The sequence below is a fragment of the Rouxiella aceris genome, assembly GCF_012933545.1.
GTDB lineage: Bacteria > Pseudomonadota > Gammaproteobacteria > Enterobacterales > Enterobacteriaceae > Rouxiella > Rouxiella aceris.
On sequence record NZ_JAADJU010000005.1, the window covers coordinates 346,028 to 403,698 of the forward strand.

53 protein-coding genes and 1 tRNA gene (1 of these 54 cut by a window edge) are annotated in these 57,671 nt (G+C 50.9%); 33 read left to right on the forward strand and 21 right to left on the reverse strand.

Annotation, left to right across the window (positions count from 1 at the left end; translation table 11 throughout):
- Positions 1 to 630 carry the 5' end (the start) of a D-xylose transporter XylE gene (xylE, locus tag GW590_RS11820; protein ID WP_169403240.1) on the reverse strand. It extends 870 nt beyond the left edge of the window, so 630 of the gene's 1,500 nt are visible here — the first part of the coding sequence; the start codon lies at positions 628 to 630; its stop codon lies beyond the left edge, outside the window.
- Positions 631 to 960: 330 nt separating this feature from the next.
- Between xylE and xylA the strand changes: the two genes are divergently transcribed.
- The 5 genes from xylA to GW590_RS11845 all read left to right on the forward strand — a co-directional run bounded on the left by xylA (position 961) and on the right by GW590_RS11845 (position 6,106).
- A complete protein-coding gene (gene xylA, locus GW590_RS11825; protein ID WP_169403241.1) occupies positions 961 to 2,280 on the forward strand; it encodes a xylose isomerase in 1,320 nt (439 codons plus the stop codon).
- 41 nt (positions 2,281 to 2,321) lie between these two features.
- Positions 2,322 to 3,776 carry a xylulokinase gene (gene xylB / locus GW590_RS11830; protein ID WP_169403242.1) on the forward strand — a complete coding sequence of 485 codons (1,455 nt, stop codon included), beginning with the start codon at positions 2,322 to 2,324 and terminating at the stop codon, positions 3,774 to 3,776.
- A gap of 240 nt (positions 3,777 to 4,016) precedes the next feature.
- Entirely contained in the window at positions 4,017 to 5,216 is a 1,200-nt protein-coding gene (locus GW590_RS11835) for a XylR family transcriptional regulator (RefSeq protein WP_169403243.1), read from the forward strand.
- Between the two features lie 229 nt (positions 5,217 to 5,445).
- Positions 5,446 to 5,799, forward strand: a complete 354-nt coding sequence (locus GW590_RS11840) for a type II toxin-antitoxin system RelE/ParE family toxin (protein WP_169403244.1) — start codon at positions 5,446 to 5,448, stop codon at positions 5,797 to 5,799.
- A gap of 4 nt (positions 5,800 to 5,803) precedes the next feature.
- A complete protein-coding gene (locus tag GW590_RS11845) occupies positions 5,804 to 6,106 on the forward strand; it encodes a helix-turn-helix domain-containing protein (RefSeq protein WP_169403245.1) in 303 nt (100 codons plus the stop codon).
- Positions 6,107 to 6,259: 153 nt separating this feature from the next.
- Here the strand turns inward: GW590_RS11845 and GW590_RS11850 are convergent, their stop codons facing one another.
- Entirely contained in the window at positions 6,260 to 6,568 is a 309-nt protein-coding gene (locus GW590_RS11850) for a hypothetical protein (RefSeq protein WP_169403246.1), read from the reverse strand.
- Between the two features lie 21 nt (positions 6,569 to 6,589).
- A complete protein-coding gene (locus tag GW590_RS11855) occupies positions 6,590 to 7,111 on the reverse strand; it encodes a YagU family protein (RefSeq protein ID WP_169403247.1) in 522 nt (173 codons plus the stop codon).
- Positions 7,112 to 7,378: 267 nt separating this feature from the next.
- Between GW590_RS11855 and GW590_RS11860 the strand changes: the two genes are divergently transcribed.
- The 9 genes from GW590_RS11860 to GW590_RS11900 all read left to right on the forward strand — a co-directional run bounded on the left by GW590_RS11860 (position 7,379) and on the right by GW590_RS11900 (position 15,692).
- Positions 7,379 to 7,558 (forward strand): hypothetical protein, encoded by a 180-nt coding sequence (locus GW590_RS11860; protein ID WP_169403248.1) that lies wholly within the window; start codon positions 7,379 to 7,381, stop codon positions 7,556 to 7,558.
- Positions 7,559 to 7,689: 131 nt separating this feature from the next.
- Positions 7,690 to 9,345, forward strand: a complete 1,656-nt coding sequence (locus GW590_RS11865; protein WP_169403249.1) for a methyl-accepting chemotaxis protein — start codon at positions 7,690 to 7,692, stop codon at positions 9,343 to 9,345.
- A 60-nt stretch (positions 9,346 to 9,405) separates the two neighbouring features.
- Positions 9,406 to 9,699 (forward strand): hypothetical protein, encoded by a 294-nt coding sequence (locus GW590_RS11870; protein WP_169403250.1) that lies wholly within the window; start codon positions 9,406 to 9,408, stop codon positions 9,697 to 9,699.
- 189 nt (positions 9,700 to 9,888) lie between these two features.
- On the forward strand, positions 9,889 to 10,512 hold the full coding sequence (locus GW590_RS11875; RefSeq protein ID WP_169403251.1) for a hypothetical protein: 624 nt from the start codon (positions 9,889 to 9,891) through the stop codon (positions 10,510 to 10,512).
- 276 nt (positions 10,513 to 10,788) lie between these two features.
- The gene (locus tag GW590_RS11880; RefSeq protein WP_169403252.1) at positions 10,789 to 11,883 is read left to right on the forward strand and encodes an ABC transporter ATP-binding protein; all 1,095 of its coding nucleotides are present in this window, start codon (positions 10,789 to 10,791) and stop codon (positions 11,881 to 11,883) included.
- A 4-nt stretch (positions 11,884 to 11,887) separates the two neighbouring features.
- On the forward strand, positions 11,888 to 12,538 hold the full coding sequence (locus GW590_RS11885; protein WP_169403253.1) for an ABC transporter permease: 651 nt from the start codon (positions 11,888 to 11,890) through the stop codon (positions 12,536 to 12,538).
- Positions 12,535 to 13,242, forward strand: coding sequence for an ABC transporter permease (locus tag GW590_RS11890; protein WP_169403254.1), 708 nt, complete (start codon positions 12,535 to 12,537; stop codon positions 13,240 to 13,242). Before GW590_RS11885 ends, GW590_RS11890 begins: the two co-directional genes overlap by 4 nt.
- Positions 13,243 to 13,275: 33 nt before the next feature.
- Positions 13,276 to 14,160, forward strand: coding sequence for an ABC transporter substrate-binding protein (locus GW590_RS11895; protein ID WP_169403255.1), 885 nt, complete (start codon positions 13,276 to 13,278; stop codon positions 14,158 to 14,160).
- Positions 14,157 to 15,692: an HAL/PAL/TAL family ammonia-lyase gene (locus GW590_RS11900; RefSeq protein ID WP_169403256.1), complete on the forward strand. Its 1,536-nt coding sequence runs from the start codon at positions 14,157 to 14,159 to the stop codon at positions 15,690 to 15,692. The genes GW590_RS11895 and GW590_RS11900 overlap by 4 nt, the downstream gene beginning before the upstream one ends.
- A 110-nt stretch (positions 15,693 to 15,802) precedes the next feature.
- Here GW590_RS11900 and GW590_RS11905 read toward each other — a convergent pair whose 3' ends face one another.
- The 3 genes from GW590_RS11905 to GW590_RS11915 are packed head-to-tail and all read right to left on the reverse strand — an operon-like array spanning position 15,803 to position 19,162.
- Entirely contained in the window at positions 15,803 to 16,741 is a 939-nt protein-coding gene (locus tag GW590_RS11905; RefSeq protein WP_169403257.1) for a nucleoside hydrolase, read from the reverse strand.
- Between the two features lie 43 nt (positions 16,742 to 16,784).
- Positions 16,785 to 18,308, reverse strand: a complete 1,524-nt coding sequence (locus GW590_RS11910; RefSeq protein ID WP_169403258.1) for an amino acid ABC transporter permease/ATP-binding protein — start codon at positions 18,306 to 18,308, stop codon at positions 16,785 to 16,787.
- A 23-nt stretch (positions 18,309 to 18,331) separates the two neighbouring features.
- Complete coding sequence (locus GW590_RS11915) at positions 18,332 to 19,162, reverse strand: ABC transporter substrate-binding protein (protein WP_235955926.1); 831 nt, start codon at positions 19,160 to 19,162, stop codon at positions 18,332 to 18,334.
- A gap of 320 nt (positions 19,163 to 19,482) precedes the next feature.
- Between GW590_RS11915 and GW590_RS11920 the strand changes: the two genes are divergently transcribed.
- From GW590_RS11920 to argE, 3 genes are read left to right on the forward strand one after another with little or no spacing between them, the layout of a single operon-like run.
- On the forward strand, positions 19,483 to 19,902 hold the full coding sequence (locus tag GW590_RS11920; RefSeq protein WP_169403259.1) for a RidA family protein: 420 nt from the start codon (positions 19,483 to 19,485) through the stop codon (positions 19,900 to 19,902).
- Position 19,903: 1 nt separating this feature from the next.
- Positions 19,904 to 20,581, forward strand: a complete 678-nt coding sequence (locus GW590_RS11925; RefSeq protein ID WP_169403260.1) for a DUF1028 domain-containing protein — start codon at positions 19,904 to 19,906, stop codon at positions 20,579 to 20,581.
- Positions 20,574 to 21,740, forward strand: a complete 1,167-nt coding sequence (argE, locus tag GW590_RS11930; protein ID WP_169403261.1) for an acetylornithine deacetylase — start codon at positions 20,574 to 20,576, stop codon at positions 21,738 to 21,740. The genes GW590_RS11925 and argE overlap by 8 nt, the downstream gene beginning before the upstream one ends.
- Here the strand turns inward: argE and GW590_RS11935 are convergent.
- Entirely contained in the window at positions 21,658 to 22,677 is a 1,020-nt protein-coding gene (locus GW590_RS11935) for a LysR family transcriptional regulator (protein ID WP_235955927.1), read from the reverse strand. The genes argE and GW590_RS11935 overlap by 83 nt on opposite strands.
- 435 nt (positions 22,678 to 23,112) lie before the next feature.
- Here GW590_RS11935 and GW590_RS11940 point away from each other — a divergent pair, with 435 nt between their 5' ends.
- The 5 genes from GW590_RS11940 to GW590_RS11960 all read left to right on the forward strand — a co-directional run bounded on the left by GW590_RS11940 (position 23,113) and on the right by GW590_RS11960 (position 31,057).
- Positions 23,113 to 25,482 (forward strand): glycoside hydrolase family 3 C-terminal domain-containing protein, encoded by a 2,370-nt coding sequence (locus GW590_RS11940; protein WP_169403262.1) that lies wholly within the window; start codon positions 23,113 to 23,115, stop codon positions 25,480 to 25,482.
- A 62-nt stretch (positions 25,483 to 25,544) separates the two neighbouring features.
- Positions 25,545 to 26,630 carry an ABC transporter substrate-binding protein gene (locus GW590_RS11945; protein ID WP_169403263.1) on the forward strand — a complete coding sequence of 362 codons (1,086 nt, stop codon included), beginning with the start codon at positions 25,545 to 25,547 and terminating at the stop codon, positions 26,628 to 26,630.
- 76 nt (positions 26,631 to 26,706) lie between these two features.
- Positions 26,707 to 28,446, forward strand: coding sequence for an ABC transporter permease subunit (locus GW590_RS11950; protein ID WP_169403264.1), 1,740 nt, complete (start codon positions 26,707 to 26,709; stop codon positions 28,444 to 28,446).
- A 9-nt stretch (positions 28,447 to 28,455) separates the two neighbouring features.
- A complete protein-coding gene (locus tag GW590_RS11955) occupies positions 28,456 to 29,493 on the forward strand; it encodes an ABC transporter ATP-binding protein (protein WP_169403265.1) in 1,038 nt (345 codons plus the stop codon).
- A gap of 307 nt (positions 29,494 to 29,800) precedes the next feature.
- Positions 29,801 to 31,057: a flavin-containing monooxygenase gene (locus GW590_RS11960; RefSeq protein WP_169403266.1), complete on the forward strand. Its 1,257-nt coding sequence runs from the start codon at positions 29,801 to 29,803 to the stop codon at positions 31,055 to 31,057.
- 156 nt (positions 31,058 to 31,213) lie between these two features.
- Here GW590_RS11960 and shiA read toward each other — a convergent pair whose 3' ends face one another.
- From shiA to GW590_RS11980, 4 genes are all read right to left on the reverse strand, one after another.
- Positions 31,214 to 32,533, reverse strand: coding sequence for a shikimate transporter (shiA, locus tag GW590_RS11965; protein WP_169403267.1), 1,320 nt, complete (start codon positions 32,531 to 32,533; stop codon positions 31,214 to 31,216).
- Between the two features lie 373 nt (positions 32,534 to 32,906).
- Entirely contained in the window at positions 32,907 to 33,626 is a 720-nt protein-coding gene (locus GW590_RS11970) for an SDR family oxidoreductase (protein ID WP_169403268.1), read from the reverse strand.
- 49 nt (positions 33,627 to 33,675) lie between these two features.
- Positions 33,676 to 34,344 (reverse strand): peroxiredoxin-like family protein, encoded by a 669-nt coding sequence (locus GW590_RS11975; RefSeq protein ID WP_169403269.1) that lies wholly within the window; start codon positions 34,342 to 34,344, stop codon positions 33,676 to 33,678.
- Between the two features lie 84 nt (positions 34,345 to 34,428).
- Positions 34,429 to 35,061 carry a glutathione S-transferase family protein gene (locus GW590_RS11980; protein WP_169403270.1) on the reverse strand — a complete coding sequence of 211 codons (633 nt, stop codon included), beginning with the start codon at positions 35,059 to 35,061 and terminating at the stop codon, positions 34,429 to 34,431.
- A 123-nt stretch (positions 35,062 to 35,184) separates the two neighbouring features.
- Between GW590_RS11980 and GW590_RS11985 the strand changes: the two genes are divergently transcribed.
- The 3 genes from GW590_RS11985 to GW590_RS11995 all read left to right on the forward strand — a co-directional run bounded on the left by GW590_RS11985 (position 35,185) and on the right by GW590_RS11995 (position 38,367).
- Positions 35,185 to 36,066: a LysR family transcriptional regulator gene (locus GW590_RS11985; protein WP_169403271.1), complete on the forward strand. Its 882-nt coding sequence runs from the start codon at positions 35,185 to 35,187 to the stop codon at positions 36,064 to 36,066.
- A 125-nt stretch (positions 36,067 to 36,191) separates the two neighbouring features.
- A complete protein-coding gene (locus GW590_RS11990) occupies positions 36,192 to 36,959 on the forward strand; it encodes an enoyl-CoA hydratase/isomerase family protein (protein WP_169403272.1) in 768 nt (255 codons plus the stop codon).
- Positions 36,960 to 37,284: 325 nt separating this feature from the next.
- Entirely contained in the window at positions 37,285 to 38,367 is a 1,083-nt protein-coding gene (locus GW590_RS11995) for a mechanosensitive ion channel family protein (RefSeq protein WP_169403273.1), read from the forward strand.
- A gap of 184 nt (positions 38,368 to 38,551) precedes the next feature.
- Here the strand turns inward: GW590_RS11995 and GW590_RS12000 are convergent, their stop codons facing one another.
- Positions 38,552 to 39,445 carry a MurR/RpiR family transcriptional regulator gene (locus GW590_RS12000; RefSeq protein ID WP_169403274.1) on the reverse strand — a complete coding sequence of 298 codons (894 nt, stop codon included), beginning with the start codon at positions 39,443 to 39,445 and terminating at the stop codon, positions 38,552 to 38,554.
- 526 nt (positions 39,446 to 39,971) lie between these two features.
- On the opposite strand from GW590_RS12000, the gene GW590_RS12005 reads away from it, so the two are divergent.
- Positions 39,972 to 42,104: a TonB-dependent siderophore receptor gene (locus GW590_RS12005; RefSeq protein WP_169403275.1), complete on the forward strand. Its 2,133-nt coding sequence runs from the start codon at positions 39,972 to 39,974 to the stop codon at positions 42,102 to 42,104.
- A gap of 184 nt (positions 42,105 to 42,288) precedes the next feature.
- Here the strand turns inward: GW590_RS12005 and GW590_RS12010 are convergent, their stop codons facing one another.
- Positions 42,289 to 43,134, reverse strand: coding sequence for an MBL fold metallo-hydrolase (locus GW590_RS12010; protein WP_169403276.1), 846 nt, complete (start codon positions 43,132 to 43,134; stop codon positions 42,289 to 42,291).
- Between the two features lie 231 nt (positions 43,135 to 43,365).
- Between GW590_RS12010 and GW590_RS12015 the strand changes: the two genes are divergently transcribed.
- Positions 43,366 to 44,256 carry a LysR substrate-binding domain-containing protein gene (locus tag GW590_RS12015; protein WP_169403277.1) on the forward strand — a complete coding sequence of 297 codons (891 nt, stop codon included), beginning with the start codon at positions 43,366 to 43,368 and terminating at the stop codon, positions 44,254 to 44,256.
- 220 nt (positions 44,257 to 44,476) lie between these two features.
- On the forward strand, positions 44,477 to 45,016 hold the full coding sequence (locus tag GW590_RS12020) for a DUF2058 domain-containing protein (protein ID WP_169403278.1): 540 nt from the start codon (positions 44,477 to 44,479) through the stop codon (positions 45,014 to 45,016).
- 39 nt (positions 45,017 to 45,055) lie between these two features.
- Here GW590_RS12020 and GW590_RS12025 read toward each other — a convergent pair whose 3' ends face one another.
- Complete coding sequence (locus GW590_RS12025; protein WP_169403279.1) at positions 45,056 to 45,754, reverse strand: RluA family pseudouridine synthase; 699 nt, start codon at positions 45,752 to 45,754, stop codon at positions 45,056 to 45,058.
- Between the two features lie 193 nt (positions 45,755 to 45,947).
- Here GW590_RS12025 and GW590_RS12030 point away from each other — a divergent pair, with 193 nt between their 5' ends.
- Both GW590_RS12030 and GW590_RS12035 read left to right on the forward strand, forming a co-directional pair.
- The gene (locus tag GW590_RS12030; RefSeq protein ID WP_169403280.1) at positions 45,948 to 46,907 is read left to right on the forward strand and encodes an Rpn family recombination-promoting nuclease/putative transposase; all 960 of its coding nucleotides are present in this window, start codon (positions 45,948 to 45,950) and stop codon (positions 46,905 to 46,907) included.
- Positions 46,908 to 47,125: 218 nt separating this feature from the next.
- Positions 47,126 to 47,476, forward strand: a complete 351-nt coding sequence (locus GW590_RS12035; RefSeq protein ID WP_169403281.1) for an Rpn family recombination-promoting nuclease/putative transposase — start codon at positions 47,126 to 47,128, stop codon at positions 47,474 to 47,476.
- A 291-nt stretch (positions 47,477 to 47,767) separates the two neighbouring features.
- Here GW590_RS12035 and GW590_RS12040 read toward each other — a convergent pair.
- Together GW590_RS12040 and mtfA are read right to left on the reverse strand one after the other, a co-directional pair.
- Positions 47,768 to 47,843: transfer RNA gene (locus GW590_RS12040), tRNA-Asn, on the reverse strand.
- Positions 47,844 to 47,986: 143 nt separating this feature from the next.
- On the reverse strand, positions 47,987 to 48,763 hold the full coding sequence (gene mtfA / locus GW590_RS12045; protein WP_169403330.1) for a DgsA anti-repressor MtfA: 777 nt from the start codon (positions 48,761 to 48,763) through the stop codon (positions 47,987 to 47,989).
- A 335-nt stretch (positions 48,764 to 49,098) separates the two neighbouring features.
- Here mtfA and GW590_RS12050 point away from each other — a divergent pair, with 335 nt between their 5' ends.
- Positions 49,099 to 50,112, forward strand: coding sequence for an alpha/beta fold hydrolase (locus GW590_RS12050; RefSeq protein WP_169403282.1), 1,014 nt, complete (start codon positions 49,099 to 49,101; stop codon positions 50,110 to 50,112).
- Between the two features lie 57 nt (positions 50,113 to 50,169).
- Here GW590_RS12050 and GW590_RS12055 read toward each other — a convergent pair whose 3' ends face one another.
- Entirely contained in the window at positions 50,170 to 50,679 is a 510-nt protein-coding gene (locus GW590_RS12055) for a phenolic acid decarboxylase (protein WP_169403331.1), read from the reverse strand.
- A 118-nt stretch (positions 50,680 to 50,797) separates the two neighbouring features.
- Between GW590_RS12055 and GW590_RS12060 the strand changes: the two genes are divergently transcribed.
- The gene (locus GW590_RS12060) at positions 50,798 to 51,694 is read left to right on the forward strand and encodes a LysR family transcriptional regulator (RefSeq protein WP_169403283.1); all 897 of its coding nucleotides are present in this window, start codon (positions 50,798 to 50,800) and stop codon (positions 51,692 to 51,694) included.
- Between the two features lie 45 nt (positions 51,695 to 51,739).
- On the opposite strand, the gene GW590_RS12065 is transcribed toward GW590_RS12060, so the two are convergent.
- From GW590_RS12065 to GW590_RS12080, 4 genes are all read right to left on the reverse strand, one after another.
- Positions 51,740 to 53,371 carry a phosphoethanolamine transferase gene (locus GW590_RS12065; RefSeq protein ID WP_169403284.1) on the reverse strand — a complete coding sequence of 544 codons (1,632 nt, stop codon included), beginning with the start codon at positions 53,369 to 53,371 and terminating at the stop codon, positions 51,740 to 51,742.
- A 221-nt stretch (positions 53,372 to 53,592) separates the two neighbouring features.
- Entirely contained in the window at positions 53,593 to 54,603 is a 1,011-nt protein-coding gene (locus GW590_RS12070; protein WP_169403285.1) for a DUF2891 domain-containing protein, read from the reverse strand.
- Positions 54,604 to 54,631: 28 nt separating this feature from the next.
- Complete coding sequence (locus GW590_RS12075; RefSeq protein WP_169403286.1) at positions 54,632 to 55,582, reverse strand: DUF979 domain-containing protein; 951 nt, start codon at positions 55,580 to 55,582, stop codon at positions 54,632 to 54,634.
- A complete protein-coding gene (locus GW590_RS12080) occupies positions 55,579 to 56,268 on the reverse strand; it encodes a DUF969 domain-containing protein (RefSeq protein WP_169403287.1) in 690 nt (229 codons plus the stop codon). Before GW590_RS12080 ends, GW590_RS12075 begins: the two co-directional genes overlap by 4 nt.
- A gap of 392 nt (positions 56,269 to 56,660) precedes the next feature.
- Here GW590_RS12080 and GW590_RS12085 point away from each other — a divergent pair, with 392 nt between their 5' ends.
- Positions 56,661 to 57,671, forward strand: a complete 1,011-nt coding sequence (locus GW590_RS12085; RefSeq protein WP_169403288.1) for an AI-2E family transporter — start codon at positions 56,661 to 56,663, stop codon at positions 57,669 to 57,671.

A 57,671-nucleotide genomic window follows, 5' to 3' on the forward strand; every position in this document is an offset into this window, starting at 1 on the left:
GCCGGAAAGAAACATAAAGCGCCAGCCCATGGTATCCAGCCAGGAGGCGCTACCGGACAGGGCGATGCCGTAGTTGACGCAGTAGACCAGCAGTTGGCCGAGAATAATGGCAAACTGGTTGCAGGCCACCATTCGACCGCGAATTTTGGCCGGAGTAATTTCGGCGATATACATTGGCGAGACCATTGACGCCAGCCCAACACCGATGCCGCCGATAATGCGGTAGATAACAAATTCACTCAGGTAGCCGGAGAGATAATAGGGAATACCGTCGTTGGCGTTAATGGCGCGGTGACCAAATTCGGGAAAGGCCGACCCCACCGCCGACAGACAAAACAGCACCGCCGCGACCAGTAAGGTTTTCTTTCTGCCGAAGCGGGCGCTCAATGGGCCGCCACAGGCACCGCCGATAATGCAGCCGATCAGGGCGCTGGCCACGCAAAAACCGAGTAAAGCGTTTGCCGCCGACTCACTTAATCCACGCGGGGTGATAAAAACCGTGTTCAGCGTTGAAACCGTTCCGGAGATCACCGCCGTATCGTAACCAAATAATAATCCGCCTAATGTCGCAACCAGCGTAATGGATATTATATAGCGATTATTGGCTTTCATCTCAGATGTTGTTGCCATAATGAGCCTCAGATTGTTATTAATTGCTGATGATAAATCAGATGTGTTTTCTCACGACATAAAACATATGCCTCCCGTCTGGTGAAGGAAATTACAATATTTTGTTATCCAACCCGGCGTTTTGCTTTTCATGATAGCGGTCACAGAGCGCACTTTTACGCCATATCTGGGGGTGATAAGCACAATGTGATCGCCGTCATGCTTGCGATTTTACAGAGCGTGTTTATAAAATTTTATAATTGTCAGGTTATTTCTCTTCTTTGCATAATCATCTCGTTGACTTTAATTCGATGACTTATTCATTTTCTGATTATTTTTAGGAGAATTACCATGACCAACTATTTTGACCGCATTGAAAAGATCGCTTACGAAGGAAGTGAAAGTCAGAATGATTTGGCCTTCCATTTTTATAATCCGAATGAAATTATTCTCGGTAAAAGAATGGAAGATCATCTGCGCTTTGCGGCCTGTTACTGGCACACCTTTTGTTGGGCAGGGACCGATATGTTTGGCACCGGCGCTTTTGACCGCCCATGGTTGAGCGCTGGCAGCGAGCTGGAAGCGGCAAAAATGAAAGCCGAGATTGCCTTTGAGTTCTTCAGCAAACTGAATGTGCCTTATTATTGTTTCCATGATGCCGACGTTGCCCCGCAGGGAAATTCGGTGAAGGAGTATTTGCACAATTTTGCGGTGATCAGCGATCTGTTGGCAGAGAAACAGCAACAGACCGGGGTTAAGCTGCTGTGGGGCACCGCCAACTGCTTTAGCCACCCTCGCTACGGCGCAGGTGCGGCCACCAATCCGGATCCGGAAGTCTTTGCCTGGGCGGCCACTCAAGTCAACGCTGCCATGGCGGCCACGCAGAAACTGGGCGGGGAAAACTATGTGTTATGGGGCGGCCGTGAAGGTTATGAAACTCTGCTCAATACCGACCTGAAACGGGAACGTGAACAAATTGGTCGCTTTATGCAGATGGTGGTGGAACATAAGCACCGTCTTGGCTTTAAAGGCACGCTGTTGATTGAACCTAAACCTCAGGAGCCAACCAAACATCAGTACGATTATGATGTTGCTACCGTCTATGGTTTTCTCAAACAGTTCAACCTGGAAAATGAAATCAAGGTTAATGTCGAAGCTAACCATGCCACGCTGGCAGGGCATTCGTTCCATCATGAAATTGCCACGGCGGCATCGCTGGGGATCTTTGGTTCTGTCGATGCCAACCGCGGCGATTTACAATTGGGTTGGGATACCGACCAGTTCCCGAACAGCGTGGAAGAAAATGCGCTGATTATGTATGAAATCCTCAAAGTGGGCGGTTTCACTACCGGCGGGTTGAACTTTGATGCCAAAGTTCGCCGCCAGAGCACCGACCCCTACGATCTTTTCTACGGTCATATTGGTGGTATGGACGTGATGGCCCAAGGGCTGCGCATAGCCGCTCGCCTGATCGAAGAAGGACGACTGGAAAAAGCGCGTGAAGCACGCTATGCCGGTTGGGGCAGCAAGCTGGGTCAAAATATTCTGGCAGGGAATATGTCACTGACCGATCTGGCGGGCTATACCGAAAAATCGGCATTATATCCGCAGCATCAAAGCGGTCAGCAAGAACGTCTGGAAAATATCGTTAACCAGGCCATTTACCGCTAACAGACCCGCGATTTTCAGCAGAACGCCAGAGGAAACTGGATATGTATATAGGAATTGATCTCGGTACTTCAGGGGTTAAGGTTGTCTTGCTCAATGAAGAGAACCAGGTGTTGGCCAGCCAGACGGAGAAATTGACAGTTTCCCGTCCCCAACCCTTGTGGTCCGAACAGGACCCGGAAATGTGGTGGCAGGCGACGGATCGCGCCATGCAATCTCTGGCGCAACAGCATTCGCTCAAGTCTGTGCGGGCGCTGGGGCTGACCGGGCAAATGCACGGCGCCGTTCTGCTGGATCGACAGCATCAGGTGTTGCGCCCGGCGATTTTATGGAATGACGGGCGCAGTGCCCAAGCTTGTCAGCAACTGGAGCATAGCGTACCGGCATCACGGCAGATCACCGGTAACCTGATGATGCCGGGGTTTACTGCGCCTAAACTGCTGTGGGTCAAGGAGCACGAGCCGGAAATTTTCCGTCAAACCGCACGGGTGTTGCTGCCGAAGGATTATCTGCGTTGGCGCATGACCGGGGATTTTGCTAGCGATATGTCAGATGCCGCCGGCACCATGTGGCTGGATGTCGGCAAACGCGACTGGAGCGATACACTGCTTGCCGCCTGTGGCCTGTCGCGGGATCATATGCCGGCGCTGTTTGAAGGTAATCAGGTCACTGGCACGGTGCGCAGCGAGCTGTCACAACGCTGGGGACTGCCAGTCAATCTGCCGGTGGTGGCGGGTGGAGGCGATAATGCTGCCGGTGCCATTGGCGCAGGGATCTGGCGTGAGGGGCAGGCGATGTTATCGCTGGGGACTTCCGGCGTTTACTTCGCGGTAAGTAACGGGTTTTTAAGTAACCCCGAACAGGCGGTGCACAGCTTCTGTCACGCTCTGCCTGGTACCTGGCATTTGATGTCGGTGATGCTCAGTGCGGCATCCTGCCTTGACTGGGCGGCACGGTTGACCGGACAGCCTTCCGTCCCGGCCTTGCTGGTGCTGGCCGAAAGCGTACAGATCAGTGAACGTTCGCCCTGTTTTTTACCTTATCTTTCCGGTGAGCGGACACCGCATAATGACCCTTATGCTACCGGCCTGTTCTGGGGCTTTACTCATCAACATGGTCCGGCAGATTTGGCAATGGCGGTACTGGAAGGGGTGAGCCTCGGGTTGGCCGAGGGCATGTCGGTATTACATGCCACCGGCATTAAGCCCACATCGGTCACCCTGATCGGCGGCGGGGCAAAAAGTCACTTCTGGCGGCAGTTATTGGCGGATATCAGCGGTATGGTTATTGATTACCGTAGCGGTGGCGATGTGGGACCGGCACTGGGCGCGGCGCGACTGGCCAGACTCAGTTGTTATCCCGGTGTTTCTCCCGGTGATCTATTGCCGGAACTGCCGCTGGAGTCCAGCTATAGTCCACGGCCAGAACGCTATGATTTTTACCAGCAACGACAAGCGCGTTTCCGCCAGCTTTATCAACAAACTGCGGCGATCAAATAGTCCGGCCTGACTCAGGGCGTGGTTAACACGCCTTTACCATCCAGCCCTTCCTCGCGAAGGGCAAACCACGTTGTCTGATATTATCTCCTTCTTTTCAATACGCTGCCCATTAACTTCGTGTCGTTAAAGCTAAATTTATCTGTCGATCACAGTTCCGAGCTGAATAAGTGGCGGTCTGCCGTCTGGTGATGCTACAGGTTACAGCGCCGGATGACGGCTATCCGGGAAAAGGAAAACATCATGCTCAAAAGTCATTACCACTCCAGCGTTCAGGCGAGGATCTCTTTGCTGTTTAATGCCAATAAGGCTTATGACCGGCAGATAATTGAAGGCATAGGGGAATTTTTCCATGCCTCGCAGTGCGACTGGGACATTTATATTGAAGAAGACTTTAGTGCCCGCCATTTTAACAACAATATCCTTTCCAGCAGCGGGATTATTGCCGATTTTGACGACGAAGAGATGGCGCGACAGCTTAGCCAGATTGCAGTTCCGGTGGTCGGCGTGGGCGGTTCTTACAGCGATCGACAAAATTATCCTCCGGTGCCTTATGTCGCCACCGATAACCAGGCGCTGGTGGCGGCGGCACTGGATCATCTTATTGAGAAAGGTATTGAGCATTTTGCCTTTTATGGCCTGACGGCCGATGCGGGGAAACGCTGGGCGCAGGAGCGTGCTTCGGCCTTTGTTCGCCTGACCACGGACATGTCTTATCCCGGGCTCGTATATGAGGGAATGGTCACCGACAGTCATACCTGGGAGAGTGCCCAACTGAAATTGGCCGAGTGGTTGAAAACCCTGCCACCCCAAACCGGTATTATTGCGGTCACCGACGCTCGCGCTCGTCATATCCTGCAAACCTGCGAATATAACGGTATTGCCGTCCCGGAAAGCCTGTGCGTGATTGGCATTGATAATGAAGAACTGACCGGCTATCTGTCGCGAATTTCGCTCTCCTCAGTGATGCAGGGCACCCGCAAGATGGGATTTGAGGCGGCAAAACTGTTGGATGCGCTGCTCTCCGAAAGGCGGATCTCTGCTGACCCGGTGATTATTCCGCCGGAAAGTGTCATCGCCCGGCAGTCCACCGATTACCGTTCGATTGTTGACACTATGGTGGTCAGGGCGATGTGGTTTATCCGTAAAAACGCCTGTCGCGGTATTACCGTTGAACATGTGCTGGAAGCCATTGGTACCTCACGTTCCAATCTCGACAAAAAATTTATCACCGAGATGGATATGAGCATTCATAAAGTGATCCAGGTGGAAAAACTGGCGAGAGCAAAAGAGCTGCTTAAAACGACAACGCTACCAGTTGCCGAAATCAGCCGATTATGCGGCTACAACACACCGCAATATTTTTGTGCCACCTTCCAGCATGAATTGGCCATGACCCCGGTGCAGTATCGCAGTAGCCAGGGTAGTGTTCAGCGGCAATAAAGGGCAGGGGGCCGTTAAGCTAGCCCCCTGTGTATCTGCCGTTCTGATATCGCGTTCCTGCCATTGCCGAGGGAGAGCAGCGGCTTTTAATTTCCGTTATCCACCGAAATAGTGGAATACGTCTCCAGCTTCCCGATAAAGGGAAATGCATCTCTGTTGTTGTCCCGGCACACTCACATTATCGCTTTACAGCTATATAGCTTGTGAGCTATATTAATGGGGAGGTCCTGTGTGGAAAATTGAGACAACAGATAGATTTGATAACTGGTTTATTTCGCTTAATGATACCGACCGTGCCTGTGTGCTTGCTGCCTTAATTGTCTTGCGGGAGAGGGGGCCTGGGTTATCCAGACCTTATGCCGATACCCTCAAAGGCTGTCGTTATAGCAATATGAAAGAACTGCGCATACAGAGTCGTGGCGAGCCCATCAGGGCATTTTTTGCCTTCGATCCTTACCGTACCGGCATTGTGCTATGTGCAGGTAATAAAGCCGGCAATGAAAAACGTTTTTATAACGAGATGATCCCGCTGGCCGAGCGCGAGTTTAGCAACTGGCTGAACAATACAGAAAAGAAGGAGTAACGTTATGGGCAGAACGCTGGAACAGCTTCTTGCAGATGAAAAACCGGCAGTGGTCGCCGATGCTCAGGCGATGGCTACCAATATCCTGCTTGATATCAACCTTGCCGAATTGCGCGAGAAGGTACAGAAAACGCAGGTAGAGATGGCGCAGGCGCTGGGTATCAAACAACCCACCGTGGCCGGAATGGAAAAACCGGGCCGCGATCTGAAGCTTTCCACCCTGAAACGCTACATTGACGCTGCGGGTGGCAAACTGCGCCTGGATATTGAACTCCCGGATGGCTCGCACTACGTATTTGCACTGTAAGCAACGGCGTGCGCAAAGTGAGGTGTTTGCACTTGCTATCGCAGCGAATAAGCAGTAATCATCATTTATGGTTGCTTATAATGCAAACGAGGTTTCACAAACTCAAATTACGTACAGAGCGTGGTTTTTATGTGTCTTAGTGCCAATGTTGATTTAACGAAATGAGAAAGCTATCGCTTTTACAATAATTATTTTATCCATTCCTCGCCATTTTAAAATACCCTCAGTTATTGTTTTTAGCTCACTAAAATAAGGCGATTTTTTATTACTTTGCTCATATTGTTCGCCTTTTAATTTAATATCCTCTTGGATCCAGCTAATACGTGAGTCAAAAAACTCATCAGCTGTCAAATTATAGTGCTGAGTCCATACCAGATAAACCCACCCTTCAAGTTGATGTCCAAAAACAATTTTTTCGGGTGGCCCCTCCTCAAACGCAAGCCGTTCATCAAATCGTCTCAAAGGGTGTTAAGAGCCCTAATGTCAGGCTTCAACCTCATGTGTTATACGATTGCGCAAATCTCTTCTTGCCAGTTCGGCAACCCAGAAGCAGAACATATGCCCGGTAATTTCAGAAAAGTGTTCAGCCAGTGGTTGATTCCAGGGAGCTGGTACCGTGCCGAAAAGCGGTAAAATAACCACGTGAAAGATAAACCAGATAAATAAGCCGTATAAGCTACCCTGCCAAAGGGTAATACCCTTTTTAAACTCGGCGATAATGCAATAGAGCATGGTGAAGGTAATAGAAAAACCGAAATGCATAATCAGGCTGTAGGTAGGGCGGGGATTATCGTTATAACGGTATGTTGAGTGGGTAAAGTCAAAAGAAAAGCCTAACTGCTGAAGGATTTCCTGTGGTGGGTTTGTCAGATCTCGCAAAGGCGTTCTGGGTGGAAAGGGGATTTCCCAGCCAAATTTTGTAATAGCGCAAACGATACTCGCCAAAATACCAAGCAAAATGGCTAACAGAATTTTTTCTTTGGTCGTTGTTGATTGAAATGACATTTGTGTGACCTCAAGTGATTACCGCCGTTATTTTCTAAGGGCAAGTATCCCCCTGAGCGCCTAAGGAAGTGTGATCTGGATCAATGATGATGGGTGAAAAAAGGCAATTTTGTTACTGGACTATGGAGATTTTTTCTGTACAAAGCAGTGGGGTAAGCCCTGCGTTGCAGGGTGCCATTTACGTGTTCCGGGGACATACTGGATAGCGGCGATCCCCCTGTTTTTGTTTATTTATCCGATGTTGGCAACCATCTGCTGGCACCGGCTATGGCGATGAGACTGGTTTTTACCGATACCAATAATGCCGCTCAAAAAGTGACGATGAAATTTACTTCTGCAAAAAACCAGAGGAAGCCATCTAAGGAGTTACCTCGTTACGATCCGGCCTTGGTTTCTTTTAAACAGATTAAAGAACTGGGGCGGACGCCATATATTAATTCGGGATAATTAGTAAAAGTGCACTTAACATAAATTTCAAATTTAAATTAATTTAATTAACGTCGGCGCAACTTTTGCCGATAACCTTGACTTACCGCCCGCATCTATCCTGGAGAGGGCATTGGGTTTCAGGGAGCCATATGAACATTACAAAGCGCCTTTTACTGACGTTTTCACTGCTTTCTAGTGCACTCATTGCGCTGGGTGTCATTTCAATCGTGTTGATTATGGGATTTCAATCTCGTTTTGAATATGTCCAGGAGAACTCTGTTCCTTCAATAAAAGACATCAGTAAGCAGATAGAACAAAGCGAACAGCTTTTGCTCACATTGTATAGACACCAGGGGCTGGCGGATAATAGTAAGATGCCTGAACTGGAAAACCTTATCCAGCAACGAATTGCCGGGCTCAAATCAATTACCGATTATTATCTGGCAAATGAGATATCCAATGCCGAAGATGAAAGACTCACCCGCGCAGCCTATGACAATATTCGTAAAATAGAGGGTATGCTGCCTGCTTTTCTGACTGCTTCTCGTGCGCATCAGGATGAGATCAGTCTTGCGCTACTCAACGGAGATAAGGGGGTCGGCAATGCTATTGGGCTACTCGTGGCGGATTTCCATAAACAACTAGACCTGAATGTTGATCTTGGTGTTGGCCTGCGGGCAACCAACCGCAGCATCTTTAACACCACCATCTGGGGAATGGCGATCGGAGTGAGTGCAACTATTCTGCTGTTGGGTATTCTGGCCATCGCCACCATCCGACGCGTACGCAGAAGTTTGCTGGCTATCGGGGATATTATGAATATCGCCAGTGACCGACTTGACCTTACGGTCATCGCCGATGCTAGTCGCGCTGATGAAGTGGGTAATATGGCGCGGGCTTTCAACAGCCTGATGCAACGCGTATCGGAAGCCTTGCGTTCTGTCAGTGCAGCTTCTCAGTCGGTCAGTAGTGCTTCGTCACAGATTGCCGCCGGTAATGAAGATCTCTCTTCCCGAACCGAGCAACAGGCTGCCTCTCTGGAGCAAACCGCCGCCAGTATGACCGAACTCAGTGAGACGGTACGACATACCGCAGACAACACGCGACAAGCGAGCCTGTTGGCCGAAAGCATGAATAAGCTATCCGCCAAGAGTGCAGTATCGCTTGAGACAATGTTGGGGACAATGGGGGATATCCGCAGTAGTTCTCGCAAGGTGACTGAAATTATCACTTTGATTGAAGGTATTGCCTTTCAGACCAATATCCTGGCTTTAAACGCCGCGGTGGAAGCCGCACGAGCCGGTGAACATGGCAGGGGATTTGCCGTGGTTGCGGGCGAGGTGAGGAATCTTTCGCAACGTTCCACAGTGGCTGCGCGCGAGATTAAGCAGTTGCTTGATGTCTCTGCCAGTCTGGTCGAAGCCGGCGCAAACCAGGCGGGTGATGTTAGCGAAAATATGACCGATATGGGGACTATCATTAAGCAAGTGACTGACCTGGTGAATGAGATTGCCTCTGCGGCCAAAGAGCAGAGCCAGGGGATCGATCAGGTTCATCTTGCTGTTAATCAGATGGATGATGTGACCCAACAGAACGCCGCGTTGGTACAAGAAGCGTCGGCTGCATCCCGCTCACTGCAGGAACAGGCCAACGAACTGTCCCGTTTGGTGGCTGAATTTAAAGTCAAACAGGAAACGGGAGAGCGGCAAATGTTGGTAAAAGCGGCACCTCAACTTGCTGCCAATCCGCGTGCTGAACAGAAAAAATTAGCTGTTGCAGATGAAAATAACTGGCAAAAATTTTAAGAAGGTTGATGCAGTCATAGAACGACTAATACTATCCCGATATTTGCAGGATATACAATAATGACGACTGAGCATCTGGAAAAGCATAAGGCATTGTTGGAAAACTTCGAGCAGATGGTTGAGTTACTGAACCAGCTCACTGTCGGGAAGTATAACTCGCTGGAACTCTATATTAATAACTGCCACCATTTCCGGGCTCGTATACTGGAAGTTCAAGAGTTATTGGTTGATGAGTCTTTTGAACAATATCTGATGAAAAATGATGTTGCGCTCTATTGCGGGATATACAGTATGAGTATGGCCATCGCAATGTTGGCCAATATGCTGGAAAATCTAAAAAATTTCGCATCCTGAAGCGTGTATTTTCTTATTGCAAGCCCTGTTGCCCGCAGGCAACAGGGCTTGCACTATCTGTTTTGCTGCCGTTATAAAATACCAGCAGATTTGATAGAGCCAAGGTTACTGAGGCTCAGCGTGTCATTAATAAGTAAAGTTTCGACCAGAGAATGACATTTCCTGATTAGGCTAGCAAAAGGCAGAAGCATGATACGAGCTATTTTGATATTGGCCTTCTTTAGCGGCACGGCGCTGGCTGCACCCTGTTGCGGGCCGATAATGCCGGCAGGGCAGCATCTAAGCCAGGTACTGGATGCTTCGAATGTCGAACACCTCTGGCTGGCGCGTGAGCATGTCAATTGGCAAACGGGGATGCGCGACCGTCCGATAGATACAGCAAATCATAGGCACGTCGCCACCCACTGTAGCGCTTTTATTGCCGCGATCGGCGAACGGTTGGGGGTTTATGTGTTACGCCCACCGCAACATGGACCAGTACTGCTGGCCAATGCGCAAAATAAGTGGTTGAGTTCCACTGAGGGGCAAGCGCAAGGCTGGCGGCACCTTGTCGATGCACGAAGCGCACAAAGCCTGGCCAATGAGGGAAAGTTAGTGCTGATCTCCTACGCCAACCCGGATCCGCACCGGCCCGGCCATATTGTGATCGTGCGTCCGTCAGAAAAGTCGTTGACAGATTTGGCCAATGACGGCCCGGAGATTATTCAGGCCGGAATGACCAACCATAACCACTGGCAGGCATCTTCTGCCTTTGCCTATCACCCTGGTTCCTGGCCCAATGGGGTGAGCTATTTTGTGCATGACGTGCAGTAAATTGTGCACCGCCTTTCGCCGATAAGTTCTGATAATGCGCTGTAGGCACCATAATGGTGCGAGTTGTTTGTTTTTAGTGCTAATACCCCATTATTTGTTGCCGATTCCTACCCGCCACCCTCTCCCGATCCCCGCGCAACCGCCAATATCCGTGACTTTGTTAAGTTGGCATCCTGTTTGCTAGGTTGTACATACAAGATAATACATGTCAGGACTGCAGAAAGCGCAAAGGCAGGTGCCCTGTAAAAAACTTTCCGTAATGTGGCTGGAAACGTAATGATTTCATTTGAGAACATAAGCAAATTTTACGCAGATGGCACTGTGGCCGTCGACAGGCTGTCATTCAGTGCACCGACAGGGAAAATCACCATGCTGGTTGGCCCTTCTGGCTGCGGCAAAACAACGTCATTGCGCATGATCAACCGTTTAATCGAACCTTCTTCGGGGAGCATTTTGCTTAATGGCCAACCGACGGCAGGGATGGATCTGGTGAAGTTGCGGCGAAAAATTGGTTATGTGATCCAGAATGCCGGGTTGTTTCCGCATAAAACCGTACAGGACAACATTGCCGTTACCGCGCTGCTCAATGGGGCGACACGCACGGCGGCACGGAAAAAAGCGCAGGAACTTCTTGAACTGGTTGGATTGTCACTGGCGATGGCTGAGCGCTATCCGTGGCAACTGTCCGGAGGTCAGCAGCAAAGGGTCGGCGTGGCCCGCGCATTGGCCTCGGATCCTGAGTTTATGCTGATGGATGAACCTTTTAGCGCCGTCGACCCGGTAGTTCGCGAACAGCTACAGGATGAGTTTTTACGTTTGCAACGTGAAATCGGTAAGACCATTATCATGGTCACCCACGACATTGACGAGGCGATGAAATTAGGCGACCAGGTCGCAGTATTTCGACCCGGTGGTCTTCTGGCGCAAATTGCCTCGCCGGTAAATTTGTTGAATCAACCGCAAGATACTTTTGTCGCCGACTTTATTGGACGGGACCGCGGATACCGTAAACTGGCTTTTGACCTGATCCCTGAAAATATCGCTCTGGATAACGAGAAGGTGATTGCGCCAGGAATGGCAGTCAGCGAAGCCCGGCTAGTAGCCGGTAATGAATCCTGGGTGCTGGTGGTGGAAAATAATTGCCCACTAGGTTGGTACGATCTCGAGCAAAATAAAACCATCGTCGAAGTTGCGGATATTAATCTTGGTAGCACCTTTGCACCTGGAAATGGCACGCTGCGGCAACTGATGGACGCGGTGTTGAGTTCTCCCTGTCAGCGTGGAATTGTGGTCGATGAACAGCAGCAATTTATCGGCACGGTAAATATTGAACAGGTGTTTTCGCTTTCCCGCGCTCGGGTGATGAGGTAATAGCATGCGCTTTGACTGGTTGTTTCAGCAGCGGGAAAATATATTAACGCTGCTCGGCTGGCATATTTATCTGTCTATTATTCCGGTGCTCATCGGGCTGGCTTTGGCCATTCCGGTTGGCGGTATTCTTCATCGCTGCGGAAAATTCAAAGACGGCATTCTTAATTTGTTAGGGCTGCTTTATACCATTCCTTCACTGGCGTTATTTGTTTTATTACCTGGACTACTGGGCAGTAAAATTCTCGATACCGTCAATGTCGTCGTTGCCTTAACGCTGTATGCCTTTGCCTTGTTGATCCGCACAGTTTGTGACGGGCTGGACTCTGTTCCTGAGGATACCCATCAGGCTGCCGTTGCCATGGGATACCGGCCGGTGCAGCGTTTTTTCAGTGTTGAGCTGCCACTGGCTGTGCCAGTGATCGCTGCAGGAATGCGCGTGGTGGTGGTATCGAATGTCAGTATTGTTTCAATTTCAGCGCTGGTCGGCATGCCGCAGCTTGGCGCGTTATTTACTCAGGGCTTTCAATTGCATTTCCTGACGCCAATTATTGCCGGTATTTTTCTGTGCATTGTGCTGGCACTGCTGTTGGATAATCTGGTGGTCCGCACCGGCAATAGAATCACCGCCTGGCAACCAAAAAGGAATGCGAAATGATTAACTGGTTGCTCGACCCCGTCCACTGGCTCAATGACGACGGACTGTTGATGCTGATTTTGCAGCATCTGACTTACAGCATTGAAGCCTTGTTTATTGCCGTGGTTATTGCATTCCCGATTGGTTGTTATGTCGGCCATACGGGCAAAGGCGCGATGTTATTAATTGGCAGTGCAAATGCCATGCGGGCATTGCCTTCTTTCGGGCTGATTATCTTGCTGGTCATTATTTTTGGGCCGGTATTTGAATCCGATCTGGCATTTATTGTGCCTTGTCTGATTGTGCTGATTATTCTGGCATTACCGCCCATTATGATGGGAGTGTATTCTGGTATCAGAGCCATTAATCCGGCGATTATTGATGCGGCAATTGGTATGGGATATTCCCCCTGGAAATTATTGCTGGCCGTGGAGATCCCCTGTGCGCTGGCGTTAATATTATCCGGCATACGCAGTGCCGCATTACAAATAGTTTCTACTGCCACCATTGCAGCCTATGTTTCACTCGGTGGGTTAGGGCGTCTTATTATAGATGGCCGTGCGCAGAACGATTATCCGCAGATGGTGGCAGGTGCGTTGATGGTGGGGATATTAGCCTTATTGGTCGATGTGTTTTTCTCATTTTTAATCCGTTTTATGGTCTCACCAGGTATCAGGCAGCGTGAACGCCGTCGTAAAAGACCTCTCCCTTTATCGAATAGCTGAAGTATCTACTTACTCATTCTGGAGCCTAAAAAAATGAAATTGAAAAATCTGCTCGCCGTTGCCCTGTTTTCTGCTGCTGTAGTACATGCCCCGCTGGCCTTCTCGGCTGATAGCGGCGAAACCATTATCATCGGCTCCGCCGACTTTCCGGAAAGCCAGCTGATCGCCACCCTTTATGCGCAGGCGCTGGCCGCCAAAAATATCAAAGTGGAAACCAAACTGAATATCGGTAGCCGTGAGGTTTATATGCCTGCTCTGCTCGACGGTTCCATCAACCTGATCCCGGAATACAACGGTGCCACCCTCAGTTATCTCGACGAAAAGACCCAGGCGCACTCGGCTGAAGAGGTGTCAGCAGCACTGGCCAAGGCATTACCGGAAAAAATAAAAATGCTGGATATTTCTGCCGCCCAGGACAGCGATGTGTTGGCTGTGACAGAAAAAACCGCCAAGAAATACAACCTGAAAGACATCAGCGATCTGGCACCTGTCGCCAAAACGCTGGTATTGGGTGGTCCGGCGGAATGGAAAACTCGTCGCGAAGGTGTGAAAGGCTTGAGTGAGGTTTATGGCTTAACCTTCAAAAACTTTAAGGTGCTTGATGTTGCCGGTCCGCTGACCCTGTCTGCGTTGACTAATAATCAGATCCAGGTAGCGGATATGACCTCCACCGATCCGGCAATGAAAACCAAAAATCTGCTGGCGTTGGAAGATTCCAAACACTTGTTCCCTGCGCAAAATATTGTGCCGTTGATTGCCAAAGACAAAGCCAGTGATGTGGTTACCACCACGCTCAATGCGGTTTCCAAACAGCTGACTACCGGCGATCTGGTGGTAATGAACGGCAAATTGGCAAATTTTGAAAGCGTCGATGCCGTCGCGAAAGCGTGGCTGACGCAACACGGTTTCAATAAATGATGACGCAACCTGTAACTTTAGGCACTGCCGAAACCTCCATTCGCGACATTGTTGATATTGCCTACGGGGCCGAGGTGTTACTCGACTCGGCAGCATTAGCGGGAATGCAGACGATAAGCGAAAAAATCAGGCAGGCAATCGCTGAGAATAAGGTGATTTATGGGCTGACTACCGGCGTGGGCGATCTTGTCACCCAGCGGTTATCACCGGAACAAATCTCGGATGTGCAGCTTAATATGCTGAAAAGTCATGCCTGCGGCATCGGGCCCGATCTGGCGCAGCACGAAGTACGGGCCATGATGGCGGTGATGATAAAATCCCTGTTACAGGGGTTTAGTGGCGTCAGTCCGCAGCTGGTGCTGACTATGGCGGAAATGCTTAACCAGGGCGTGATCCCCTGGTCACCGGCCAAAGGCTCGGTCGGCTATCTGATCGCCACGGCGCATATTGGCCTGTCGGTGTTTGGTTACGGAAAAGCGTATTATCAGGGCGAACTGTTAGCCGCGCGGGAAGCACTGCAACGCGCGGGGATTGCCGTGCGCATACCCGGTCCGCGCGAAGGTCACGCGCTGGTCAGCGGTACTTACGAAATCACCGCACTCGGTTGTCTGGCTGTGGACGCCTTCCGGGAGTTGATCCCGGTGGCGGACGCCGCCGGAGGCATGAGCCTGGAAGTGCTTAAAGGTAATATCCGCTGTTATGACGCCCGTCTCCATGCCATAAGGCCACATCAAGGTCAGCAGGAAACGGCGCGCATCCTGCGTTGTCTGCTACGCGACAGTGAGATCCTGGATAAATACCGTGATTTCCGCGTTCAGGATGCCCTGAGCCTGCGTTGTATTCCGCAAATGCATGGCGCGGTACGGGATGTGCTCAGTTATTGCCAGAGTACGCTGACTACCGAGGTCAATTCGGTCACTGATAATCCGGTATTTATGATCGAAGACGGAGAGCTGCAGGTGCTGCCGGGCGGCAATGGACACGGTGCTCCGCTCGCGCTGTGCCTCGATGCGCTGGCTATTGCTATTGCCCAGCTCAGCACGGGTTCGCAGGCGCGTTCCGATCGTCTGACCAATTCCCATCTTAGCGGCTTACCGGCCTTTTTAGTGGCAAACGGCGGGGCGTATTCAGGAATGATGATCCCGCCTTATGCTGCTGCCGCGCTGGCCGGGGAAAACCGCGCACTGGCGGCACCGGCCAGCGTACATACCGTAGCAACCTGTGCCGGGCAGGAAGATCATATTTCGATGGGGGTGACGGCGGCGCGCAATGCCATTGATGCTGTGGAAAATGCCATTGATATTGTGGCGATAGAAATACTGTGCGCCACCCAGGCGGTAGAGTTTCACCGTCCTCTGCGGGCGTCTACGGGCAGCGAAACAGTGCTTGCACTGGTACGTCAGCAGGTGGCCTTCCGGCAAAGCGATGAGGAAATGTACCCGGATATGCTGGCTATTCGGCAGTTAATCAAACAGGGGACGCTTTACCAGGCGCTGAAACCGCTTATTTTCCCGGAAACTGAGCTGGCATAAGGACGATGGCAACGTTACCGTTGCTCTGGATGGTATTTTTTTGATTAACCCGCCCTGGGTTCAGGGCGGGTTAAATATGCCGTCATATGAGCAGCAGGTTTGATGGGGGCTTATTTTTGCTCTTTGCTTTGCTGTAAGCAGCTCAGGAAAGCCTCTCTGACCAGTTGGGCATTCACTTGCAGGCACAACGTCTGCTCGCCGCACTCGGCAAAGGGATCATAACGGGAGGCTAAATGGGTAAGTCGACGGAGTGTCTGCCCCAAAGAAATACCTTCCGTTACCACTCTGACCGGCGATTTAACCGTGGTGTAAAACTCAGGATGATTAAGCCAGGAAATGGTCAGAGTGTCATGCAATGCCATTCCCTCAAACCCTTCTCGTTCCAGACTGTATTTTAAGTAGCCTTGGGATATCTGCGTTAAAATCGGCACATTCAGTTGGCGAATTTCTTCGCCGCTGATCAGCACTTCATGGGTAACATCGAGCGGCAAAACTACCACCGGCAGGGCGGAAGAGAGCACCTGATCCGCCGCGTGGGGATCTTTCCAGATATTGAATTCACTCTGCGGTGACACATTGCCGGCATGACCATGAGTACCAAATGCGCCGCCCATAATGACCACTTCTTTCACCAGCGGAATAATTTCCGGGGCGAGATTAATCGCCATGGCGATATTGGTCAGCGGTCCAATGGCAACCAGCGTCACTTCACCTGGCTGCGATTTAATCGTATCGATAATAAAACTGACGGCATTGTCGGCCTGGTCATCGAACGGATTACTAAGTACGTCGCCCAGCCCGTCACTGCCATGTACTTTGGCACTGTTGCTTATCTGCGCCAACCCCAACGGACGAGAGCAGCCCCGAAATACCGGCGCATCAAGACCAATCTGCCGGGCAAAAAGTTTGGCATTTTTCACCGCCTGTCCGACGGGCACATTGCCGAACACCGTGGTAATACCGAGGATAGTTTGGGTTTTTGCCGCATAGGCCAGCGCAAAAGCGTCATCTACGCCGATGTCGGTATCAAAAATTATCTTTCTGTTCATGCTTATCTCCGGGGCGGTGCCGATCACTCGGGTTATTGTACGGCTAAGTGGCAAAATTCACATCTTTCAAAAAAGCAGTAATGCGGGGATGCTGACCACTGCGCAATGCCTGTGGTGTGTCATCGCAAACGATGCGGCCTTGCTCCATAAAGACAATACGATCAGAGACCTTGAAGGCGAAATTCATTTCGTGCGTCACGATGATCATGGTGATCCCCTCTTGCGCCAGCGACTCAATCACCTGCAGGACTTCATTCACTTTCTCGGGGTCGAGGGCCGAAGTCGGCTCATCAAACAGCATGATTTGTGGTCGCATCATCATGGCTCTGGCGATGGCGACACGCTGCTGCTGCCCGCCGGAAAGCTGATGCGGATATTTCATGGCATGTTCAATCATGCCGACTTTCTGTAGTAACAGGCAGGCGTGATGCTTTAACTCCTGCCGCGGGGCCAGTCGGTGATAACGGGGGGCCAACAGCAGATTATCCATCACCGTCAGGTGAGGGAAGAGATTAAAACTCTGGAACACCATACCGATATCCAGCCGGTGGGTCAGGTGTTCAATAAAACGCGGCTTCTGTGTGCTCGATCGGCTGAGTTCGATAAACGGCTGACCATTGATCTGGATCTCGCCATTATCAATTTGCTCCAGGCCGTTAAGCAGGCGGATCAGCGTAGTTTTCCCCGAACCTGACGGACCAATGATCGACACCACTTCACCAGACTGAATCTTCAGGTTAACGGCACCCAGCACCTCTACGTTGTTGTAGGCTTTATGTAACCTGGTGGCTTGCAGCGCCGGAACCTCAGGCGTTATTGGCGAGCGTACCACAGCCGGTAACGGCTGGTTTAGCAACTGCAACAGCAGCGGATCCGTGAACGGGGCCGTTTTGCGCCGGGAAACGTCGAGATAGCGTTCAAGTTGCTTAAGTAAAAAGTCAAATACCGTCACGATAAACACGTAATAAAAAGCGACGGCGGCCATGGTTTCCATCACCAGAAAGTTCTGCGAATAGAGACGCTGGCCGACCATCAAAATTTCCGTCAGCGAAATCACCGACACCAACGAGCTGAGTTTGACAATGGAAATATACTCGTTAGCCAGTGAGGGCAGCGCCACGCGCAAAGCCTGAGGTATTACTACCCGCCACTGAATAGCGGCATAGCGTAAACCGAGTGCTCGCGCGGCTTCATGTTGGCCCTGGGCAATGGATAACAGGCCGCCGCGATGGATTTCAGCAATATATGCCGTTTCACTCAGTACCAGCGCAATCAGACCGGCCCAGAAAGGGTCGCTGAGCAAGGCGGAAGACGCGGGCACTGCCTGCGGCAGGTTATATACAAAAATCAGCAACACCAGCAGCGGCAGGCTGCGAAATAGCCAGATATAGGCCCTGGCCGGGAGAAACAGCCAGGGCTGTTTGGCCTGTTTGCCAAGTGCCAGCACAAAGCCCAGCACAATACTGATCACCCAACTGGCCAGGCTCAGTTTGATCACCGTCCAGGTTGCCAGCCAGAAGTCGGCATCACTGAGCAGGCTGAGTAAATAGTTCCAGTCAAAAGTCATCTGTCTGCTCCCGCCCGCAGGTATTACTGTTTTAATGCCTGAATATCAGCGTCTTCCGGCTCGGCAAGATGATACTTCTGCACCAGCGCGGCGTACTGGCCGCTGGCCTTGTAAGCCGCAATGCCATCGATTAACTGCTGTTTGAACTCGGGTGAGGTTTTACTGACGCCAAGGCCGACCAGTACCGGATAGAGCAGCGTGTCGGAGGTGACTTGCAGACGACCTTTCATCTTGTCAACAACCTGGCTGGCAACGGCGGCGTCGGTCATCTGCACTTCAACCGCATGTGACAGCATCGCCTGCGTTACCTGCGGATCGGTGGCAAACTCACTTACAGTAATCGGTTGCAAACCCTGTTTGGCACAGTAGTCGCCGGAGAGAGTATGGAGTTTTTCCAGCCAATAGGTTCCCTGCATGGATCCAACTTTGTGGCCGCACAACTCTTCGGGTTTCTTCGGTTTAAAGCGACTGTCACTCAGGGTCAGCAATGATTCGCCGGTTTTCAGGTAGGGGATCATATCGATCACTTTGCTGCGCTCCGGGGTGATAAACAGCGCAGAAGCAATTAGTTCGTAGCGCTTGGCCTGCAATCCCGGGATCAGGCTGGTAAAGCGGGTATCAATATAATGTGGCTCGAGCTTCATCTCCTTGGCTACGCCGTTGATAAATTCGATATCAAAACCGGCTGGCGTTTTGCTTTCCAGATACTCATAAGGCGGGAAGGTAATATCGCTGCCCACCGTCAGTTTGCCCGGCGTCATAACCGTTGCTTGCGCACAGGTTGCAGAAAGCAGTGAGAGGGAGAACATCATACATTTCGCGAGACGGGTCATGTGCAGCGTTGCAGTCATCATTAATCTCCGGTGCTGGTGTGAAACTGATAATTGGCCCTGTTATTACTTTCACGAACCGCTGTGAAAAGAAATTCATCTTTTATGAGCTTGGCTATAGGAAAAGACTGGCCTCGCCCATCGCGGCATAAATAAAGTAGTGTGCTGTCGGCGAAGGCATTCAAAGTACGTTCTGCGACCAGGCCAGTTTTTCCTTATCCTTTACCGATAAAAATCCTTATTTATTTTCAGCTCGCCAGACTCCAAAAATAAGACCTATCACCCTGAGCCGCTTTCGCGCGCGACGGCCTCTGTTCGTCCTACTGATATTGAAGGAACTGACCATGAGTCAACCAACCCATACCCGTATTCGTATGTTTAACACTAAAGATACTTACCCGAATCAGGCTTTGAATAACGATCTCTGCCAGGCTGTTCGCGCCGGAAATACGGTGTATGTGCGCGGTCAGGTGGGAACTGATTTTGATGGCAAGCTGGTGGGGCTGGGGGACGCGGGGTTGCAGGCCGAGCAGGCGATGAAAAATATCAAACAACTGCTGGAAGAAGCGGGTAGCGATCTCACTCATATTGTCAAAACCACCACCTATATTATCGATCCGCGCTATCGCGAAGCTGTCTATCTGGAAGTGGGAAAATGGCTGAAAGGCGTGTTTCCAATCTCCACCGGGCTGGTGGTCTCTGCACTGGCACAGCCGCAGTGGCTGGTGGAAATTGATGTTATCGCCGTGATCCCGGAGGCATAAGATGACGTTCTCCATCGCCGGATTTTGTCCGCGCAGTGGCCAGTACGGCATTGCGCTTAGCTCCTCCAGTATGGCCGTCGCGGCGCGATGCCCGTGGCTGATGAGCGGGGTGGGTGCTGTCTCCAGCCAGAATGTGACCTTACCGTCCCTGGGGCCAAAAATCCTTGAGCGTATGCGCATGGGCGAAAGTGCCGCCATTGCCCTTGATAATGTGATGGCCGCCGAGCCTTTTGCCGACTGGCGTCAGGTGACGGTGCTGGATAATCAGGGGCAGAGCGCGGTGTTTTCCGGCGCACATACGTTGGGTATCAATCACCATCGGCAGGGCGTGCACTGTGTTGCTGCGGGCAATATGCTGGCCAACAGCGGGGTGATCGAGGCGATGGTCAGCCAGTTTTGTGCCGATCCCGCCTCGTCGCTGGGCGACCGGCTGATTGCCGCATTGCAGGCCGGATTGCGAGCCGGAGGGGAGGCCGGTCCCATCTATTCCGCCGGTATGAAAATAGTCAGTAGCGAAAGCTGGCCGCTGACCGATCTGCGCGTCGATTGGCACGAACAGGATGCCATCGGCGAACTGGCCAGGTTCTGGCAGTTGTGGCAGCCGCAGAGTGAAGCCTATCTTACCCGTGCGATCAACCCGGCCCAGGCCCCGAGCTATGGGGTACCCGGCGATGAATAACCTGGGCACTCGTGAGTTACTGGCCGATCTGATTGCGTTTGATACCGTCAGCCGTAACAGCAATTTGGCACTGATGGCCTATATACAGAACTATCTGGCAGGCTTTGGCATCAGCAGTCAACTTATCCCGGATGCGCAGGGTGAAAAAGCCAATCTGCTGGCAGTGATTGGCCCACAGGATCGAGCGGGGATTGTGCTTTCCGGCCATACTGATGTGGTACCGGTGGACGGTCAACAATGGGCGAGCGATCCTTTCTGTTTGCAGGAACGGGAAGGGCGTTTGTACGGACGCGGTACGGCCGATATGAAGAGCTGGTTGGCCGCGGTGTTGGCGCTGGTCCCTGAACTGGTGGCGCAACCGTTACGTCTGCCGGTCTGGTTGGCGTTCAGCTATGATGAAGAAGTGGGGTGCAAGGGGGTCCCGACACTGCTGACCTGTTTTGATCAACAGCCGCTGTTGCCTGCTGCCTGTATTGTTGGTGAGCCAACGGAAATGCGTCCGATATTTGGCCACAAGGGAAAAATAGCCTTTCGCTGTGAAGTGACCGGGCATGCCACTCATTCGGCCTATACGCCGCAGGGGGTGAACGCCATCGAATATGCGGTACGTATTATTCAGCAACTGATGGCACTGGCCGAAAAATTGAAGCTGCAACAAAACCTGGCCTTCGATCCCCCTTTTTCAACCTTGCAGACCGGGGTGATCCGCGGGGGAGAGGCATTAAATATTGTGCCGGCTTCTTGCCAGTTTGATTTTGAAATCCGCACGCTGCCCGGCGTGGACGCGCGACAACTTGTTGCCGCGTTGCAGGTCTGGTGCCAGCAGCAACTTTTGCCGGAAATGCAACGCATCTCTGCGGATTGCCGTATCACCTTCAGCCCGTTAAGCCACTACCCAGGGCTAGAACCCTCTACCACGACGATGATCGATGAGTTACTCAGCCTGCTTGCGCCTGCGGATGCGTTGAGCACCGTGGCCTTTGGCACCGAGGGAGGGTTGTTTCAGCAACATGGTATTCCCACCCTGGTTTGCGGACCTGGCGCGATGGCTCAAGGGCATAAACCCGATGAGTTTATCAGCCTAGACCAGCTTGCCGAGTGTGAGGCATTTTTGCGGCGCTTATGCCGTTCTCTGCAGACGACGGGGGCACCAGGCTGATGATCGCGGCTGTTTCAGCCTCGCTGATATGCTCTGGCGTCAACTCCTGAGTCCGGCAGTAATCCATAAATAGCTGCGTCGGGCGTGTCGGTTCGGCGTTACGCAAATGGGCCATCACCAGGCAGGAACCTTCCATTTCATCGCGAATGGTCACCCGGGTTACCCGTTTACCGTCATAGGTAAAATCGGGGAAAGGCCGCGTGACCAGCAAAGAAAACCCAAATCCCTGACCAACCATACAGCGTACCATCTCAATAGAGGGCGAACTAAAGGCGACGTTGGCTGACAGCCCTTTCTTTTTGAAAATATCCAGGAAATAGTTACGGCTGGGGAGTACATCCAGCAGGATCATCGGCTCCCGGCTCAGTTCTTCGAGACTTACGCTGCTGCGAAAGGCCAGCGGATGGTCAGCGGGTAACAGCGCATAGGGTTTTTGCGGCGCTTTCAGTGGTTCGGTGTGAATACTGCTGTCGAGCTCATGGCGGTACAAAATGGCCATATCAAAACGGCCATGTTGCAAACCCTCGGTCAGCTCATCCTGTTCACCGTCGTGGATCTCCACTTCAATTTTCGGGTACAACTTTTTAAAACCGGCAAGCAGCTTGGGCATATATAGCGGGGCGGCAGTTTCAAAGCAGCCGACGGAAAGCGTACCGGACACCATATCATTATCGGCACGGGCATTTTGCTCAAACTGTTTGGACATTCTGAGCAGTTCGGCGGCCTTCTCATAAAAACGGCGGCCACCTGGCGTCAGCGAAACGCCCTGAGCGTGGTGGCGGATAAACAGCAACTGCTCGAAACTCTCTTCCAGGTTTTTTATTGCAGTTGAAATGGAAGGTTGAGCGATATGCAGATGTCGTGAAGCTTCCGCGATGCTGCGGTGCTCCACGACTGTCGTGAAGTATTTAAGCTGTCTCAGCGTGAAATGGGCCATATGCAGGTGATCTCTCTAATTAGTATTTAGTTATGTCAACGCTTCCTTTGACGACAAAAAAACGAGGCTAGAGATTCGAAGCAATAACTGTGCCATGGAAAATTCGCCCTGGTGTCATCAAATATTTTTCAATGTGGGCGCTGCGCTGGACAGTCTCTGTGTGCTGTTATTTTCCTGTTTCTGACGTGTTATTGCCCTGTTATTGAACATGGCGTGCACTGTTATGGGTTGCGGTAGCCGTTTTAGCGCGCACTCTGTTTACCGACATCCCCTGCCTCTTTTTATTATTGCGCTGAACACGCGATGGATAGTTTTTTTAGCTCTTGTGGCAAACAAATTACTTCTTTCCTCATGCTTTCTGCCCGGTACATATTTAAGGCCTGCGAATTTTGTGGCGCTACGGTCGCCGCTTTTACATCACGGGAATACTAAGGCATGAGCACTAAGTTATTTGAGCGCGGAGAGTTTTTGTCTCTGGCGAAATCTATGACAGCAGAAGAGTTGGGCGACATGCTCAGCGGCCACGGAATGTGGAAAACCGAAGCTAACGCGCGCTTAGGGATCCCGCATATGGTTATGACGGATGGTACCTATGGCGTGCGTTACTCTATTCAGCAGATTGAGCAGGATGAAAAGGGCGGCCAGGATTTCGAAGCTTTCCTGAGTGTTGTCAATCAACGGGCGAAAGATGTGGAAGTGGCCTGGGGGACGATGAGACCGGCGACATGTTTTCCCAACGGATCCAGTTTTGCCTGTAGTTGGGATGTCGAACTGGCGCAAACCCTGGGAGAAGCTCTGGGCAGAGAGTGTCAGCACCTTGGGGTTAACCTGCTTCTCGGACCGGGGATCAATATTCGCCGCACTCCGCTCGGCGGCCGCAGTTACGAATACTATTCAGAAGATCCGTTGATCAGCGGGGAAATTGCCAGCGGCGTGATCAATGGTCTGCAACAACAAGGCGTCGGCGCTTCGCTTAAGCATTTTGCCTGTAATAACTCCGAAGTTGAACGTACCAGCATGGACTCGATTATTGATGAACGTGCGCTGCGCGAGATCTATCTTCGCGGTTTTGAACGTGCCGTCAAACAGTCCAAACCCTGGACAGTGATGAGTTCTTATAATCGGCTTAACGGCGTGCATACGGCAGAAAACAGCTGGCTGCTTAGTGATGTGCTGCGCAACGAATGGGGCTTTACCGGTGTGGTGGTCGCCGACTGGCACGGGATTAAGGATCGCCCGCTCTCCCTGATGGCCGGTAACGACCTCGATATGCCGGAAAGTGAAACCCGCAAGGCCAGCCTGGTGAAGGCACTTAAGTCTGGAGCCATCGACCGTGAACGGGCTGAGCAATCGGCGCAGCGCATTCTGAGCATGGTGCACCGCGCCAAAGCGGCGGAACAGCCTGATATTCCGATGGAAACTGAGGCCCATCATCTGCTCGCTCGCCGCATGGTAGCGGAATCTATCGTGCTGCTCAAAAACCACGATCATGCACTGCCGCTGCAAGCGCCAGGCTGCAGCAAACTGTTGTTGGTTGGTGAAGGGGCCAAAAAACCGGTTATTCAGGGGTCGGGTTGTGCAACCACCACGCCGACTCGCGTGGATATCCCTTATGACGAAATCCACACCTATTGCCATGACAACATGACCCTTAGCTGGTGCCAGGGAACCAGTGATGACCTGGCGCAGCTGGCGGCATTACGTGATGAAGCCTGTGCCGCGGCGCGCGACGCCGATCGCGTGGTGGTCTTTGTCAATAGCGAAGACGGTTATGACGGAGAGGGGTCTGACCGCCGTACGCTCGGTTTGCAACAGGGGCACGATGCGTTGATCAGTGCCCTGGCCGCGGTTAACGATAAGGTGATCGTGGTGCTGGCAAATCCGGATGCGGTGGTGATGCCATGGCTGGCAGAGGTTAGCGCCGTGGTGGAAACCTTCTATGCCGGTCAGGCAATGGGCGGCGGTCTGGCCGACGTGCTGTTTGGCGCGGTTAACCCTTGTGGCAAGCTGACGGTGACTTTCCCGCAACGTATGACCGATATTCCAGGCTGGCACAGTTACCCGGGGGAAAATGGTCGCCACTATTACAGCGAAGGGATTTTTGTCGGCTATCGCTGGTATGACATCCGCAACCTCGAGCCGCTGTTCCCGTTTGGTTTTGGCCTTAGCTACAGCCAGTTCACCTACAGCGATATCGAGCTGGACCGCGATAGCCTGCGGGAAGGTGAAACGGTCACCGTCAGTTTCACGCTCCACAATACCGGTAGCTATGCCGGCAAAGAAGTTTGCCAGCTTTACAGCCATTATCAGCATTCACTCCGTTCGCGTCCGGTGCAGGAACTGCGGGCTTTCTGCAAAGTCAGCCTTCAGCCCGGCGAGCAGCGTCGCGTTACGCTAAGCGTACCGGCCAGCGATCTGCGTTATTACGACGTCGGTCGTCAGCAATGGGTACTGGAGGACGGCCTGGTTTCTCTTCGCGTTGGCCCCCACTCCCGGCAATTGCCTCTGCAGGCTGAACTGCGTTGTCTGAGCAAGGTTGCCCGTTACCGTTTGATCTCGCGTGATACCCAGCCGGTGTTTGTGCTGGAAAACCCGTTAGCGCGTGAGTACTTCAATCGCTTTCTACAGGCTCAGCTGTCGGTGAATGCTGACGATGCCGACCGGATACTTGAGCACTGCAAAAATTCCTTTTTCAGTATTTTCACCACTTTCGATCGCCGCTTCCGTCAGCGTTTTGCGGATGAGGCTATTGAGCAACTGATCGCGGCGGTCAATCGCGCCATCGTAGAGCAGGAAACAGAGTAAACATAACAGCGGCTTTTATGCCGACACATAACAACGTTTCGCTATGCAGCAGGGGGATCAGGATGAAAGAAAACAAACATTATACACGTCGTGACGCACTGAAATTGGGGATGGGAGCAGCGGTGACTGCCGCTATGGCCCCCATGCTTATCAGCCGACCGGCCAGCGCGGCAGAAGTCACCACGCTGACGGTGGCCGATGTGGGCGGCCCTTATGGTGCAGGCTTTGGTAAGGCATTTTACCAACCCTTTGAACAGGCTACCGGCATCAAAATCGTCAATACCGTGCTGGGGCCGGACCCGGTGCCGCAATTCCAGATGATGGTGGATACCAAAAACTATCTGTTCGATGTCGCGCTGCTCAACCCTGAGCATCTGGTTCGCCTGAACAAAATGCCCAAGCCCTATCTGGAAGACCTGCATCTACAGGTACCGGATCCGGAGAACTACGTGAAGGGTTCTATTACCCCGCAGTTTGGTGGTGTCAGCATTTATGCCCTGGCGCTTGGCTATCGCACCGACAGCTTCGAAGGCAAGCCTGCGCCAACCAACTGGACTGATTTCTGGAACGTCGCCAAATTTAAAGGCCGTCGTGGCCTGTGGCGCAGCCCGGTATGCACGCTGGAACTGGCGCTGATGGCAGATGGTGTGGATCCGAAAAAACTCTATCCGCTGGACGTGGACCGGGCATTCCGTAGCCTCGACAAAATCCGCAGCAGCATTGATGTCTGGTGGACCAGCGGCGCACAGGCCACGCAGATGCTGCAAAGCGGTGAGCTGGATCTGATGAGTATCTGGAGCACCCGTGCTCAGACCGCCATTGACGCTGGTACCCCGGCTTCCATTGCCTGGGGGCAGGGGCTGTATAACATCGATGGCTTTACCATTCCGCACGGTAGTCCAAAACAGGAGGCCGCCCGCAAGTTTATTCAGTTCTGTATGGATGCGAAACGACAATCAATGTACGTCAACGATCTGGCCTGCGGCCCGACCAATATCAAAGCCTATGAATTTATCGACAAGAAGAAAGCGGCGCTGCTACCGACGGCACCAGACCATATCCACAACCTGGCGGAAATGAGTGCCGATTACTGGGGTGACAACCAGGTGGCGCTGACCGAACGTTTTGAAAAGTGGGTAATAAGTTAATCCAGGCGGTGGCCGATCGCTCGCGCCACCTTGCCCTTTGGAGGATAGGTCCTTGGCAGAACTGGCATCATCGAATATGACAAAAAAGATACCCACCGCAAAACGGCGCTGGCATCCGCTGTGGCTTACCGCTCCCGGCTTGCTGTTTTTAGCCCTGTTTCTTGCCTGGCCAACGTTGAAGCTAATGCTGCTCAGCTTTCAAAACAGCGACGGCAGCTTGTCGCTGGATATCTGGCGGCAGATGTTTGGTGCTGGCATCTATGTGAAAGTGATGGTCAATACGTTCATTATTGCGCTGCAAACCACACTTGCCTGTCTGGTCGTCGGTTACCCGGTGACTTACTGGCTGTCACAGCGTAATGAAAATACCCGACGTCGGATAATGTGGCTGATTTTACTGCCATTCTGGACCAGTGCCTTGCTGAAAAACTTTGCCTGGCTGGTACTGCTTTCACGGCGCGGGATACTGTCGGAAATCCTTATGTCCCTGGGGGCCGACCAGCCGCTGAATGTGCTCTATACCCGCGGCGTGGTGGTGTTCGCTATGGCGCACAGCATGTTGCCACTGGCTATTATCACCATGTTGCAGACCATGACCGGCATTGACAGCGGGTTGACGCGAGCCGGCTACACGCTGGGCGCCTCACGTGCGCAGAGTTTCTGGCGCATCTTTTTCCCGCTGTCTATGCCTGGAGTGGTTGCTGCCTGCCTGCTGATTTTTATCGGTTCACTGGGCTTCTTTATCACCCCGGCGCTGCTGGGTAGCCCACAGGATTCAGTCATTGGCCAGTTGCTGATCACCCAGGTCCAGCAGTTGCTCAACTGGCGTCTGGCCGGTGCCGTCGCCATGCTATTGCTGGTGACGACGCTTATCGTCTGTTTCTGCTACGACAAGTTGTTCGGTATGTCAGCTATCTCCGGCGGCGAAAGCCACGCCAGCAGTAAAGGGATCCGCCGTATCGGCCATGGTATGACGGCAGCGGCGGCACAGATTTCTGACGGTATCCTTGCCGGTTTATCGCGTATTCCTGGGCATCCCCGTTTTGGCTGGTTGCTACCGTTGTTTAGCATATTGGTGATTTTGGTACTGATCTCGCCGGTGATCTCCTTCCTGCCGATGGCATTCAGCAGTTCCAGTTTCCTGCAATTTCCTCCGCCGGGTTTTTCGCTGCGTTGGATGCACAACTATCTGCAATCGCCAATCTGGACCGGGGCTACCGTCCGTTCATTCGGCATTGCGCTTGTGGCCGGTATTTTCTCGGTACTGATCTCGGGTATGGCCGCCTTTGGCTTGGCGCGTCATCAGGGAAAATCTGGCAGTCTGGTCGTGATGACGTTCTTGCTGCCGATGATTATCCCCAATATTGTCACCGCCGTTTCGCTGTTCTATCTGTTTGCCAATATGGGGCTGGTGGGGTCCGATCTGGGGATTATTCTCGGGCATACCGTGATGGCTATCCCGGTGGTCTTTATCATTATTCTGACCACCTTCAAGGACTATGACTGGCGGCTGGATCAGGCAGCGGGCACCCTGGGTGCCAACCGCTGGCGGACGTTACGGGAGATCACACTGCCGTTGATAAAAAGCAGTCTGATCGCCGCTTTTATCTTCGGCTTCCTCAACTCCTTTGAAGAACTGACGGTGGCGCTGTTTGTCGGCGGAGGGGTGAAACAAACTCTGCCCAAACAGATGTGGGATGACGTTTTACTTTCGGTGACGCCAACGCTGGCGGCGGCGTCAGTGATCATCCTTTCCGTGGTTACGCTGTTGTTTATCATTGCCGAACGTTCGCGGCATAAAGCCGACGAGCTATAAGGAGAAAGCATGTCCTCTGTTAAGTTGAAAGTTGAACAGATCGCCAAATACTTCGGCCCCACCAAAGTATTGCAGGATCTGGATCTGACAGTACAAAAAGGGGAGCTGTTGACCCTGCTTGGTTCCTCCGGCTCAGGTAAAACCACGCTGCTGCAGATTATCAGCGGTTTGACGGAACCTACGTCGGGCCGTCTGCTGATTGACGGTAAAGATGAAACCTGGACGCCGGTCCATCAGCGCGATATCGGTGTAGTGTTTCAGAACTATGCCCTTTTCCCGCATCTGACCATTGAAGAAAACGTTGCCTTCCCGCTGCGTATGCGCAAACTGCCTGGTGCTGAAGTCGCCCGCAAGGTGAAAAATGCGCTGGGAATGGTGGAACTTGGCCATGTTGCACAACGTTTTCCCCGTGCCTTATCGGGCGGGCAACAACAACGGGTGGCCCTGGCGCGTTGCCTGGTTTACCAGCCAGGGATCATTTTGATGGATGAGCCCTTGGGGGCGCTGGACCGTCAACTGCGCGAGACCATGCAGATGGAAATCCGCCGTATTCACCGCGAATCCGGGGCCACCATTATCTTTGTTACCCACGATCAGGAAGAGGCGTTGGCACTTTCAGACCGTATCTGCCTGATGAATGAAGGGCGCATTGTGCAGATTGATACGCCGCAGGCTATTTATGAACAACCCCGTTCGACCTTTGTCGCCGAATTTATTGGTCTGTCGAATATTCTCAATGGTCACGTGCAGGGCAATCAGCTGGTGACCAGGCAGGGAACTTTCGCTTTGCCTCACAGCGCTTTCACTACGGGGCAGGCGTCGCTGGTGATCCGCCCTGAACATATCCGCCTCTCCCGTGCCGGGACGGCGCTGCTGGAAGGGGAAATTTGTGAGCGGATCTACGCTGGTTCGGAAACTCGTCTGGTGGTAGCACTGACGGATGGCGCGCGTTTTATCGTACGCAGCACGGGCATGTCCGGCGACAAGATCGGCGATTTTGTTTCGCTGGGCTGGGATGTGCAACACAGTCTGTTACTTTCTGCCTGATGTAATAATCTGATAAATAACTCGGCTTTCAAGAAGGCTGAGTTATTTATTGACAACTATTTCACCCAGACTGTTTTTATTTTTCCATGAGCGATTGATTGCATAAATATAAAGTGCCTGTTGAAACATAAAATTATTGGTGAAAACCAAGGCATTAATTTGCGTACTGGTAATGGGTATCAGCCTAATCAATTTATGTTTAGAAGCACGTTTTTTACTATTTTACCTTAATACAACAGTTCAATAATCTTGGCATATAGCGCAGTGCTGGTGAGTAAATCCCATAATTTAATTAAAGGATGCAGTGATGATCTTTGAAACAACAGTGGTTGATACCGTGGTCATTGGTGCGGGTCAGGCCGGCGTGGCGATGAGTGAGCATCTGACTCATCTGGGCATTCCCCATCTGGTTTTGGAAAAAAAACGCATTGCTGAAGCCTGGCGAAGCGGACGCTGGGACTCTCTGGTCGCGAATGGCCCGGCCTGGCACGATCGTTTTCCCAATATGGAATTTCCGGGAATTAGCGCCGACGGTTTTGTGCCGAAAGAGCAGGTCGCCGATTATTTTGAAGCCTATGCGGCAAAATTTAACGCACCAATCTACACGGGTGTGGAAGTAAAACACGTGGAACGCAACGTCGGTCGCCCTGGGTTTATTATTGAAACCAATGAAGGAGTGATTGAAGCTCGTCATGTGGTCGCTGCGACCGGGCCATTTCAGCGTCCGGTTATTCCGGCCATTGCAGGGGAAATAGAAAATCTGCATCAGATGCACTCTGCCGAGTATAAGAACCCGCAACAGTTGGGTACCGGCGCGGTGCTGATTGTTGGCGCGGGCTCTTCCGGAGTACAGATTGCCGATGAACTTCAGCGAGCAGGTAAGGAAGTTTATCTCTCTGTAGGTGCGCACGACCGTCCACCGCGTTCTTATCGTCAGCGTGATTTCTGCTGGTGGTTGGGAGTGCTGGGGCTGTGGGATGCCGCCGCCAGTCAACCAGGTAAAGAGCATGTCACTATTGCCGTCAGCGGCGCTCGCGGTGGTCATACCGTTGATTTCCGGGCGTTGGCCTATCAGGGGGTGAAACTGGTTGGGTTGACCAAAGCCGTTACCGACGGGAAGATTATTTTTCAGCCCGATTTGGCGGAAAATATTGCCCGTGGTGATGAGAATTATCTTTCCCTGCTGGATGCGGCTGATGCATATATTGCGCGTAATGGCCTGGATTTACCTGAAGAACCACAAGCCCGTCAGTTCCTGGCCGATCCTGACTGCGCTACCCACCCCTTGTTGCAACTGGATATCAAAGAAGCAGGTATCACCACAATTATCTGGGCGACAGGTTATAGTCTGGATTACAGTTGGCTAAATGTTGCTGCTTTCGATGAAAATAATAAACCAAAGCATCAGCGCGGTATATCCAGTGAGCAAGGCGTTTATTTTCTCGGGCTACCCTGGCTATCACGTCGAGGCTCTACTTTTATATGGGGCGTCTGGCATGATGCAAAATATATTGCCGACCATATAGCCACACAGCGGAAATATAGCGAGTACGGCAAGAAATAAACAGGGAAGGTAGCGCGGGTATATTAGCTTAAGAGTCAATAGACGGCTCTGTAGGCATGTTTACATCTGAATACAGCAAACCAGCAACCCCCCAGCCAGCGACTTTACTGGCCGGGGGATTTATTAACAAAGCATATGCTTTGGTTTATTAGCGATTCAGTTTGGCTGCGCGGTCTTGATAAACATGGCCGTAAAGGCTGAGAGTAAACAGCCTGCCATCAGGTAAATGGCAACGCTATGCCATGCGCCACCCGAGAAAGTCAGCAATGCTGCGGCAATAAAAGGAGTAAAGCCGCCGCCCACCACGCTGGCGACCTGGTAACCCACGCCTGCACCGCTGTAACGGTAACTCGCCCCGAACATTTCCGTAAACATCGGCTGCTGGACGCAGACCACCATATCATGGGCGATATTTGCCAGCATCAGCGAGAAGATCACCACACCGATAATCGAACGGGCTTCCAACGCGATAAAGAAGGGGAAGGCGCTCAGCGCACCGAGGAGTGCACCGGTGATATAGATGCGGCGTCGTCCGAAACGATCAGCCATCCAGGCGAACAACGGAATCGTCAGGCAACTGATACCGCCGACCAGCAACCCGATATTCAGAAATAGTTCGCGCGGTAGTCCCAGGTTCTGCGTCGAGTAGTTAAGCGCGAACGCCGTAACGATATACATTGTCAGCAGTTCGCACAGGCGCAGGGCGATTATTTTTAAAAACGCCCCCGGGTGGCGTATCAGTGCTTCGAATACCGGCAGACGTTTTTTCACCTGTTTTGGCTGCTCGATTTGTGCCCGTTCGAACTCGGCGGACTCTTCCATACCATTACGTACCCAGAGCGCGCCCAGCACCAGCACAATGCTGAACAGGAACGGTAACCGCCAGCCCCAGCTCAGGAACTGCTCGTTGGTGGTCAGGCTACTGATCAGCGACACCAATCCGGTAGAGAGCAGCAGGCCAACGCCATATCCCACCTGGATCCCGCTGCTATAGAAGGCTTTTTTTCCGGAAGGCGCGCTTTCAACGGCCAGTAGCGCCGCACCACCCCATTCACCACCCACGGCAAATCCCTGAATAGCACGCAGGGTGACCAGCAGGGCAGGCGCCCACCAGCCGATGGTGGCAAACGAGGGAAGAATACCAATACAGGCGGTGGCAATGCCCATCATCCAGACGGTCATCATCAGCATCCGTTTGCGGCCCAGACGATCGCCGAAATGGCCGAAGACAATGCCACCAAGTGGACGGAATAAGAAGCCGACGCCAAAGATGGCAAAGGCGGCAAGCGTGCCCATTGCCGGAGCAATTTTCGGGAAAAACTCGCTGTTAAACACCAGTGCCGCGGTGATGCCGTAGAGTAAAAAATCGAACCAGTCTACCACTGCACCAACGAAGCTGCCCCAGGCAGCGCGTCGGGCGCGGTTAAATGAAGGGGCCTCCTCATCGGGGCGGGGGGTAATGAGCGTGGAGTCCATAATTGTCCTGTCCGTTACTAAAATTTCTAAAATTTTTAGTTATTAAAAGTGAAAAAGGTTACTCACATTGTAAGAAGTAAAATAAAAACCGTGACTGAGACTACAGTGACAACAGCCCAGGCGAAAACTGTTTTGCAAAGCAATTGCAGGAAAGGGGAATTTAACACAGGGAATGAGGATGCGCAGACGATTATCCTCCGGCGGGGGCGCAAAGAGTGCGCATTGGCCCACCAGTGTATCCTGCGTTACAACATACTGGTCAGCAAAAACGCGGCAATTTGCGCCTGGTGTGATCAATTTTTATTTGCTTAGCCAGGAGCGTAGCACCCCTCTGGGATAGCAATTTCGCCCCTTGGCATTTTAGTCTTGGGTTTTAAAAAACAAGCTTGCCAATCGATGCGCCGCCATCCACATACAAAGTCTGCCCTGTCATAAAAGCAGCATCCTCAGACATCAGAAAAGCAATAGTTGCCGCAATCTCTTCCGGTCTACCAAACCGCTTCATGGGTACTCCCGCAAGATAACGCTTTTCCCCCTCGCTTCCAGGAGGATTGTTTGCCCGGAACAGCGCTGTCTCGGTTGGCCCCGGTGCAACGGCATTTACCGTAATTCCGCTTTGCGCAAGTTCCAGCGCCCAATTACGGGTGAAACTAATCAGTGCAGCTTTTGCCGCTGCATAAGCAGTACGCTCTACGCTGCCCAGTACCGTAAGGCTGGATATATTGATGATTCGGCCCCAGCCACGTTCTTGCATACCAGCCAGGATGGCCTGCGTTCCCTGTACTGCCGGATAGAGATTGACGCGCATAACCTCATCAAATGAAGCTAAATCAATCTCTCCAAGACGCTGGGGCTTAACCAGACCAACATTATTTACGATCCCGTCAAAAGCAAAACGCTGACTAATCTGTTCAACTGTTTGTTGTGTTTCTTGTTCGTCTGAAAGATCTACGCTAAGCAAGGTACCGGGAAAATTATCTATAACTCCGCGCGCAAGACCGACGACGTGATGGCCCTCTTGGGCGAGACGATGGGCAAGTGCCAGCCCAATGCCCTTACTGGCACCGGTTATTAAAAAAGTTCTACTCATCATTGACTCCAGGAATGGCCTCTGGCCTCTCTTGCCAGAGGATTAAATGGCTTTACAAGCCACGCGTGCGTCGCAGCGAAGGCAACATATCTTCAGGTTCAGGACGATGGGTATAGTCGGGGTTCACTTCGGCATAAATAATGTTACCTTCCTGATCAATGACATAACGCGCCGGCATCGGCAACGTCCAGCTTGCGTCTCCGTTGAAAATGGGCAGGTCGTTGTTCAGCCCCTTGTACAATTCGACCAAATAATCGGGTAAATTGAAACGTAAACCAAATGCAGCAGCCACGCTGTTGTGTGGATCCGATAAAATCGGAAAGCTAAGGTGATTTTGGCGCACAGATTTGCGGCTGTTGGCTGCTGTTTGCGGTGAAACGGCGATTAAATTAGCCCCCAGCGCCTGGAATGCCGGGAGCGAGTTCTCCAGCGCCTGCAGCTCCATATTGCAATATGGGCACCAAACGCCACGGTAGAAACTCAGTACTAGCGGGCCTTTTGTCAGCAGTTCGGCTGACGACACCGGATTGCCCTGCGGATCATTTAGCGTGAACAGCGGCGCCTTGTCACCCGCCATCAGTGCTCGATCTGTGGCAGCGGAGTCAATTAATTCCTGAGTAGCACGCCGCATGGTCTCGATCACCGAAGGAGGCACGTTATACGGGGGTTTCCCTGCTTCAAAGTCAGCCTTGAAGGCGTCGAGTTTTGCTTGCAATGTCATGATATTTTCCTGATTTATTAAAAGGTGGATGACGAAAATTGGTTTTGCGCCTTCTCCAAAATGCAGTGGCGCTCAATAAAGCTATTAAAGTGGGGCGAGGGCATTAACTCGTTCTATCGCTCGCTGAACGGCGGGCCGAGCAGCCATTTCATCAAACCAGCGTGCCACATTCGGTGCCTCCGCCAGGTCTACACCGGCGAACTCACGCCGCCACAGCCAGCCAAAGTGCGCTATATCGGCAATAGAAAAATCCTCTCCGGCAACAAAAGGGCGACTTGCCAGCACGCTATCAAGCATTTTTAAACTACGTGAGGCCTCCGCTGAAAAGCGCTGTATTGCAAGTGGCTGCGGCTCGGATGCCTGACGCTGAAAGAATCCGGCTTGCCCAAAGGCTGGACCCAATCCTGAAGCATGAAAGAACAATTGTTCGAATACACGCGCCCTTGCCGGGCCTGAAGCCGGCAAAAGTCTTCCGGTTTTTTCGGCAAGATAGATGAGGATTGCAGCCGATTCGGTGAGGACCAGCTTATCGGATGCGGTATCTGAATCGACAAGCACCGGCACTTTGCCGTTAGGGTTTAACGCAATGAATTCGGCTGACTTTTGTTCTCCTTTACGCACATTCACCGCATGCAAAACATACTCAAGACCTAATTCTTCCAGTGCGACAGGCACTTTGATGCTGTTGGGTGTGGCAAATGCATAGACATCTATCACAGGCGTTTCCTTGTTTTGATTAATATCGGGTAAGTCCCGGCTCGTTGAATAACATATTGGCTGGCGTATAGAAGGAATGGTAGATATGCTCTGGTGATAACTACTATTCTTCGAAGGAATAACATGGATCGCTTTCAGGCAATGGCAACTTATCTACGTGTCGTGGATACGGGATCTTTTTCTGCTGCGGCCAGGCAGCTCAACATCGGCCAACCGGCGGTATCGAAAATCGTTGCTCAACTTGAATCCCGGTTGAAAACCAGTTTACTGACCCGTTCTACTCACGGCCTGACACCTACCGAGGCGGGGCAAAGATTTTATGAACGTGCACAGGTTGCCTTGCAGGAGGCGGATGAGGCTGAACTGGCCGCCCGAGGTGCAGGTAAAGGGTTGTCTGGAAAACTGCGTATTTCTGCTGCCACGACCTTTGCCAGGCTGCATGTCATACCTCATCTCCCACGTTTTCTTGATGAACATCCCGAAATGGATATCGATATTATTCTTGATGACCGTGTAATTGACCTAATTGCCGAAGGCATTGACGTATCGTTGCGCATGGGGGCTTTATCCGACTCCTCGGCCGTCGCGCGCAAGCTGGCCACCAGCCCACGTTCGGTGATAGCTACCCCGGAATACCTCGCGAGAAAAGGGGAACCAATAACACCGGCCGAGCTGGCAGAACATGAGGCAATTCTTTATAACCCGCAGCCAAATCTCTGGTCTTTCACTCGTGAGGGAGCGGTTACCTCGACATCAGTTAACGGGCGTGTACGTGTTAGCGCCGCCGAAGGTCAGCGCGCTGCGGTGCTGAGTCATATGGGCTTATGTATTGCTTCCGATTGGATGTTTGCAGAAGAACTTAAAAGCGGGGCAGCCAAAAAGGTGCTGACTGCCTGGCAACTGCCGTCTATCGATCTGTGGGCTGTATTCCCCAATGGCCGGCTGGCAAGTGCCAAGGCACGCCAGTTCGCAGGTTTTGTTGAAAGCATAATGGCAGAAAAGTGAGATTTAGTTATTCCTTTAGGGAATAGCTATTATCTAATATTGCGGCGATCCCATTTCCATTGGAATGGAATATTGTTGTTTCACGGCCAGTCAATTTCGACTGGTATCAACAAGGAATCGCGACCATGTCAACGTTTGAAACCTACCGTAATGCTTTCTCCAACGCCCGTCTGACTCGCAAACCTAACGGTGTGTTAGAAGTGAAGTTCCATACCGACGGTGAGAAACTGGTCTTTGATGGCCACACTCATGAACAGTTTGTTGCTTTGTTTCACGCTATCGGTGAAGACCGCGAAAACCGTGCCGTGATACTGACCGGATCCGGCGATGCCTTTATGGATGCCATCAGCCCTGAAGGCTTTGATTTCTTCAGTCCACTCGGTTTCGACAAAATTCTCCGTGAAGGCAGAAAGGTTCTGAGCAACATTCTCGATATCGAAGTTCCAATGATCACCGCTCTAAATGGCCCCGTATTGCTTCACAGTGAATATGCCCTGCTGACAGATATCGTGCTTGCCACGCCGGAAACCGTCTTCCAGGACAAACCGCATTTTGAATTCGGGATTGTGCCTGGCGATGGCGTTCACATCCTCTGGCCAGAGGTTATCGGCTCGATCCGTGGTCGTTATTTTCTGCTTACCCGCCAGGTCCTGGATGCACAGACCGCGAAAGAGTGGGGCGTGGTTAACGAAATTGTTAATGCAGATCAATTGCTTGCCCGTGCCCATGAAATTGCCGACGGCATTGCTGCACTTCCGCCGCTGACTTCTCGCTATACCCGCATTGCGCTGACACAGCGCTTAAAACGCCTGATTGAAGAAGGTACGGGCTACGGTCTTGCCCTGGAAGGGATCAGCGCGGCCCAGGTTGCTCACAGTATGACTCGGCAATAAGCCCTTCAGGCGTTCGTTAATTACTTCCACAGGGTTAAATTGGACCCAATCTATTTGGCGGAGCCGCTGGTAATCAAGGGCTCCTGCTAGCGGATTGAGTAAACTAAACGTCATCATTAATTTCAGTGATTTGCATTTATGCTACGCTTAAATTATCGGTTTCTTTTCGAGGTTTGTTTATGTTAAAAAAATCAGTTAACTACCTTTATCATAAACTCATGTGCGTTCGCCATTGACTCCGCTGATAACCGGTAAGACAACGGTTACCGAGTTTTTATTACTGATCTGACAACCAGAGGTTGTTGACTGGAGATAAGGGAAAAGAATGCTAATGATATTCGATGAGTTATCTGGTGCTCCAATTTGGGTGCCTGCCGTATTACTCGTCACTCTCTCACTCGCACTGGGGTTCCTGGCTCGATTTATACTTCTCAGGTTCATCCACTACTGGCAGGATCGTGACCGAAAGCTCTTCAAATCACTTGAAAAACACCTTCGTGGATCAATGTTTCTTTTCATTCCCTTACTGCTGATAAATGTAGGGGTTAATTATATTAACATTCAACCAAACTCCCTTGAATTTATTACATCCGCTCTGAATGTTTTTATTATATTATCATTTTGCTCCATTTTAGTTCGATTGATTAATGTCGTGCAGGATATGCTTTTTATCCGCTATGATATTAATCTTTCGAATAATCTTCGTGCCCGTAAAATTCGTACTCAGATAATATATGTAAAAAAAGTCGCCATTGTACTATTGGTGTCATTCGGTCTTACTCTGATACTTCTCAGTTTTCCCGGTTTTCGAAAATTCGGCACGACAATCCTGGCAGGCGCCGGGGTTGCCGGAATAATCATTGGGTTTGCCCTGCAGAAGTCGCTTGTCAACTTGTTTGCCGGGATTCAGATAGCCTTTACGCAACCTATAAAAATTGATGATGCTGTAGTCGTCGAAAATGAATGGGGCTGGATTGAGGAGATAAACCTGACTTATGTCGTTGTGCGTATCTGGGACCTGCGTCGGCTGATCCTGCCCATTACATACTTTACAGAAAATCCTTTCCAGAACTGGACGCGTAATAACGCACAGATATTAGGCTCTGTTTTTCTTTACCTCGATTATTCCATGCCATTAGATCCTCTCCGTAAGCATTTTGAAAAAGTCCTCAGTGAAACAAAACTCTGGGATCAACAGACTCAGGTGCTCCAGGTTACCGACACTACTGACAAAACCATGACCATCAGATTATTGATGACTGCACAGAATTCCCCAACGGCCTGGGATTTACGCTGCTACGTGCGCGAAAAAATGATTGAGTTTATTCAGCAAAATTATCCCCAGAGCTTTCCTCAGGTGAGAGCTACACTGAACGATTCGGTGTTTGAAAGTTCGAAAGGTCAGTAGTTAATCGTGCTGCGTGAGCACCAGGACAACTGAACTTCTGCTTCACGTTTTTCGCCGTCAGAAAGAGTAACCACGGACAATAACGAATTTTTAGCCGACTTCAAACGCACAAAAATAAAAGCCCGCGCAGCTTGGCTCACCGGGCAGCAAATCTTGGAGATAACAGATTCTGCCACTATGGGGTTCAACTTTTTTTCCCGCCGAGTTTAAGGCCACGCTTAAGTTCGTGCATGCGCTTCATTGACTTAATCGTCCGTTGCGAGGCCGAGGTTGCCACAGACAATACCAACATTTCCAGGCAAACTAACACCGTACCATGCAAGGGCATTCGGTCGTTTTCCGCACCGCGCGGCACATTGATAAGCACATCAGCTTCTCGGGCAAAATTTGACTCCAATGCGCTGGTCAGCACAATAACAGGGATGCCGAGTCGTTTCGCTTCACGCAATGTCGTCATTCCTTCACTGTGTGGAGACTCCTGTACCATCATCAATAAAACGTCGCCACGTTGTAGCGCCAGCAACTGTTCCGCCAGCCCAATACTGGTTCGGTTCAGTGCATAGGCAGATAGCCCAATTCGATTAAACAGACGCGCAGTATAATCCGCCAAGATGCCTGAAGCGTTGAGGCCGAATATTGCCGCCTGACGCGCATCTTGCAACAGCGCAACCGCCTGGGACAAGGCATTACGGTTATGCGTTTCCCCCAGAACTGTGCAAGCATGTTTGTGGCTCTCGAGCACATAATCGATACTGAAATTAATATCGGGGGTTAATTCTTTTACCGTGGCGTGCATCTTTTCTTCGGAATTAATAACAGGTTCAAACCACTGCTTTAACGTTTTTTTCAGGTCAAGTAATCCGGCAAAGCCCAATGCCTGGACTGCACGTACTACCGTAGCGTCAGAAGTGTTGACGGCGGCGGCAATTTCCAGTGCCGTCAAGTCCAGTACGGCATTACGGTTTTCATCAATGTAATGCAATACCGTTTGTAATCGCGGAGAGAGGGTTGGCGCTCGGGTGCTCAGACGTTCGCCATAAATATCAACTCGATTTTTATTCTTTTTCGGTGACTGCATTAGTGACCCTCCCTATTTTTCTTATTTGATACCACGTGCCGACCAATCGCACTTCTCTTGCGGATCGTTGCGTTGATAACCTCGCATGAGGCTCTGTTACCAAGCCATCAACATGTTAGAGCGTAATAATTATCCATTCTGCGGCGATTATGTGTCGCTGAAATGTAGTAGTCAAGATAGGGGGGGGCTCGGCAAAAGAAGATAACCAGATGCTTTAAAGGTTCATTTTTTTTAATGTTTTGCATTTAATTTATTGAAATAAATGGGTTTAATCAAATCAAGTGCCTGTGCGCAAAGGTCAAGAAAAGCAGAGAGGAAGCTGTAGTAAATAAGATAAATATTGTGTTTACTACTACAAGCTTTCATGTTGGAATGATTATCAATTACATTAGTGAATGCGTCTTGTCTCATTTGAATAATGGCCTTGATGTTCATGCGTTGGCGCTCGACATGAGCCCGAACCGTGCCTGGATTGATCTAAACATAAAAATACAATCTTTGATAAAAGCCTGGGAAAACAGCAGAAATGAATCAAAATAAAAATGTTCAATACCGTATGCCTGTCTTGGGGAAAATATGGCTTGCGGTGTGTAGTGGTGCGTTAATTTCGTCTGCCAGCAGCTATGCCGCTGACAAAACAGAGGTTTTAACGGTAACAGCCACAAGTAAAACAGAACAGACTGACGAGGGGTATTCCAGTCCGGCCACCTCGGTTGCCAGTAAAACGCCCACCTCTAAACTTAATGAAGCGCAGTCGATAAGCGTGGTGACCAATAAACAACTTGAAGATTATCAGTCCGGTAATTTGTCTGACGCGATGCGCTTCGTAAGTGGCGCTGCGCAAGCCAATACACTGGGCCAGACGGAAGATGGTATTGTTCGTCGAGGATTTGGCTCTAACTCCGACGGCTCGGTATTCCGTGATGGTATCCGTAGCAGTCAGGGACTCAATCTTGATGCCACAACAGATCACGTCGAAGTATTAAAAGGATCTTCTTCTCTGCTATACGGTATTTTGAATCCGGGCGGGATGATCAATGTCGTCAGTAAAAAGCCGCAATATGAATGGCATACGATCGTTGGTGGCCATTACAACGGCACTGGCGGCGGAGCGGGAAATATAGATATTACCGGACCACTGGGTAACGGTTTTGCTTTCCGCTTGATTGCCGAAAAACAGGACCAGAATTATTGGCGCGGATACGGCAACGAAAAACATAATTTGCTAGCGCCGTCATTACAATGGTATGGCGATAAAGCCAGTTTTAATATTAGCTACGAAAGTTTCCAATATGATATTCCGTACGATCGCGGCACGGCATTTATTAATGGTAAGCCGATAAATATCGGTTATAAGAGCCGCCTGGATGATTATTCAAACCATGCATGGGGACGCAATCAGACCTTTAGCTCTCACTGGGATTATCAGTTCAATGACATTTGGTCGACCCGCGTTACAGTCGGTTTGAACCAGCGCCAATATAATAGTAATACCGTTACTACCACGGCGATTAATGCAACCACAGGCGTTGTCAGTCGGCGCGCAGATGCCTTTCGCGGTTTTAATCACCAAACAAAATATGTTTCATGGGATGCCATCGGGACACCTGAAATCTTTGGCATGACGCATAATATGGTCTTCGGCACCGATTATGAAATGAATCAAACCTACCGGGCTCACGCCTATAATGGCAAAACGAATACCGATTTCACCCTGAACAACCCGGTCTATGGATTGCAAACCGTCACCAACAGCAGCACGGAAAAAACGTCGGACAAAAATTTACTAAACCGCATCCACAATCGCTCGGTATATCTCAAAGACAGCATCGAGTTGACGTCCCACTGGACCGCCGTGGCCGGTGCCCGTTATCAGCATTATGAACAGCGCGAATCAAAAGGCGATCCGTCCACGCTGAGCTACAGCAGTGAAGGCAATAAGTTTTTGCCTCAAACAGGGCTCATTTATAAACTGACGCCGAACGTCTCTTTCTACGGCAGCATGAGTAAGTCATTTACACCTTCCACCAATCCTGACGACGGCGGAAACGTGGAAGCACCAGAACAAGGAACCACTTATGAAATCGGCAGTAAGTGGCAGATGACACCAGCGTTATTGACGACGGTCGCCCTTTACCGTATTGATGAACATAATGTTGCCTTGTCACTCAATGGTGACACCTATGCCGTGGATAAAGCCCGTTCCAGCGGAGTTGAAGTGGAAGTCAATGGCGAGATTTATCCGGAATGGGATATAAGCGCAAACTATAGCTACGACCAGGCTGAAATCGTTAACGATAAGACTAACGCGGATAACAATGGTAACCGTCTGCAAAACGCCCCACGTAATTCAGGAGCGTTATATTTAAGCCATGATGTAAGGTTGTCTGGGCTGCCAGGTAGTTTCCGTATCGGCGGCGGTGTTCGATATGTCGGCACCCGTGCCGGTGATCCGAACAACAGCTTTACCCTGCCAGCGTACACCGTCGCAGACAGTTTTATTGGTTGGGATAATCAATTGCTGGGTAAAAAGACCCATGTACAACTAAATATAAACAATCTTTTCAACAAGGAATATTACACCTCTAGCGGCGGTAACTTACGCGTTGCCGAAGGTGAAACGCGCAACGTGGTACTCAGTACAAGTGTTGAATTCTGAGGCTGAAGTCTTATCAATAATTGAAAGACGTAGCTAACCGATTACGATTAAACCCGTATTTAAACGTAGTAGTGTCCCTGATTATATTCAGGGACACTCACCGGGGTGCTAGTTGCTCACTCTTTTTAGTAGTCAACTAAAACTGGCCGGATATTGCATAACTGCCAGGAAAAATATTACCCATTTATTCTTCTGGGTAGAAAATACGATATCCAGCCCCTGCCATAAGAACGCGAGCAAACCCAGTTTTGTCTAAATGCATGCCTGCAATAAGCAGTTTTTCTCTGACAACCTGTTCCAGGAGTCTTTCCCGTGTGTCTTTGGCCTGAACGGGATCGTTGTCAAATACAATGGAAACGGACGGGTGCGCTGACTGGATATGTGGGAAATGCATGATGTCTCCCCATATCAATATACATTTGTCGCCTCCTGAATCGATGCGGAATCCGGTATGACCTGGCGTGTGACCAGGCAGCCATACCGGCAGAATGCCTTCTGTTATCTTGTTCCCGTCAATAAAACGCAAGTTCGGTGCGTATACTTCCAGCGTTCGACGGACCAACGTAAAATTACGCTTCCCGCGCTCATTGGCCATTTTTAATCTTTCATCATCCTGCCAGTATTGTGCTTCGAGAGGATGAAGATGAAGTTTTGCATGTCTATAGACTGGCAGACCTTCAGCATCCAGCAGGCCGCCAATATGGTCAGGATGGCCGTGAGTCAATAAGACTGTGTCCACGTCATCAGGGCTGACCCCGGCTTTACCGAGGTTTTCTCTGAGCAGCCCTCCGACGTTGTTCAGACCTCCCGCACCGGTGTCAACCAGAATGGTCCGCCCCCGGCCGCGGATTAGGTAACAGTTGATATGGATATTGCCAGGGTCAGCTATTCCGGCACCGCGCTGAATTATCCCGGCATCAGTTGTCTCAATGCCTGACAGTAAATCCAGGCTTGCTGACATATTGCCATCACTCAGGGCTGTAACCAGAAAATCCCCAATCTGACAGGATGTGAAGGGCGTAGGGGTCATAAATACCTCAGGGTTAATTTCGGTAGTGCGCTAGAGTCAAAACAGCGAATACGCGCCATTCGCCCCTGGGCCTGTTGAATAGCCAGGTCCAGTTCACGCTAACAAGCCTGCTCAATGATTTTTCATCATGCTACATGCTGTATTTACAGCTATAAATCGATATTATTTCATCGGTTAGTGATATTCAGTCACTGAAAGGTCATCATATGCTCTGAGTAAGGGACAGTTTTTATGCGCAGAAAAATTCCCAGTAGCACTTCCCTGCAAGCTTTTGATGCTGCTGCAAGGCATGGTGATTTTGCCCGGGCCGCTGAGGAACTATCGCTGACTGAAGGGGCCGTCAGCCGACAGATTGCGCGCCTTGAATCCTTGCTGAATTGCAGATTGTTTGATCGTAGCGGAAGCCGTGTGAAGCTTAATCCTGTTGGGGCACGCTATGCACATCAGATACGCGAAACGCTAGAACGACTTGAAAGAGATACCCAGTACATAATGGGAATGCATGAAGGCAGTAAAAGCCTGGATATTGCCGTCTTGCCAACGTTTTCCTGTCGATGGCTTATTCCTCGTCTGAGTGGCTTTAGAGCTATGCATCCCGACATCACATTAAATATTGCGGCCAGAACCGACCCATTTATTCTCACCGGGAGCGGTTTTGACGCTGTGATTCATTTTGCGCATCCCGCCTGGGCAGGGATGCGCATGCACTTTCTCTTTCAGGAAAAACTGGTGCCGGTGTGCCATCCCGCACTGTTAACGGATAAAAACGTCAATGGTCAGTTGAACGAACTACCGCGTATTCACCGGCGGCAGAATCCGGAAGCATGGCATAACTATGCGCAAGAAACTGGGATAATCCTTGATAGTCCGACGCAGGGTGTCTGGTATGACCTTCATGAAATGGCAATAGCTGCTGCATTGGCAGGACAAGGCGTAGCAATGGTGCCACGCATGTACGTCGAAAAAGAACTGGCTAGCGGAGCGCTTGTCGCGCCCTGGCCAGAATCGGACTACCTAAGTAAAAAATTCTGTTTGGTAAAACCGGTGGAAACAGGAATAAATGAACCTGCACTGCAGGATTTTGAATGCTGGTTGCAGGCGGAATCACTACGGGTAATCTGAACTGCATCCTTCTTTCAATCCTGGCCGTCCAACCAAGGCCTTGCCATTGCTGAGAGAGAAGCGGACTGAGCGTCGAGTCTGCTCCTGAAAGCGGCTCAGGCCAGCCGCCGATAGCTCCTTCCAAACGCCAGCCAGGCAGCGATCAGGTCCTGCAAGCTGGTATCGCCTCATAAATTACAGGTATAATCCCACAAATTATTCAACGGGTTTAGATACGAAGATGACAAAACTTACCTTACAAGAGCAGATGCTAAAAGCTGGATTAGTGACCAGTAAAAAAATGGCCAAAGTGCAAAGAACGGCAAAAAAATCACGAGCTCAAGCTCGCGAGGCAAGAGAGGCTGTGGAAGAAAATAAAAAAGCCCAACTTGAGCGTGATAAACAACTAAGCGAACAACAAAAACAAGCTGCCTTATCTAAAGAATATAAAGCGCAGGTTAAACAGCTTATTGAAATGAACAGGATCTCCATTGCAAAAGGCGATATTGGCTTTAACTTTACAGATAATAACTTAATTAAAAAAATAACTGTCGATAAGATCACACAAGCGCAGCTGATTAGCGGTCGTCTTGCCATTGCTCGTTTGGTAATTGATAACAGTAGCGAAAGTGAATACGCAATTATCCCGGCAAGCGTAGCTGATAAAATTGCGCAGCGGGATGCCAACAGCATTGTTTTAAATAGTGCGCTTAGTCAAGAAGAGCAAGATGAAGAAGATCCTTATGCCGATTTCAAAGTACCCGATGATTTGATGTGGTAATTCACCATCTAGATGCCAAATTTATCAATACTCGCACGTTCAGAACGGGCTGGTATTACGTGCCTGGACCTGCTTTTCGCTAATGGGATGAACAAAATGCAACTCACTGGCATGCAGCATTAACCGCGGTGTTCGTTCGCTACCCGGCAGCAGGAGACCGCCATACAGGTCACAGCCCAAAATAGGGTGACCCAATTGCTGACAGTGGATGCGGAGTTGATGAGTACGTCCGGTTTCCGGGGTTAGCTGTACCCGAGTCAGTGGCAGTAATGTCCCGTCTTCCGACTGCCGGTAAAAGCGCTCAACCACCCTATAGTTGGAGCGAGCAGGCTTGCCGTGGATTGCGCAAATCGACATCAGCGGGAACAGCGCCGGGTCTTTGGCAATAGCGGCGTCGATCACCCCTTCACTGTCGTCCAAATGTCCACAGAGCAGGGCGCTGTATACTTTGGTCACCGTGCGCTGACTGAACTGTTGGCAGAGGGCGGCATTTATCGCCTTATTGCGGGCAATGACCATCAGTCCGGAAGTCCCGAAATCAAGGCGGTGGACCAGGGTGCAGCCAGGGAATAGCTGTACCAGCCGATGATGTACCGAATCGAGATTTTGCGGATTTTTTCCTGAGAGGCTGAGCAGCCCGGCGGGTTTATTGATCAGCACCAGGTGATCGTCCTGATAGAGGATCTCGATCTGCTGATAGCATGGTGGTGCAATAAAGGTATCGATAATCTTGGACATCAGGCTACCTGGATGGAGAGAGGGAGCGGATGATAACGAATTTTAAGGCGTCTGACGAATTTGCTATGCTAATGCCGTGCAACCGGGTGGGTTTTACCTCCCTAGATCATCAACTAAGCTGTTGATGGAATTTTAACCGCCAGTCGTCTGTGCTAAAGTCGATGTATGTCAAACGGAAGACAGGATATCGGCAATGAATGCCAGCACACCCACACCGCACGATGCGCTTTTCAAACAATTTCTTACCCGCACAGAAACCGCCCGGGATTTTCTGCAAATTCACCTGCCGCCAGCCTTACTGGCCCGCTGCGATCTGAATACCCTGCAACTGGAATCAGGCAGTTTTATTGACCGGGAGCTGCGCGGAATACAGTCTGACATCCTCTACTCGCTGCAGACTGATAGCGGGGAAGGCTATATATACTGCTTGATTGAGCACCAGAGTTCTCCCGACAGATATATGACCTTCCGCCTGATGCGTTACGCGTTAGCGGCGATGCAGCGGCATCTGGATAACCATAACCAGGCCTTGCCGCTGGTTATTCCCATTTTGTTTTACCACGGTAAAATCAGTCCCTATCCTTATTCCATGAGCTGGCTTGACGCTTTCAGTGACGTGAAATCGGCGCGGCAGCTTTACTGCGGGGATTTTCCGCTGGTGGATGTCACAATGATAAGTGACGATGAAATCGTTCAGCACCGGCGAGTGGCAGCGCTGGAACTGGTACAAAAGCATATTCGCCAGCGCGATATGGCGGACCTGGAGCAGCAACTGGTCACGCTGCTGCGTCTGGATTACACTACACCGGAGCAGTTGGAAGCGTTATTTACCTACCTGCTGCAGGTTGGGGACACCGCCAATCCAGAGCGTTTTATTTGCCAGTTGGCGCAGCGTTTACCGCAACATGAGGAGATACTGATGACCATTGCACAAAAGCTGGAAGAAAAAGCCCGCAAGGAAGGAATTCTACTAGGCGAGCAAAAAGGACGACAGGAAGGGATCTTGCTGGGCGAGCAAATAGGGCGCCAGGCTGAACGGCTGGAAACCAAACTCGAAATCGCTCGCACTATGTTGAGCAAGGGGATGGACCACAGTACGGTGATGACCCTGACCGGTCTGACGGAAGGCGAGCTTCAGCATATCTGCCATTAATTACGATGTTGTTATGCAGTTGACGGGCATTGGCCAGAGAAATCTGCAGATTGCACTGTTTTGCAGAAGGCGAATGCTACGAATTTTCTTGTCATCAAGAGACATAGGGGTGATCACGCCATCATCGAACTATCGAACTGCAAAAGATCCCCAATCAGCCCCCCAGATTTTTCCATGGCAGCGGAAGATTAACGCAAAAAAAGATTAAGGTAACTTAAGTGGGGTTTTCTAGTTCAGAGCAGCTGGAAGCGTTATTGAACTACCTGCTGCAGGTTGGGGACACTGCCAATCCAGAGCGTTTTATTTGCCAGTTGGCGCAGCGTTTACCGCAACATGAGGAGATACTGATGACCATTGCACAAAAGCTGGAAGAAAAAGCCCGCAAGGAAGGTCTGGAAAAAGGGCTTCAGGAAGGCATGCTGCTGGGCGAGCAAAAAGGGCGCCAGGCAGAGCGACTGGAAACCAAACTCGAAATCGCTCGCACTATGTTGAGCAAGGGGATGGACCACAGTACGGTGATGACCCTGACCGGTCTGACGGAAGGCGAGCTTCAGCATATCTGCCATTAATTACGATGTTGTTATGCAATTGACGGGCATTGGCCAGAGAAATCTGCAGATTGCACTGTTTTGCAGAAGGCGAATGCTACGAATTTTCTTGTCATCAAGGGACATCGGGTGGTCACGGCATCATCGAACTATCGAACTATCGAACTATCGAACTATCGAACTATCGAACTATCGAACTATCGAACTGCAAAAGATCCCCAATCAGACTCCCAGATTTTTCCATGGCAGCGGAAGATTAACGCAAAAAAGCAAAAAGCCCGCTTAAGTTTCCTTAAGCAGGCTTTTCTAATTTGGCTCCTCTGACTGGACTCGAACCAGTGACATACGGATTAACAGTCCGCCGTTCTACCGACTGAACTACAGAGGAATCGTGTGAACGGGGCGCATCATATCTACCGGGGGCAGGTGTGTCAACGGCAAATTGCCTTACAACGTTTGACTGCTCATCTACTGAGCAAAGACGCGGAAAGATACGCTATTCAGGCGGTATTCGGATCCGTCGGAAACAGATTAGCCGTCTGCCAGTTTTCCTCGTATCTGTCGCATCAGCGGGTCTTGTTTGTAAAAACGGCTAAAATGGCCATAAACCAGGGGAAAACGTTGCGAAAGCAGATCCGGGGCGCTAAAGAAATATTCCGACAGCACTGCAAAGCATTCAGCCGGATCTGTTGCTGCATAGGCATCCATGCTGGCGGCATCTTCACCAACCAAATCAATCTCTTCTTGCAGATTTTCCATGGCTGCCTGTAAATCATGCTCCCAGGCCACCACTTCCCGCAGCGGGATCGGGGGAATACCGTTGGCTTCACCGCCGTTGCGAATATCCAGTTTATGCGCCGCTTCGTGGATCACCAGGTTGAAACCCGAGGTATCAAAGGAGTCCTGCACATCGAGCCAGTTAAGCACAATAGGTCCCTGGTCCCAGCTTTGGCCCGCCTGGGTCTGCGCACCAGCATGGACAATGCCGTTTTCGTCCTGCCAGGGGGTATCAACAATAAAGGGGGTAGGGTAAAGCAGGATCTCATGAAAACCGTCAAGCCACTCGGCACCCAGCTCCATCACCGGCAGGGCAAACAGCAGGGCAATGCGGGCATGCATGGTTTCCGCCAGCTCCAGTCCTTGTAGCTGTTGGAGTTTTTTTTGTTGCAAGAGGTGGCTGGCGACCTGGATCAGGCGCTGCTGTTCGTGGCTGTTTAAATCAGATAACAACGGGATATCCAGCGCTTGTTGCCAGAGCTCGCTTTTATCAATTTTCAGTTCATTGCTTTTCCATGGCCACTTAATCATCATCTTGCTCGCAAAGTGTGATCATTCGAAGTTATCGCTGGTATACCAATGTTACGCACCAGGGCGGGAGACAGCTTAATATCAAAAGGTTATAACAACCATCTAGCGTAACCGGTGGCAATATTAACAGCCATGGTCTGTTATACCAGCCGCAGGGGTCTCTAATCAAACCTGGCTCACGTTATTGTTCTTCGCATTCACTTTTCCGAAAATTTTTGACGTAAAATGAGACTTCGCGCATATACAATTTGTGACGATCGCTGCTGGGTTTTTACAGGTCTGAGCGAGTAAAGTGAGAGTCTCTCTTCCCTCCTTTATTCAGGGTTCATAGTCTGATGCACGCCTCACTTAAAATAGGATTTTTAACCTCCGTGGTGACTTTGGCGCTGGCTTGCGCACCGGCCAAAGCTGCGGAGATCCCGGTATATGGTCCGCAATTACAAGGGTTTGATTATCCCTATCCTCTGCAACATTTTAATTTTAATTCACAGGGCGAAAGCCTGCAGATGGGTTATCTCGATGTGCAGCCGCAAGGGCAGAAAAACGGCCAAACGGTAGTGCTGCTGCACGGCAAAAATTTCTGTGCCGCCACCTGGGGAGACACCATCAAGGCGTTGGCAAGTAAGGGCTATCGTGTGGTGGCTCCTGATCAGATAGGCTTTTGCTCTTCTACCAAACCGGGTCATTATCAATATACTTTCCAGCAGTTGGCGCAAAATACCCAGCAGCTATTGGCCAGTCTGAAAATCAACAAAGCAACGATTGTCGGCCATTCTACTGGCGGTATGTTGGCGACGCGCTATGCCCTTATGTATCCGCAGCAGGTCGCCAAACTGGTGTTGGTCAACCCTATCGGGCTTGAAGACTGGAAGGCCAAGGGCGTGCCCTGGCGTAGTGTCGATCAGTGGTATCAGCGCGAGTTACAACTCTCTGCCAAAAGCATTCATGATTACGAATTAAAAACCTATTATGTTGGTAAATGGAAAGCGGAATACGATCGCTGGGTGGATATGTTGGCTGGACTGAATAATGGGCCGGGACATAAGCTGGTAGCCTGGAACTCGGCGCTAATCTACGACATGATCTTTACCCAACCGGTCTATTACGAATTCCAGAATTTGCAGGTGCCGACCACGCTGATGATTGGCACGGCGGACACCACGGCGATTGGCAGCGATATCGCATCGCCGGAGGTTAAAGCACGTCTCGGGCATTACAATCTACTGGGTAAACAGGTGTCTAAACTGATCCCCCACGCCAATTTGATTGAGTTTAAGGGATTGGGTCACGCACCGCAGATGGAAGAGCCAGAGAAGTTTAATCAGAGTCTGTTGCAGGTATTGCGCTAATCTCGACAGTGCCCCCCAGGACAAAGACTTTGACCTGGGGGGACCAATAGCAAGCTTTTAACGCAGATTATCCGGGAAATTGGCCGGCAGCTCGCTGGCCGCGCAGTTGATCACTTCGTCGTTATCTGCGCCGCAGTCGCGGACAAAGGTGATAGTGGCGAATTCATCAATCACTTCAGTAGGATAAGCCGGACCTGCCTGGCGATAGGCTTCCATTTGCGCAATATGCTCATTCTGGAAGCAGACCGTTTTTTCCGGATTATTGATGATCCAACGCGGGAAGAAAATGGTACCGTGAAACACGTTATCTCCCAGATTGACAATCAGACTGACGTCGGTGCCTGTCGGTTCTGTCCATGAGATTTTATAAACCTGCTGTGCCACCCGGACAATATAGGCGTGCTGTCCTTTAACCCAACGATTACCAACGATACCGCTGTGAATACGGTAATCCAGGGTGCTAGCGTTTTTTACGTAAATTTCGTAATTCCAGCCATTATCGTAGGTATAAACCACATGTTTACCAATAAACTCGCTCAAGTCGGTATGATCAAAGCTGCTCATTATTACTCCTTTCGGGGATTACCCATAATCGTTGCCATAAGGAGATAATAGTCCTTGTAAATCCGATTGAATAACGCTGAAATACGATAAAATTAATTCGATAATTAGATGGTTTATAGTTATGGAAATGCCCCTTACCACCCTGGAGCAATGGGTTGTACTGCAGACCGTTGTCAGCGAAGGCAGCTATGCGCAGGCAGCAAAACGCCTGTTTCGCAGCCAGTCTTCCGTAAGCTACGCGCTGACGAGTTTGCAGGAACGATTGGGATTGCCGTTGCTGCAAATTGTCGGCAGAAGGGCAGAGCTCACGGAGCAGGGCAGAGCGCTATTATCCCAGGCGCAGCCGTTGATCGCGGCTTTTATCCAGCTAGAAACGCGCGCCCATGGGCTGCGTGGCGGGGCGCGAACCCAATTGAGTCTGGTGGTGGATACCGTATTCCCGAAAAATGCGCTCTTTCCGGCGTTGAAAGCCTTTCAGCAGATTTACCCTGATACCCAGGTGCAGATCACCGAGATCCTGCGTAATGAAACCGCCCGACAGTGGCAGCAGCATGATGCCGACCTCTATATCACCACGCTACCGGCAGATAATACCTTTAATAGCCGCTGGCTGGTGGATGTGGAATTTGTGCCAGTGGTGGCCAAAAATCACCCTTTATTGCGTTGCTCTGCCCCTGTCAGTCATACCGCGCTGGCCAGCTACCCACTGATCACCCTGGTTGACCGTGACTCGCAGCGTAGTGACAAGCGCAAAACCTATCAGGCCGCCAGTTGGAGCTTTACCACGGTTGAGGCGGCGATCGAGGCGGTGACCCACGGCGTTGGTTATGGCTGGGTGCCCTTGCACAGCATTGCCGGGCGATTGCAGCGGGGGGAATTGGTGCATTTACCTTTGGGAGAAAGCGCCATGCGCAAGACGGCACTTTATTTGAGCTTTAACAGCGAGGAACACCGCTTTGATACCACGCTCAATGCCTTTGTCGCCGAGATTGAACGTTGTATCGATGCCGCGAGGTAAAAACCGCTTCACTCGCAGGGCGCGGGTGAAGCGGTTAGCGGCAAACTATTGTGCCGTTCGGCAGGGCTGTAAAATATCCAGCGACGGGTCAATGGCTGAAGTTTTGACATTCATGGCATCAAGCACCGTGTGGAATAAATTATCCTGGGAATAGTCGTTTTTCGCCGCTTGCGCCTGCAGGCAACTGAGTGACAGCCCCTGAGCCTGCACGTATTGCGGCGAAAGCCAGAACATCATTGGTACATGGGTCTGCTGAGGTGGCGCAACGCTATAAGGCGTGCCATGTAGGTAAAAACCATCTTCGCCCAGTGATTCACCGTGGTCGGAGAGGTAAATCATCGCTACATTATATTTGTCCTGGTACTGCCTGGCCTTGGCGATCACCTGGGTGAGCACATAATCGGTGTAACGCACGGTATTATCGTAAGTATTAACCAGTTGCTCATGGCTGCAGTTTTCAATATCACTGCGTTGACAGTCGGGGGTGAAGAAGCGGAAGTTATCCGGATAGCGGCGGTAATAGGCCGGGCCGTGGCTGCCAATCAGGTGCAGGCCAATCAGCTTGTTTTTGCCATCATCAACGATTTTTCCATCAAGATTTTCCAGCAGCGCTGCGTCGTAACAGGTATCGCCATCGCAGAATTTGCCGTCTTTCGGGGTATCAATAATAACATTAGGCACGCGGTCGCAGACGCCTTTACAGCCCTCGTCATTGTCTTTCCAAAATACCGAGACCCCGGCACGTTGCACGATATCGAGGAAACTGTCGCTGTTGTGCGCGCGATCGTTATTAAAGTCGATACGTTTCATATCAGAGAACATGCAGGGCACCGAGACGGCCGTTGCCGTACCGCAAGAGCTGACATGATTAAAGAACACCATATCCGGCGTCTGTTGCGTAAAGGCGTTGGTAGGTCGGCTGTAACCATTATAGGACTGATTTTGCGCGCGGCCGGTTTCACCAATGACCAGGAACATCAGGGTGGGTTTCTGCCCGGCTTTTTGCACCAGCGCGGCATCGGTACCGACTTTTTCATAAGGTAGGGGTTCGGTCAGGTATTTATGATTGAGGTACTGAAAACCGCTATACAGATAGTTGGTCGGCAAAATCTCCAGGTTCAGCGTGCGGTTGTTACGTCCGACCGAAGAATAATCCTGATAATAGAGCGCTGCGACACCACCGATCAACGCCAGTGATACCAGCATGGAGAGTACACGTACGCCCAGACGTTTGAGGATGGTCTGATTATAGATAACCGGCGTTTTTAGCAGCAGCAGGGCGGGTAATATCCCCGTGAAGGTGAACCAGGCAACCACTGACAGGTTTAAATAAGAGGTGGCTTCGCTTTGCTGGGTTTCGGCGATATTTTGGATCATACCGCGGTCAAATACGATATTAAACACCCCTTGCGCATAGGCGGCCAGGGCGCTGACCAGCAACAGGATAATAAACACCGGCTTGAATATCGGTTTAAAGGTCAGGGGGGTAAAAACGAAGTTCAACGCGGCAAACAGCACAACCGGAATTGACAGGGCAAAGCCAATTTTAAACGCTGAAAGTGCATGCAGGATACGATAAAAATGCAGTAACACGGGCAGGTTGACGATCAGGGTAAAATACAGACTGATAAGTAAAGTCAGCCAAAAGTAGCTGATTTTAGGCAGAAAATTTCGCAATGAAAACTCCAAAGTACTGACGTTTGGCAAATGTGTGAAATCAGGCAACAGCGAAAATGCACGCGGAAAATGCAGATAATGCGCAGTTTATTCTTCTTCTCTTAATAAATCCTTAATAAATTGCAGGATCGATCCTTACGCCTTGAGGATTTAAAGAAGGGCAGATAAACAGTAGGTCATGCCTCCGCCTGCCAGCGACAAGCAGAGGCAAGGTCAGAGGTTCAGGCTTCTAATGCCAGCAAAGCGAAGGTGGCCAGCCAGTGTTCGCCGAGATAGTCGCTATCGAGGTGAGGCAGGGCACTGTGCAGATGTTTTTCGGCACTGACCTCAAGCAAAGTCACGCGCTGATCGTCGGCGGGTAATGCCCTGGCAAGCGCCCGCTGACACCAGGCGCGGCTGAGGTTTAATCCATCCAGATGACCGATTTTGCCGTCGCGGCGATCGGTGACAGTAGCGGGAGTAAACAGGGTTTCAGGTTGCCCCTGGGCCAGTTGCGGCAAGAATTGGCCAAACCAGGTAATAAAGGCCTGCGGTGACAATACCCGCCGCATTAGCTCTGCCTCCATCAATGAGGGGGATAAAAATTCATCGCCGCCAGGCTCCCAGGCCTGACAGTTTTTGTCTTGCAGATGCCAGCGCAGCGCGGTTTCTTCAATCAGTGAGGCCAACGGCTGTTGGGCCGTGCTGCGCGCATAGTCGAGGGCCAGCGCCAGCGCAAAGGCGCTGTTAAAATGGCTTCCTGTGCGGAGTGGATAGGTGGCTTTCGGCAGAAAATCGCAAAAGCTGTTTACAAAAAAATCGCTTATCGGCGACAGCGTGGTTGCCCAATCTTTGGCTTGCGGCAGGGGCAGGTGATCGACTTGTTGCGCCAGGGCCAGAAACCACGCCCAGCCATAGGGGCGTTCAAAGCCCTGATGTTGAGCTTGTTGCAGATAGCGCATTTCGCCAGCGACGTTTTCGGCGGTAAAATGCGTCTCGACAAGGGCAATAATGCGTTCTGCCTCTGGCAATTGCGGGTAGCGAGCCAACAGGCGCAGCAGCAGCCAGTAGCCGTGTACACAGGAGTGCCAGTCATAGCTGCCATAAAAAATCGGGTGCAGTGCGCGAGGCCCTTGGATATCTTCCGCGCCAGCCAAGGCATGGGTCAGCTTATTGGGATACTCGCGGGTCACATGATTTAAGGCCAGATTGGCAAAACGAGACGCCATGTCTGGCGTCAGTTGCAGGCTCATAGGATCTCCAATAGTGGCGGCCAAAGGATCAGAAGCGGAAAACAAAGAAATACATAAAGGCAGTATTGACCAGCAAGAGCAATACCCCGGTCAGCCATTGCGCTTTGATCACCGCATATTTGTCTTCCAGCTCCAACAGGGCTGCCGGTACGATATTAAAGTTTGCTGCCATCGGCGTCATCAGGGTGCCGCAGAAGCCGGACAGCATGCCAATTGCCCCCATTATCGCCGGATTGCCCCCTAACTGATGGAATATCAGCGGTAAACCTATTCCGGCGGTCATTACCGGGAAGGCGGCAAAGCCGTTTCCCATAATCATGGTAAAGAGCGCCATGCCGAAGGTATAAGCAACAATTATCGCCAGCGGTGAACCCATAGGGATTACATCTTTCACCAGGTTGGCGACCACACCGCCGACGCCTGCCAGTGCAAACAAGGCGCCCAGAGCGGCCAGCATCTGCGGCAATATCGCAGCCCAACCGACGGTATCCATGGTCTGGCCACCGGCCTTAATGGCTTTTAGCGGCGAATCGCGCAGCATCAGCAGGGCGACAATAAAGGCGATAACGGTACCCAGCACCAGCGAAATCAGGGTGACGTTTTTGCCTTCCACCAGTGGCGTATATTTTAAGGTCAGGGTGCCGAGCAGGGTAACAATCGGGATCAGCAAGGCGGGGATAAATAACTTGCTGCCAAAGCGTTTCGCTTTGGCTTCACGCTGTGCCGCCACGGCGGGCTGCTCGTTGTCATTTTTGCCCTTGCCCAGTTTACCGGTACCGGCAATCACTGCCAGCGCAATAGCCAAACAGCCGGTGACAAAATAGGGCAGCATGCTGCCAAATAAAAAGGTCACGGCATACACGCCCCAAAACAAGGCGTTAACTATACGTCGTGGATTGCTGTGGTCGCGCAAGTTGAACAGGGCGTAGGTGGCAAACAGTAAACCGGCAAGAATATAGGTGGTATTTAAGGTGATCATTTACCCAGGATCTCCTGTTGTCCGTCAAATCGTCTGGCCAGCGAACGGTCGAGCAGCCACAGGCGAATAAAATGGATAACCAGCGCGGCTATCGCTGTCGGTATTGCCCATACCGAGAGTTGTAGTGGTTCGACAAATACGCCGTTCTGGTCGAGAAAACCTTTAATCAACAAAATGGACTGGATGGCAATAAAGATATCTTCGCCAAAAAAAACCGCGATATTGTCAACTGCGGCGGCATTGGCGCGAATTTTTTGCCGCACATCGTTAGGCAAATCACCATATTTGGTGGTGGCTGCCGCTTCGGCCATCGGCGCTATCAGCGGGCGCACCATCTGTGGGTGTCCGCCTAGCGAGGTAAGCCCGAGGGCGGCGGTGGCCTGACGAAGAACAAAATAGAGCATCAGCACGCGACCGGTGGTTGCGGCATGAATTTTTGAAATCAGATGCTTGGCTTGCTCTTTCAGGCCGCTGCGTTCAAGCAGGGCGATCACCGGCAAAGTCAGCCAGATCAACCCCATATAGCGGTTGTCGTTAAAGGCTTTGCCAAAGGCACTGATAATATCCACGGTGTGCATTCCGCCCGCGACGCCGGTTGAGATACCGGCAATGGTCACTACCAGCAGCGGATTAAACCGCAGTGCAAAGCCAATCACCACAATTGGAATGCCAATAAGAACCCACATGATCTCTCCCCTGTTGTCTAATGGATCGCGCCAATTAACGCGATTTTTTTGGTGCTATCAATATGATTTATATAGATATAATTTTTATTAGATTTATTGCGCAAACAGCACTATAAAAGGTGACATTCGGAAAATAACAACCAGCGGCAAGTTAAGCAAGTTGCAAAGGCGGGTCATCCATAGGATTTTGTGATGATGGGGTTTTACCTTGCACAACAAGAGATTAAGCCTTTCTTTTTCCCCGTTGCGCAGCAGAATGCGGTCGCTAACGGGTAACCTGCGACAAAACAAGCAAAATGCGTGCTTCTGCTCTATGCCATTGAAACTTCGGTGCTATGATGGTTTGACAGGCGGGAAGCAACCCCGCGATTGATTTAAGTAAGGATGCAGCAATGCAAATAATGAGACCCCAGCATATTCGTTGGCTCAGTTTATTGATTGTTATGGGCGGACTGTTATTGATCCTGCCGCTTCAACTGTTGGGGTGTTTTCTCGCGGGCTTTATCGTTTATGAACTGGTCAATGGTCTGACCCCCTATTTTCAGAAAATTATCAGCGGCGAGCGCGCCCGCTGGCTGGTCGTAGTACTGATCAGCACCCTGGTGGTCAGTGCGCTGATCCTGGCGGTGATGGGAATTGTCTCTTTTCTGCTGCACGATATGCGCAATCCCGCGGTGTTCAACGAAAAGGTCAGTGGTTTGCTTAGTGATGCGCAAAGTCGGCTTTCGCCGGTTATGTTGCATTATCTTCCGGCCAATCTCGAAGAGCTGCAGCGTGAATTTGTGCAGTGGCTACGTGAGCATGTGGTGATGTTGCAAAACGTCGGCAAAAATGCAGCTCATACTTTTGTAACCATGCTGGTGGGGATGATCCTCGGAGCGATTATTTCTCTGCAAAGACCAGGTGGCGAAGACCCCCAGGCGCCGCTAAAAAATGATTTACTACAGCGTATGCGTTTTCTCAGTAAGGCGTTTCGTAATGTCGTTTTTGCCCAGTTCCAGATTTCATTAATCAATACCTTTTTGTCTTGCGTATTTTTGTTCGGCGTTTTGCCGCTGTTTGGTATTCATCTGCCGTTATCCAAGACCTTAGTGGTGTTCACCTTTGTGTGTGGCTTACTGCCGGTGATTGGTAATCTGATCTCCAATACGGTGATTTTTATCGTTGGTTTGTCTTTATCACTGTGGGTGGGGGTGCTGGTATTGATCTATCTGATCATCATCCATAAAGTTGAGTATTTCCTGAATGCGCGCATTGTCGGAACGCGTATTAATGCCAAATCCTGGGAAGTGCTGCTGGCGATGCTGATTTTTGAGTCGGCTTTTGGTTTGCCGGGCGTTGTTGCCGCCCCCATCTACTATGCTTATCTAAAAAGTGAGCTTAAAGACGCCGGACTTATCTGA

Bases quoted from the DNA above. Each gene is read 5' to 3' on its own strand.
- GW590_RS12085 (WP_169403288.1), top strand. From the start codon at position 56,661: ATGCAAATAATGAGACCCCAGCATATTCGTTGGCTCAGTTTATTGATT.
- GW590_RS11855 (WP_169403247.1), bottom strand. From the start codon at position 7,111: ATGTCATTTCAATCAACAACGACCAAAGAAAAAATTCTGTTAGCCATT.
- GW590_RS11950 (WP_169403264.1), top strand. From the start codon at position 26,707: ATGACAAAAAAGATACCCACCGCAAAACGGCGCTGGCATCCGCTGTGG.
- GW590_RS11955 (WP_169403265.1), top strand. From the start codon at position 28,456: ATGTCCTCTGTTAAGTTGAAAGTTGAACAGATCGCCAAATACTTCGGC.
- GW590_RS12025 (WP_169403279.1), bottom strand. From the start codon at position 45,754: ATGTCCAAGATTATCGATACCTTTATTGCACCACCATGCTATCAGCAG.
- GW590_RS12075 (WP_169403286.1), bottom strand. From the start codon at position 55,582: ATGATCACCTTAAATACCACCTATATTCTTGCCGGTTTACTGTTTGCC.
- xylA (WP_169403241.1), top strand. From the start codon at position 961: ATGACCAACTATTTTGACCGCATTGAAAAGATCGCTTACGAAGGAAGT.
- GW590_RS11870 (WP_169403250.1), top strand. From the start codon at position 9,406: ATGACGACTGAGCATCTGGAAAAGCATAAGGCATTGTTGGAAAACTTC.
- GW590_RS12080 (WP_169403287.1), bottom strand. From the start codon at position 56,268: ATGTGGGTTCTTATTGGCATTCCAATTGTGGTGATTGGCTTTGCACTG.
- GW590_RS11875 (WP_169403251.1), top strand. From the start codon at position 9,889: ATGATACGAGCTATTTTGATATTGGCCTTCTTTAGCGGCACGGCGCTG.
- GW590_RS12010 (WP_169403276.1), bottom strand. From the start codon at position 43,134: ATGACCCCTACGCCCTTCACATCCTGTCAGATTGGGGATTTTCTGGTT.
- GW590_RS11845 (WP_169403245.1), top strand. From the start codon at position 5,804: ATGGGCAGAACGCTGGAACAGCTTCTTGCAGATGAAAAACCGGCAGTG.
- GW590_RS11920 (WP_169403259.1), top strand. From the start codon at position 19,483: ATGAGTCAACCAACCCATACCCGTATTCGTATGTTTAACACTAAAGAT.
- GW590_RS12030 (WP_169403280.1), top strand. From the start codon at position 45,948: ATGAATGCCAGCACACCCACACCGCACGATGCGCTTTTCAAACAATTT.
- GW590_RS12050 (WP_169403282.1), top strand. From the start codon at position 49,099: ATGCACGCCTCACTTAAAATAGGATTTTTAACCTCCGTGGTGACTTTG.
- GW590_RS11945 (WP_169403263.1), top strand. From the start codon at position 25,545: ATGAAAGAAAACAAACATTATACACGTCGTGACGCACTGAAATTGGGG.
- xylB (WP_169403242.1), top strand. From the start codon at position 2,322: ATGTATATAGGAATTGATCTCGGTACTTCAGGGGTTAAGGTTGTCTTG.
- GW590_RS11925 (WP_169403260.1), top strand. From the start codon at position 19,904: ATGACGTTCTCCATCGCCGGATTTTGTCCGCGCAGTGGCCAGTACGGC.
- mtfA (WP_169403330.1), bottom strand. From the start codon at position 48,763: ATGATTAAGTGGCCATGGAAAAGCAATGAACTGAAAATTGATAAAAGC.
- argE (WP_169403261.1), top strand. From the start codon at position 20,574: ATGAATAACCTGGGCACTCGTGAGTTACTGGCCGATCTGATTGCGTTT.
- GW590_RS11895 (WP_169403255.1), top strand. From the start codon at position 13,276: ATGAAATTGAAAAATCTGCTCGCCGTTGCCCTGTTTTCTGCTGCTGTA.
- GW590_RS11990 (WP_169403272.1), top strand. From the start codon at position 36,192: ATGTCAACGTTTGAAACCTACCGTAATGCTTTCTCCAACGCCCGTCTG.
- GW590_RS12005 (WP_169403275.1), top strand. From the start codon at position 39,972: ATGAATCAAAATAAAAATGTTCAATACCGTATGCCTGTCTTGGGGAAA.
- GW590_RS11835 (WP_169403243.1), top strand. From the start codon at position 4,017: ATGCTCAAAAGTCATTACCACTCCAGCGTTCAGGCGAGGATCTCTTTG.
- GW590_RS12015 (WP_169403277.1), top strand. From the start codon at position 43,366: ATGCGCAGAAAAATTCCCAGTAGCACTTCCCTGCAAGCTTTTGATGCT.
- GW590_RS11995 (WP_169403273.1), top strand. From the start codon at position 37,285: ATGCTAATGATATTCGATGAGTTATCTGGTGCTCCAATTTGGGTGCCT.
- GW590_RS11970 (WP_169403268.1), bottom strand. From the start codon at position 33,626: ATGATGAGTAGAACTTTTTTAATAACCGGTGCCAGTAAGGGCATTGGG.
- shiA (WP_169403267.1), bottom strand. From the start codon at position 32,533: ATGGACTCCACGCTCATTACCCCCCGCCCCGATGAGGAGGCCCCTTCA.
- GW590_RS11915 (WP_235955926.1), bottom strand. From the start codon at position 19,162: ATGATGACTGCAACGCTGCACATGACCCGTCTCGCGAAATGTATGATG.
- GW590_RS11975 (WP_169403269.1), bottom strand. From the start codon at position 34,344: ATGACATTGCAAGCAAAACTCGACGCCTTCAAGGCTGACTTTGAAGCA.
- GW590_RS12060 (WP_169403283.1), top strand. From the start codon at position 50,798: ATGGAAATGCCCCTTACCACCCTGGAGCAATGGGTTGTACTGCAGACC.
- GW590_RS11960 (WP_169403266.1), top strand. From the start codon at position 29,801: ATGATCTTTGAAACAACAGTGGTTGATACCGTGGTCATTGGTGCGGGT.
- GW590_RS11940 (WP_169403262.1), top strand. From the start codon at position 23,113: ATGAGCACTAAGTTATTTGAGCGCGGAGAGTTTTTGTCTCTGGCGAAA.
- GW590_RS12020 (WP_169403278.1), top strand. From the start codon at position 44,477: ATGACAAAACTTACCTTACAAGAGCAGATGCTAAAAGCTGGATTAGTG.
- GW590_RS11905 (WP_169403257.1), bottom strand. From the start codon at position 16,741: ATGAACAGAAAGATAATTTTTGATACCGACATCGGCGTAGATGACGCT.
- GW590_RS12070 (WP_169403285.1), bottom strand. From the start codon at position 54,603: ATGAGCCTGCAACTGACGCCAGACATGGCGTCTCGTTTTGCCAATCTG.
- GW590_RS11890 (WP_169403254.1), top strand. From the start codon at position 12,535: ATGATTAACTGGTTGCTCGACCCCGTCCACTGGCTCAATGACGACGGA.
- GW590_RS11900 (WP_169403256.1), top strand. From the start codon at position 14,157: ATGATGACGCAACCTGTAACTTTAGGCACTGCCGAAACCTCCATTCGC.
- GW590_RS11865 (WP_169403249.1), top strand. From the start codon at position 7,690: ATGAACATTACAAAGCGCCTTTTACTGACGTTTTCACTGCTTTCTAGT.
- GW590_RS12000 (WP_169403274.1), bottom strand. From the start codon at position 39,445: ATGCAGTCACCGAAAAAGAATAAAAATCGAGTTGATATTTATGGCGAA.
- GW590_RS11935 (WP_235955927.1), bottom strand. From the start codon at position 22,677: ATGGCCCATTTCACGCTGAGACAGCTTAAATACTTCACGACAGTCGTG.
- GW590_RS11885 (WP_169403253.1), top strand. From the start codon at position 11,888: ATGCGCTTTGACTGGTTGTTTCAGCAGCGGGAAAATATATTAACGCTG.
- GW590_RS11910 (WP_169403258.1), bottom strand. From the start codon at position 18,308: ATGACTTTTGACTGGAACTATTTACTCAGCCTGCTCAGTGATGCCGAC.
- GW590_RS11880 (WP_169403252.1), top strand. From the start codon at position 10,789: ATGATTTCATTTGAGAACATAAGCAAATTTTACGCAGATGGCACTGTG.
- GW590_RS11985 (WP_169403271.1), top strand. From the start codon at position 35,185: ATGGATCGCTTTCAGGCAATGGCAACTTATCTACGTGTCGTGGATACG.
- GW590_RS11860 (WP_169403248.1), top strand. From the start codon at position 7,379: ATGGCGATGAGACTGGTTTTTACCGATACCAATAATGCCGCTCAAAAA.